Below are 50642 nucleotides of genomic sequence, written 5' to 3'. Positions count from 1 at the left end.
CCACACCCTGATGCGCCCGCAGCGTGAAGCTCGAAGGCACCGGGCGGTTTGCCGCATCCACCAGATGAGAGGGAACCGTCACGGTCACATCCTTCGAGCCGGTGTTCAGAGCAGCCCAACCACGAGTAAAGGCACGAGTCTGAGCGGTCTTCTGAGCGATAATACCGCCGACCGGATCCCCCAGATCATAGGAGAGCTCCGGGGCGTGCGGGATCTCGTCGTAGGCGTCGTGGTGGGTTGCACTGATGCCGGTGAAGGCACCTCCACCGAACACCCAGAAGCCCGCCAAACCGTAGAGGAAATTCTCATCCGTGCCGGTAATCGGAGCCTTACGGTCGCTGAGCGGGGTGCGCAGAATCGTCACCTTCTTCTGCGAGGCGGCGCTACGGCCACCCAAACCCGCAAAAGTAGCACCCAGGTTCACGTCGCCCGCCGAGCCGTTCGCAATCTCACGACCCTGCATCACGGCATACGGCGAAGACAGGTAGTCGTTCGGACCCCAGCCGAGCCACACCTCCTCAAAGCCGCCACCGTAGGCGCTGTGACGCTCCCACTTGCCGTAACGCAGACGAGACTCAGCAATATTGGGCACCAGAATCTTGCCAATCTTATTCAGCTCAATACCGGCGTACGCAACCAGAAAATCCAGGTGCTCACGGATCTTCGTCATGGACTCCACGCCCTGGATGGGCAGGTCCAGACCGTAGTAATCGTTCTCCACATCGTTATCAGCCATGACCCCGTCAAAGGGTGAGTCGCGCATTTCGCGCACCACAGCGTCCACCCAGTGCCAACGATAGTCGGCGTTCCACACCTGCATCTGGAAGTGCTTGGGGTAGCCCTTCCACTCGATACGGTCACCGTTGAGGCGGTGGGCGAAGAAATCCTTACCGGAGTTCGCCATCGACTGCGCCAGCGGGTAAGACACACCCGAAGAATAGATCGGGCCGGGCTCATAAGAGCGGGTGGAAGACAGGCACTTGTACGCCAGCACCACCATTTGAGGTGCACGCTTCTTCAGGTAGCGTGCCGCGTCCAGTTCCCAGGGCTGCAGGATTGCGACAGAGTAGTTCTTGACCGCAAAATCGAGCTGCTGCTGGGTAATGGGCTTACCGCCGTAGCGGACCCAGGCACCAAATTTGCCGGGTCCGCCCAAACGGGTGAGGTTATTCGCCATCGTACTCCGGGTTGAATTCGGGGGCGCGAGGAGGCAGCTTGCCCAGCTCGCGGTAAATCGTGTTGTAGCGGTCCATGACCAGTCGCAGCTGGAAGAAGCTGACGATACGGTCGTAGGCGTTCACACAGTAGCGTTCGTAGATGCTGGGCTCCTCCATGAGGGTGCGCAGCGCCGCCGCGAAGCCGTGAATATCGCCGGGGATGGTCAAGATACCGCAGTTACCGATTTCGTGGCCGTCGGGGGCGACCAGCACATCATCGATGAGCTGGGACATACCGCCCACGTCGGTGCTGACCAGCGGGATGGACGCGGCCATCGCCTCGAGCGCCACAATCGGCTGACCCTCATTGTAGCTGGGCATGAGCAGCAGGTCGAAGCGGTCGAGCATCGCACGCACGTTCACGGTGCCGTGGAAGGTGATGTACTCGCCCATGTTGAGCTCTTCGATGGTGCGCAGGCACAGCTCGTAGTACTCGGGCAGGTGGTCCTTGGGGCCGAGCACGTCCAGGTGGAAGTTCACCAGACCCTGATCGCGCAGCACCGCGAGGGAGCGATCAGGTCGGTCAGGCCCTTAATGGGCACCACGCGGGCAATGAACACGAAGCGCCACACGTGGCCCCGACCCTCAGCGAGGATGCGGGCACGCGCCGCCTGGCGGGCGTAGTAGGCTTCCGCCACGGACTCGATGAGCATACCGTTAGGCAAAATGATTGCGCGGTCCTTCTCGCCCTCGTTCATCTGGTCGATGGGCGCGCCAATACCGCGTGCCTCTTCCAGAGCCTTGGGGTACAGGTAGGTTGCCATGTCAGCGCTGGGGTAGCAGAAGCGGCCCATTTCGACGAACCAGACGGACCAGGCACGCTCGTCGAGAGTGACCGGGCCCAGGCCGGGGTGCTCACGCTCTTCGTTGAGGAAGGCGTAGTCGGTGGTGACGGGCTTCGCCATGTTGCGTTCGAGCTTGGTGTTCACGGTATCGCGAATGTAGAGGTTGTGCTCGGTCAGCAGGAAGCTGGTGCCGTGGTCACGTGCGGCGGCGGCGGCGATGAGTGCCGCGTAGCCGGTGGTGTGGGCGTGGTAGACGCGGGCGTGCGGCATCCGCTCGTGCAGGATCGCAAAGAGGATGGAGACGAAGTCGCGCACCTTCCAGAAGAGCTCACCGAAGGGCACCTCGGAGAAGAAGCCCAGACCCGCAATCGCCTGCATGAACTCGCGGGTTCCGAAGAGGCCGAAGAGGTTGTAGCTGCGGGTTGCGGGGTTGATGCCCTCGTCGTAGAGCTTCCAGAGGGGGTTCACGTCGCCGGCGATGAGGGCGCTGAAGCCGTCCATGAGGCGCTGAGTGAGTGCCTGACGCTCCGCAAAGTTCATGCGCAGTGCGGAGGGGTCACAGGCTTCCGCGAAGGCCTCGCGGTTGACTTCCAGGCTCAGGTACAGCACCTTGACCCACTTGACGTTCTCGGGCATGCCGTAGAGGTCTTCGTGGGGGGAGTTCTTATCCCAGGCGATGTGAATAATGCCGTAGGTCAGATCCGGGTTTTCGCAGACGATATCGTGCACCACCGCGGACACACCACCCTTGAGGTAGGGGTAGGTGGATTCCATGATGATGGCGACGTCAACGTCCGGGTATTCGGGGTCGCTGTAGTGGGGGCCGGGAGCCGGAAGCTGCAGCGGCGCGTAGTGGTTTCGGTACATCTGTTCAGTCATTGTCGTATGTGTCTTTCGCGGACCGTGCGGTTCTTACCAGGCGAGGGCTCGACGCCAGAAGAGGGAGTACTCGGGTGCAGCCCACGCCTGACGGTAGACGCGGTAGCATGCGAAGGCGAGCACTGTCTCGCCCACGATGATGGGCAGGTAGCCGGTCTCGTTGGGCAGGATCATGAAGGAGATGAAGAGCAGCACCAGGTGCGCTGCGGAGAGCAGCTGCACAGTGACGTACATGGTCATGTACTCAATCTGGTAGATCAGCAGTGCCACTGCAACGAAGAGGAACGCCACGACCAGGCCGGAGAGCGCCAGCGGGTAGGACTGCGGCAGGAAGATGAACATCAGGATGCCGGTAACGATAGCGCTGGCGATGTAAATCAGCAGGGAGTTGCGGATAGCGTGGTTGGAGGTGCGCAGAGCCTTCGAAGACTCCGCCTGAACGCCCTTGTAGGGCAGGCGGTCGAAGATGGTCCACAAGTGCTGGATGCTTGCGTTGACGCGGTCTGCTTCCACCACGAAGAAGTAGTTGTAGGCAATAACGCAGGGGATCAGGCTCAGGTAGATTGCCACGACGTTGATTTCACCGCCGGTGACCAGGAAGAGCATGTACTTATCGGCCCAGATGATGGAGCCGGTGAAGAAGCCGCGCAGGGCGTCGAGCGCAATGTCCTTGAGCGGGATGCGCGCGAAGTGCAGCAGGTGCACCAGGTCCTTACCGAGGCTCACCAGCAGGATGAGCGAACCAACCAGCGGCGGCAGGAACCAGATGACGGGGTAGCAGTACAAGGCAAGAGTGTAGCCAAGCCACGCGATGAACCAGATGATGCGGTTCTTCGCGAGGTTCGGGATGACCAGCAGCTGCGCGAACGCAATGTTGAGAACGCCCAGGACGAAGAACGCACCGAATGCAGTCGGGCTCCAGTGAAGAACGAGGGCGACCGGAATTGCGAAGAGCAGCACCAGCGGCATGGTCATGAAGAAGAGATAGAGCCAGTTGCGGGTGAACGCGGTCAGGTCGGTAATGTCCTGGAACTGCGGCTCGGACATGCGTGCGCGTACGGCTCGTGCTTCGGCACGCTTGAGCTGGTGCTCAAGGGTTTCAGCGTGAATACGCAGGCCTTCGCGGGCGTCCGCAATCTTCTTGTGCTCCATCTGGATAGCACGGTAAAGGGGCAGGCAGGCTGCCTGGCTGAGCCAAGGAACGGTAATGGACGCCGCCAGAATCACCTGGATCAGGGGTACACCATCAAGGTTGTACCGGTTAATGGTCGGGGTGACCATGGGGAAGACGGTGGTCAGCAGCGCGACCGGGGAAACGTAAAGCAGAAAGTTAATGAGGAGGCGCCAGGCGGTGGTGGTTTTTTCCTCGGTACCGTGGTTGGTAGACAATCTTGCAGACTTTCAGTCGATAATCGTAAAGATTAGGGGCAGTGTGTTTGAACAGCACCGTGTGACGCGCCAGGGGGGAAGACTCGTCGTACCGAGAAGTGCCGGGTCCCCATGGTTTGCGCTGATGCCGCCGTGAATCAATATACGGCATATATCAACTAAAACCTTTGGTTTCCTTAACCCTCTACTTGATATTTGGAGGGATTTAGGACACACCCACATAATGCGCGTCACACAAGAATGCAAAACATCTAGTGAGAGCAATATTCTATGCAATATACGCGGGGTGCAACAACCTTGATTTGGGTGCTCCACGCTAGGTGCTGACGCGCTGGCACACCGGCACAAGGTTCACCCAACCAAGGATCCCCCGCACTACCTGTGCACACACCATGTGTCCCTGCGCAAAAGCATCCCGGCCCCTCCCACCGGGAGGGAACCGGGATGCTCTAAGCGACCCTAACAGGCCTTAGCTATTTAGGATGCACTCGAGAGAGTACGCAGTGCCACGGACACTACAGCCAAGCGCGGGTGACCGGATGCGTCGAGAGCGGCCTCGCCAATCTCCTTCAGGATGCGGTCGATGTTGCCGACGCGGGTCGGGTGCTCCTCAATCCAGGTTGCCAGTGCCTGCTGTGCACCATCCACGGTGGAGAAGTCGCCCTTCGCGCCCTCAGCCACGGACAGTGCGAGGCTTGCAGCAGTCTCGTAGAGGCTGCCGCGCATTGCCTGGCGTGCCAGGATCTCCCAGCGGTCGCTGCGGGGCAGCTCGGTGATGAGGCCGAGCAGTTCGTCCACCTTGAAGCGGTCGTAGGTTGCGAAGTAGACCGGTGCCAGCGAGGTTGCCTCGAAGTCGTGGTCGCGTGCCGCACGGATAACGTCCAGCAGGGCGTAGCCCTCGAAACCGCGGATCCAGATGACGATGAGTTCCTCGGGCAGGCCCCATGCCTCGCCTGCGTCGCGCTTTGCACGAACACGCTCGCGGGAGGTGCCGGAGAGGTACTCGGGCAGGTTGTGGCGCATCTCGACGACGGAGCCGAAGATCTCCAGCAGCTCAGAGATGCTGGTGCCAGCAACCACGCCACGCTCGGTGATGAACCAGCGGACAGCACGATCCAGAACGCGCTGGTTGTCGCGCAGAACGGTGAACCATGCATCCAGCGGGGTCTTCGGGGGCAGTTCGCGGTGCAACTTAGCTGCGGTGCCCAGCTCGAAGAGCTCACGAGCGACGATGAAGGCGCGTGCGACGGAATCGATACCGACGTTGAACTCCTCCATCACGCGGTATGCGAAGGTGATACCGCCGATGTTGACCAGCTCGTTAGCGACGCGGGTGCAGATGATTTCCTTACGCAGCGGGTGCGAGTCCAGGTGCTGACCGAAACGCTCAACCAGTGCTGCCGGGAAGTAGCTGCGCAGAACGCCTTCCAGGTAGGGGTCGTCCGCGAAGTCGGTCTGCTCCAGTGCGTGGGTGAGGTAAATCTTCACGTACGCAGCCAGGACGGACAGCTCGGGGCGGGTCAGGCGGTCGCCGGTGGTCTCCAGACGCTCGTCCAGCTCCTCGTCGGTGGGCAGGAACTCGACGGCGCGGTTCAGGCCGGCGTGCTCTTCCAGGTCGTGCATGAGGCGCTTGTACAGGTTGGTGCCCAGGAAGGAGCCGTGGAACTCACCCTGCAGCAGAACGTTCTGCTCAACGTTGGTCTCGAGGACCTTGCCGCCGACCTCGTCCTGCAGGGACTCGATGAAGGAAGCACGCTCTTCGCTGGACAGCTCGCCGTGTGCCACGAGGCGGTCCACCAGAATCTTGATGTTGACCTCACGGTCACTGGTTTCCACACCTGCGGAGTTGTCGATTGCGTCGGTGTTGAGGATGACGCCGTTGAGCGCAGCCTCGATACGACCCAGCTGGGTGAAGCCGAGGTTACCACCCTCGCCAACAATCTTGGCGCGCAGATCCTTGCCGTTGACGCGCAGTGCGTCGTTAGCCTTGTCGCCCACCTGTGCGTTGGTCTCGGTGGAGGCCTTCACGTAGGTACCGATACCGCCGTTGTAGATCAGGTCGACCGGTGCCTTCAGGATTGCGGAAATCAGCTCGGTCGGTGCCAGCTCGGTGACGGACTCGTCCAGGCCCAGGACCTCGCGCACCTCGGGGGTGATCTCGATGGACTTCAGACCGCGAGAGTACACGCCACCACCGGCGGAAATCAGGTCGCGGTTGTAGTCCTGCCACGAGGAACGGGGCAGATCGTACAGGCGCTGACGCTCGTCGAAGGACACTGCCGCGTTCGGGTTCGGGTCCAGGAAGATGTCGCGGTGGTCGAATGCTGCGACCAGGCGGGTTGCCTTGGAGCGGAGCAGACCGTTACCGAACACGTCACCGGACATGTCGCCAATGCCGACTGCGGTGAACTCTTCGGTCTGAGCGTCGTGGCCGAGCTCAGCGAAGTGACGCTTGACGGACTCCCATGCACCACGTGCGGTGATGCCCATAGCCTTGTGGTCGTAACCGACGGAGCCGCCGGATGCGAAGGCGTCGCCCAGCCAGAAGCCGCGCTCCAGACTGATTGCGTTTGCGGTGTCGGAGAATGCTGCGGTGCCCTTATCCGCTGCAACCACCAGGTAGTAGTCGTCAGCGTCGCGTGCTACAACACCTTCGGGGCGGACAACGGTCTCGGAGCCGTCGGTGCCCACTGCGAGGTTGTCGGTGACATCCAGCAGGGAGCCGATGAAGACCTTGTAGGACTCGCGGCCCTCGGTGATCCATGCGTCACGATCCACTGCGGGGTCGGGCAGCTGCTTGGGGTAGAAGCCACCCTTCGCGCCGGTGGGGATAATGACGGCGTTCTTCACCATCTGGGCCTTGACCAGGCCGAGCACCTCGGTGCGGAAGTCGTCACGGCGATCCGACCAGCGCAGGCCACCACGTGCAACGCTACCGAAGCGCAGGTGAACACCCTCAACGCGCGGGGAGTAGACGAAAATCTCGAACTTGGGGCGGGGCAGGGGTGCGAAGTCAATCTCCTGCGGTGCCACCTTGAACGCGAGTGCGGGGCGGTCAGCAAGGTATGCGTTGGTGCGCAGGATAGCGCGGATGACCTTGCCGAGGGAACGCAGGTAGCGGTCAGCGTCCAGGGTGGGGATCTGGTTCAGTTCCTCAACCAGGGCTGCTTCGATTTCGTCACGGCGTGCGTTGCGCTGCTCATCGTTGAGACCGTTGTTCGGGTCGAAGCTGACCTCGAAGAACTCGACCAGGTGCTTGGTGATGGCCGGGTTTGCGAGCAGGGTGTTCGACATGAAGGACGGGGTGTAGCCCAGGCCCAGCTGAATCAGGTAGTGGTTCAGGGCACGGAACAGACGTACTTCCTGCCAGGTCAGGCCCTCAGCCAGGATCAGGCGGTCCAGGGTATCGGACTCGCGCTCACCGAGCAGGTAGGCGTTCAGGGCGTCCTCGTAAAGGGAAGCCACAGCGTTTGCATCCACGCCCTCGGGGAACTGAACCCCAAAGTCGTAGAGGTAGCCGTAGTCTTCGCCGTCCTCAGGCTTGAACTCGTAGGGCTTCTGATCAACAACGACCAGACCCATATTCTGCATAACCGGCAGAAGCTCGGTGAGGGTGTGAGGTGCGGACAGGTAGGTCTTCAGTCGGGTGGTGTTGGCTTCGCCGGCTTCAACCTTGATTGCGGCGGGCTTCTGGCCCGAGAGAGATTCAAGAATCACGATATCCTCGATTGCTTGTTCTACTGTGTAATCGGCTCGGTAGGCTGCACTAGTCGCATCTGCCCAGGCTGATGCGAGTCGGCGGCCTGCCGCTCCGGGTTTCCATGCCTCAATAGCAGCTGCGGTTGCTTCCACCCAGGAGCGGGCGGCTTCTTGCAGTCGCTTTTCGAGAGCTTGATGATCCGTCTTCGGCACATCATTGGGGTTGGTGAGCCGAATGCGGAAAAATAGACGCGCCAGCGATGAGGAGGACAGGTACACCTCATGGTCGATGGCACTAAAATCAAATTCTTGTTGGAACACCCGCTGAATACGGGAGCACACGTTCGTGTTGTAACGATCCCGAGGCAGGTACACCACGGCGGAAATAAACCGGTTGAACTGGTCGGCGCGCAGGAACAGGCGGGTCTTGCGGCGCTCCTCCAGGCCCATGATGCCGCCGAACGTATCGGTCAGGTCATTAGCGGAAGCGTGCAACAGCTCCAGGCGCGGGTAATCTTCCAAGGCACCCAGAAGCGCCTTGTCAGAGTAAGAACCGGGGTGGTAGCCGAGGCGGCGGCGCACCATCGCGATACGCTCACGCACCAGCGGAGTCTCAATAGCGGGCAGTGCGTACGACTGACGGGTGAACAGACCCAGAATGACGTACTCACCAATCACGCGGCCGTTCAGGTCGAAGCGGCGCACACCAATGTAGTCCAGGTAGTCGTTCCGTGCTACGGTGGAGCGGGAATTCGCCTTCGTGATGTACAGGGGGCGCGGGAACAGGGCACGCTCCAGGGTCTCGCCCGAAAGGGGGATGCGGCTCTTACCCTCCGTGGTGCGCAGAATACCGAGCGCCGAACCGGGGCGGTCCACCAGAGAAATAGCGCCGGAGGTGCCGTCCAGCACGCGCTCCTTAACGCCCATAAACACGAAGTTGCCGCGGGTCAGCCAGCGCAGGAAGTCCTGTGCCACCTCCACACGGGAGGCAGGCTCCACACCGCGCGGGTTGGCGGCGTAGGATTCCTCGCCGTGACCCAGGGTTGCGCCGCGCAGGTCGTACATGGACTGCGCCAGGTCGAAAACGCGGGTGACCATGGCATCCAGGTCGGTGTGGCAGGCGCGAACGTCAGCGAGGACGCGTTCAACTTCCTTCTCGCAGCGGCGCTGCTCTTCCTCAGTGAGGTAGCGGGTCAGGCGAACCGCAATCCAGGCTTCAATAGCGACAGTGGTACCCGCCGGGGCGTTCTCGCTGAGCTTGAGGGAGGGCACGCCAAGAGTGGCGGTATCGCCACTGGCGAGGTTGCCGCGCATGCCGGTGCCGCGCAGGCTCAGAAGGGTACCGTCCGGGCCGCGTTCAGCGAGGAAGGTGGGGTGAAGAATGGTGACGAAACCACCAAAGTGCGTGGCAAGGCATGCGGTCAGGGAGCTGACGATGTGCGGCATGTCGTCGGTCGCGACGTACAGGGTGGTGTTGTACTCGTCGTTGCGTGCGGCAACGACAGGGGTCTTGGGCAGGCGGATTTGAGCTAGCGCACGGTGGGTGCGAGCCAAATCCTCTAACTCTGCCGGGGTGAACTCTTCACGCTCATCTTCGGGGCTGTTCAGGAAATACTGCTCGACCCATGCATCGGCGCCAGCGAAGTGTGCCATAGCCTTGTCAGTCATTGACAATCTATCCTCCGAATATCGGTATCACTTCACTGTGACGGTGTCTGTGTGGTCTCATGTGCGCACCGTGGCGCGCGAGCACTTATACCAAGCTTATACCTTCGAGGTGTTTCTGTCAGACATATCGCTCTTGTGGGCGTAGAAATTATTTTTATCTTCTTCCCAAATCCAGCGCGCATTTGGTACGGGTTCAAGAAAGTAGGTGCATCTTGAGGGGTGGACACGTACAGTGAAACTATGAGTTTGCGTACTGAATCTTTCCTGGTGGGTCTCATTGGTGACGGCATCACCTCTTCCCTGACCCCTCCCATGCATGAGGCGGAGGCAGACGCGCACGGGGTGCGCTACCTGTACCGCCCCGTCGACCTGGACGCCCTGAACCTGGATGGCGCCTCTGCCCCGGCACTTCTGGATGCGGCGGCACTACTCGGCTTCAACGCTTTCAATATCACGCACCCGTGCAAGCAGTCGGTCATGGAACACCTGGACGAGCTTTCGGATGCGGCACGCGCCCTGGGCGCGGTCAATTGCGTGGTGATTGGCGAGGATGGCAGCTTCTACGGCGATAACACGGACTACTCCGGGTTCATTGCGGGTCTGAAGCGCGGTCTGCCGCAGGTGGCAGAGGATCCGGCGCGCCTGGAACACGTGGCGCAGTTGGGTGCTGGCGGTGCCGGTAGCGCCACGGCGTACGCCCTGTGCCGCCTGGGGGTGCGCCGCCTGAGTCTCTTTGAGCGTGACGCAGCGAAGGCGCAGGGGCTTGCGGAGCAGCTGGGTGGGCTCTTCCCGCAGACCCGAATCGAGGTGCTGAGCGACGACGAGCGCCTCATTGAAGCTCTACTGGAAGCTCAGGGTTTGGTGAATGCAACCCCGGTGGGTATGCACGTGCATCCGGGTATGCCGTTGAGCGAGTCGGCATTGAGCGCCGGGGTGCTGCGTGAAGGCCTGTGGGTTGCGGACGTCATCTACCTGCCGCAACAGACGCAGCTGGTGCGCGCGGCGCGTGCCGCCGGGTGCGAGGTGCTGACGGGCGGCTACATGGCGGTGGGTCAGGCGGTAGATGCGTTCCGTCTCTTCACCGGACTGGAACCGAACGCCGAGCGTATGGCGGCTCATTTTGAGGCGCTGATTGCGGCACAGCAGGGAGATTAGAAAGTTAAACACGCAGGTGGGGTTGGATAGCTAACTATCCAACCCCACCTGTATTTATTCTATATACGGAATATATTCTGTGGGCTATGCATCCAGCTCAGCCAGGGACTTCTTGTACCCCTCACGAGCCGTCAGCGCACCCAACGCCACGAGCACACACATGGCAACCGTGAACACGGCGGGCAGCACCGCATTATGCAGGTCGGCACCGGCGAGGCTCGTCGCCACGGCGGGCGCCACGCCTCCAGAAATTGCGAAGCCAATCTGGGTACCCAACGCCAGGCCGGTCACGCGCACGCGGGTCGGGAACATCTCCGCATAGAAGGCAGGCCACACGCCGTTCGCCATGGAGTACAGCGCACCGTGCATGAGCACGCCGTAGGCGAAGATACCCACCCAGTTACCCTCGGCAATCGCCCCGAGGTACGGGAACATCACCAGGGAAGAAGCCACCGCACCGGTAATGAACACGGGCTTACGACCGATCCGGTCGGCAAGCATAGCGGCGAGCGGAATCGCAATCAGACCGAGGGTGTTGGAGGCGACCGGCACCAGCAGCATGGTGCTGCGGTCAAGGCCGTAACCCTTGGTGGCGAAGGAAAGCGCGAAGGTCGTGAAGACCATGTTCACGGTGTTGACCATGGCGCACACGGCGATGGTGAGCACAGCGCGCTTGTGGTGCTTGAAGACCAGCATGAGCGGGGATTCGGTGAGCTTTTCGCGCTGCAGGTAGGCGGGCGGCTCGGAGAGGGTGCGGCGAATCAGCCAGGCGGTCACCACCACGAAGGCGGAGAGCCAGAAGGGTACGCGCCAGCCCCAGGTGAGCAGGTGCTCGTCCGGCAGGGCAGCGAAGGGAATGAACACGGCGGTCGCCAGTAGCGAGCCGAACTGGGTGCCCTGCAGGGTCCAGCTGGTCGTGAAGGCGCGCTGGTGTTCGTGGGCGTGCTCCAGGGAGATGGAGATGGAGCTTGCCTGCTCACCGGCGGCGGAGAGGCCCTGAAGCATACGGCAGGCGACCAGCAGAATCGGCGCGATAATACCCGCCTCGCTATAGGTCGGCAGGCAACCGATTGCGAAGGTTGCAAAGCCCATCAGGAAGAGGGTGAGCATCAGGACGAATCGGCGGCCGTAACGGTCACCGAGGGGCCCAACAATCATGGCGCCAAAGGGTCGCACAACGTAGGCGACGCCCACAACCACCATGGACTTGAGGATGCCGATGGCGGCGGTGTCTTCGGGGAAGAAGATGCGGTTGAGTACGATTGCCGCGGCGGTGCCGTAGACGGCGAAGTCGTAGTATTCGAGGGCGGAGCCTATCCAGCTGGCGAGGGCGGCTCGTCGTGGTGATCGGGCGGGCGCGTCGGTGCGTCGGCTCATGGGTGGCTCCTTCGGTGGTGTACCCGTTGGGAGGGGCGGGGCCGCGGTGTGGGCGGCCCGCGCGGTCTGTCAATGTGCCCTTCCAGTGTAGGGAGCACCCCACCCATTTTCCATAGGGTTACCTAAGTTCCCAAGGTTTGAAGTAGGAATAGCAGGCTGATACCCCCAGCCCCCGTATGATGTATCTGTATGTAGTTCCGTCACCGATGTTCTCCGTCGCCAATGTTCTCTAAGGGGTACCATGTCTTCACCGCGCACCAGCATTATCATGCCGGTCTACAACACGGCTGACACTGTCGTCGCCGCGATGGAGTCCGTTCTGGCACAGACCGACCCCGACTTTGAGCTGCTGGTAGTGGTTGACGGTTCCCCTGACCATTCCTCGAAGGTCATTCGCGAGTTCCTGCAGAACACCCCCGACCCCCGCATCCGCCTGTTCGACAATGAGCAGAACGCTGGCGTGTCTGCGGCACGTAATCAGGGTCTGGATGAGGCGCGCGGCGAGTGGATTACGTTCATTGATTCTGATGACACGTACCGCCCCGAATTCCTGGAGCGCCTACACGCCGCGGCGGCACGTAACGGCGCGGATGTGGCAACCTGCGGTCACACCATTGCCCGCGCCGACGGCTCCACGATGGACCGCCCGCAGGATGCGCCCGGTACGTACACGGGTCGCGATATTGCCATCAACTATCTGCTGAACCGTTTTACGGGGTTTGTGCACGATAAAATTTTCCGCGCTTCGCTCTTCTCTTCGGTACGTTTCGCGACCGATATTCACCGCGCCGAGGATGCCCTCGCGGTCTTTGAGTGTCTCATGCAGGCGCAGAAGCTTGAGGTTATCCCGGATTGCCTGTACCTGTACCACATGGGCTCTGAGGGCCTGACCTGGGGCCGCGTGACCCCGGTGGAGGAAAGCATCCGCCACACCCGCTACATGCGTGAAGCGGGTGCGCCGCTACTCTCCTCGAAGGAGGGTCAGCAGGCGATGGCGATTTCTTCTGCGCTGACCTACCTGAATAATGCGCAGCAGGCGCTCATGAGCAATAGCGCCGACTCGGACGAGGTAATCCGCGAGTGCCGCCGCCAGATCGAGTGGGGTTGGGTTGTACCGGCGCTGCGTTCTAGCCCGGTGGTGGGTGCGGCGAGCCTGCTGTTGAAGCTCTCCCCCGCCCTGTACCGCACCCTGTACGGCGCGTACGTTCGCCGCGCCTACAGCATGTAAACTTCAACGTTCTTATCAGCCCCGTTCTCAAAGGTTCCCACCCCATGTCTGCCATCCCTCGCACGAGCATCATTATGCCGGTCTACAACACCGCCTCCACTGTCATTACGGCGATTAAGTCGGTGCTGGCGCAGACCGACCCCAATTTTGAGCTTCTGGTCATGATTGACGGCTCCCCGGATGATTCGGCGCAGCTGATTACCGAGTACCTGCAGCAGAACCCGGATGAGCGTGTGCGCGTGTTCAATAACCCTGAGAACCAGGGTCCTTCCGCGGTGCGTAATCAGGGCCTGGATGAGGCGCGCGGCGCGTGGGTGGCGTTCCTCGATTCCGACGACATTCTCTACCCGACCTTCCTGGAACGCCTGCACTACCACGCGGAGCGTACCGGCGCGCAGGTGGTCAATTGCGCCCACAATATGGTGGCGGCCGACGGTTCGATTACGCAGCGTCTGAAGGGCACCCCCGGCATACTGACCGGTCAGGAGGCGGCGTTCGCCCTGCTCAAGGATGAGCTGTCCCCCTACCCTTGGGATAAACTCATTGACCGTTCCCTGCTGGAGGGCATCTACTTCCCGGCAGATATTCGCCGCGCCGAGGATGAGTGCGTCATCCTGGACTGCTACCTGCGAGCGCAGAGCGTGACCGTCATTGATGAGCCGCTGTACGCCTACGCGGTGAGCGCGGCAAGCCTGACGTGGAGCCGTATCACTCCCCTGGATGAGACGCGCCGCCTGCTGGAATATTTTGAGAAGTCTCTGCAGCGTACGAGCACGTATCATCTGCCTGCCGGTCAGGAGGCGCTGACGATTGCTCGTGTTCTTGCGTACCTGAATAATGCGCAGCAGGCGCTGATTGTGGGCGGCGAGAGCGCATCGGCGGTGTTGGCGGGTTGCCGTGCCGGTTTTACGGTGCGCGATGCGCTGCTTGCGTTGCGCATCCGCCCGGTGTTTGGTGCCGCCGGCCTGCTGTTGAAGACCAGCACGGCGCTGTACCGTCTGCTGTACGGTGCGTACGTTAAGCGGGTCTATAACCTTTAGATTTCGGGTGCGTGCACCCATGTTTCGTCACACTCACACACATTGATTGGAGTGGATTTTCATGTCCTCCAAACCTGCATCGGCGCGGGTGGCGTCCCCTGTGGAGGCTAAGCCTGAGTCCCCGGCCGAATCCCGAGCTGAGTCTCAGGCGGCTTCCGCACCTGCCGCGAGCCGCCCTAGACCTGCGCGAAAGGTGTACCTGGATCTTATTAATGTTCTCGCCATTATCTTCGTGGTGGCGCTGCACGTGCGGTTCAACTACCGGGTGGATTATGATTCGCCCGGTTGGGTTCTCGAGAACATTCTTTCGGGTACCGCGGTTGCCGCGGTGCCGCTTTTCTTCATGGCCTCGGGTATTACCCTGCTGAATTTCACGAACCGTGAGAGTGTCGGCACGTTCTATAAGAAGCGTTTCACGAAGATTCTGATTCCGCTGCTGGTGTGGGGTCAGGTGTATCTCTTTGCACGCAGCTGGTTTATGCACACTCCCCTGCCTACGGGTGAGGAGATTCTGGCGGTACTGCTGGCACCGAACAAGGTGGGTGTGACCCTCTGGTATTTGGAGGCACTCATCGGTGTGTACCTGGTGTTGCCGATCTTCTCGTACGCCCTGCGCGGTGCCGGTGAGAAGAAGGTGCAGCTGGCGTGGCTGATGGCTGCTCTGGGTCTGCTGATGCCCATTGCAACTGCTTCTCTGCAGAAGATTAATCCGCAGTTTATGCCGGAGTTCTCTGCACCCATTGTGGGGTATGTGGGCTTCTGCTTCTTAGGTTATGCGCTGGCGAATACGGAGTTCAGCCTGCCGTGGCGTCTGGTCATCTATGTGCTGGGTATTGCCGGTTCCCTGACGCATATTCTGGTGGGCCCGTACCTGGTGCTGAACCACCCGGGTCTGGGCGGTTTGGCGACCGAGTACCTGTCTGTTCCGACGATTTTCTGGGCTTCGGCGGTTTTTGTATTCTTCAAGTCTCTGCCGCTGAATCGTCTGCCGGAGGCGGTTCAGACGGGTCTGCGTAAGCTGTCAGCTCTGACTTTTGGTGTGTACCTGATTCACCTGCTGATTATTCAGGGCCTCGCCGCCTACGGTTGGCCGCTGGTGGATTATCGTCTGGAGGCACCCTACGCGCTGCTGGTGTGGGCTTCTTCGCTGATTTTGGTGTGGCTGCTGCGCTGGATTCCGCCGGTTCGTAAGTGGCTGATTCCCTAGCGGTGAGCCGCCTACCGGGTAAACCTATGGGAGGGGCGCGTACGTGATGTACGTGCCCCTCCCATAGGTTTTTAAGCAGAGGTTTTTAAGCTACTCGGCGTGAGCTTCTTCCGCGCGGGATGCCAAAGCCACGCCCACCATGTGCACCACGAAGCCGCAGACCGGGCCGACCGCCAACGCCACGATAGCGCGCGGCACCAGCGGCGCGGGGATCAGGAACGCCAAGCTCAAGGTCACCGCCGCGGCAACCACCCAGCCGGCGAGGTAGATGCGGTGCTGGTTCACCGCGAGCGCCATATTGCCCGAGAGGGTCATGAGCGCCAGCAGTGCCGAGGCGAAGACCAGCGCACCCAGGGTGATGCCGGAGGCTGCCGCCTCGTACGCGGACTCTGCACCTGCGGCGGGCGGGTAAATCAGGCGGAACAGCAGCGGACCCACCAGGTACGCCGCCAACGCGCCCGCAGCGCCCACAGCCACCACTGCGGCGGCAGGCTTAATGAACGCCGCTACGGGGCGGTGGCGCTGCTTCAAGAAAGCAGAAACCGCCACACCCTGGAACGCCTGCAGGGGAATCATAATCGGCGAACGGGTAATGGAAATCGCCAGGATCAGGGTGCCCAGCACGACTGGCTCGCTCTCCGCGGCACCGCTCGCCTTCAGCACATTCGGGAAACCCATCATCAGCACCGCCGCGGCGGCAGAGGACAGGAACGACCAGAGGATATTGGTCGTCAGGCGACCCGCAGGCACATCGGCGCGGGCAACCCACAGGCGGCGACCCGAGACAGTCACGAACGCCAGGATAAGCCACAGACCCATCGGCACGACGGTTGCCACCTCAAGACCGGCAAGGGAAGGAATCATGAGCGCAGCCGCAAACATGAGGATGAGGCGCCCGGCAGATTCCAGACCGCCCACCGCCGCAAAAAGATACCAGCGGTCCTCACCGGCGGTCACACCGCTGATGGTCGCCTGTAGGGCGTAGAGGAACACGCCCACCGCCATGACGGCCACGCCCACTGCCGCCGAGTGCGGAATCTGCTGAGCCGCCCACAGCGGGGAGCTCACCAGCACCAACGCACCGGCGATAGCACCCAGAGCCGCGGTCACCGTAACCACGCGAGCGCCCTGCGGCGCGGAACCCTCAGCAGATGTAGCCCCGCCGGATGCAGCCCCGCCGGATGCAGCCCTGTCAGCTACAGCACGGGTGCGTGCCGTACCCACCGCGCGCGTAATCTCCGGCTGAATGCCCGTAATAATGCCGGTCACCGTGAAAAGCGCCGCCCAAAACAGCAGGAACTCCGTCAGCTCCGAACCATTCAGGGCACGCTGAGCAATCATCGTCACCACCAGCGTGGAGACCGCCGCCAACAGGGACGAACCCAAAAGCGCCAGGGACTGGTAGCGGGTGACCGTGCCCGAAGGCTGAGCCTCAACGGCGTCCTGGGCTCCTACAGTATCTTGGGCTTCCACGGTGTCCTCCTCGTTCCTAGCCGCCAACACTAGCCGCTAACACAGACCATCATTACATACGCAGATGCGCCGCACATCCACCGCAGGATGTACGACGCACCGCACACAAATATAGGTTTACTTCACCACATGCTCGGCAAGGTTCTTAACACCCTGCCACTTCTTCGCCAGGGCTGCCTTCGGCAGCAGAGTCAGCGCGTGAGCACGCGAAGAGAAGCGAATACGAGCCACGCGAGCAGCCTTCGTCCAACCCAGGGCAGCCATCTCATCAGCAATAGTGTTCATGTAGCGGCGCTCCTCATCAAAGCGGGTGCCCTCCAGAGCACGCCAAGACGAGTCAGAACCACCGTGACGACGGTACATGAACGCAACCTGCGGATCATAGTACAGGGAGCCGCCGCGCATCGTAATGTCCAGAATCAGCGCCATATCCTGCACAACATTCAGGCCCTCACGGAAGCCAGTGCCCACAATAGCGTCCTTACGCCAGCCCAAGGACGGGAAGTAGAACCACGCGCCGCGCAGCAGGGAGGTAGCCAGCTCCTCACCCTGCAGAACAGCCTCACCCTTGGGGCGGTAGAACGCCTTAGTCTGCTCCACCAGGGTGTTCGACAGGCCGTTGTTCTCATCAATCACAACCACGCCAGGCTGGAAAATGGATGCCTCGGGGTGCTTCGCCGCCGAATCCACCAGCCACTGCACATAGTTGGGGAGCATGACATCATCAGCACCCATGACGGTGACCAGGTCATTCTCTACAAAAGTCAAGCACTTGCGGTAATTACCGTTCGCGCCCAAGTTCTTCTCATTACGCATGTAGGTGATGCGCTCATCCTTCAGCGACTCGAACCATCCGGGAATCGAGTCGTCCGGGTAGCCGTCATCGACAACAATCAGGCGCCAGTCCGGGTTGGTCTGACCGACCACGGACAGCACAGCCTGCTTCATCATGGCAACGTCGCCGTAGTAGGGGAACAGAATATCAACGGTCATGAGGTATTACTCCAAGCTCAAACGTGTAGAAACGTATAAAAATCAGGGGCTTTAGGGCTTCTTCTGCTCTCGCTCCGTAGCGCGGGAAGCGCCCTGCGGCTGACGCTGAAGAGCCTTCATAATCGCAACTTCTTCAGCGAGGGTACGCATATCATCCGTAATCTTCGAGATAGCCAGGGTCAAGTGCAAGCTAATACCCATCAGCATAATAATCGCCAGTAGGAACAGCAGGTTGACCGGGGTCTCAATACCCACCAGACGCGAGAGGGAATCCAAAAGCTTCGGGAAAAGCGCCAACACAATCATGATGACGCCAACAATAAGCCACAGTGCGGCGTACTTTTCCTTCATCTTCTGGTTGCGTACCTGCGCCAGAACGAGAACCTCCATCACCACCACGATGAGAAGGAAGAAAATATTTGCACTCATTTACTTAGACCCCACATTCGTTTTCTGGCGAGTCATCGACATGCCAAACGAGAAGAAAGAACGAACCAGGTACACCGCAGACTTCCACGGGCTTGAAGAAGGAGTACCGCCCTGACGCTCACGCATCTCAACCGGCACCTGTTTTACAGTCAAGCCAGAACGAATCGCCATCACGCAGGCGTCGATACAGTCACCCAGATACTCAGCAGGTAGATGCTCGCAATACTGCTCAATCGCCTTGCGGTCTGCCGCACGGAAGCCGGAGGTGGCGTCGGTGAACTTCTCGCCTGAAATCATCGTAAACATACGGGCCAGAACCACCATCGCCCACTTACGCGGACCAGACACCTTATAGTTCGTCGCCTCAGCAAAGCGGGAACCAATCGAAATGTTGACGTCCTCCAGGCCAGCAAGCACAGTGCGGATACCCTTCGGGTCATGCTGGCCATCAGCATCAACCTGAATCGCGCAATCATATCCAGCTTGGCGAGCATACTTGTAACCGGTGCGCAAAGCGCCACCGATACCCATGTTGTAGGGAAGATCAATCACGAAAGCGCCGGTAGCGCGCGCAATCTCAGAGGTGCGGTCGGTGGATCCATCATTGACGACCACCAGATCGACCTCAGGCATCATGCGGAAAAGTTCTTCAATTGTGCCCCCAATAACTTCCTCTTCATTCCACGCGGGCATAATGATGAGGGGTCGAGGGGTCTGCTTAAAAGTCTCTGATTCCATGCGGTGCTATCTCTTGTGTATATGGCATACGGAAGCTAGTATGCACACAAAGGCATACCGGTTTTACATCTTATCAGCACTCTCTTAACGACGCTCGAAGTAGCACCGCGGGGGTGGTCTAGTCTCCACGCCACCCCCGCAATACTTCAGGCAGCCCAAAAGTGCCAGATACTAGTTATTATCGCAAGCGCTAATGCGATACAGAGTCATCGGACCCGAGGAGTACACCGGGGTCAGAACGTCCGTATCAATAGCAGCCACGAGGCCGTCGTAGTTTTTCTTTGCGTCTGGGCCGAAGTTCAACTGGTTCTCCAGGTGAACGTACCAGTGGGCCTTGTACTTGTTCACCTCGCGGCATACCTCCGGATTTGTACGAGCGTCCTTGAGGTTGTGCATAATTGCCGAGTACTTGGGTGAGGTCTCAAACTCGAAGTGGTATCCCGTCAGGTGACGATCTGCCAGCGCGTAAATATAGGCGCTACCGTCCCAGGGGTTGTTCACGATCACATCGCCCTTCGGCACGATCTTCGGGATCTCGTTAATGACGTTCATCTCGTCCTGATTCAGCACCACAGAGGTCGGGGTCACTCGGTATTCCTGCGATACCGCCAGAGTTGTCTCCTGCACCGAGGGTACACGCGAAGAAAGACCAGCAACTACCAGTACCAGAACCATCGCAACGCCCATGCCGACGGTCGCAACCTTCAATCGTGCCGGGCGCGGCGCGCGGCGCGCAACCCAGGTAAGCAGACCTTCCACGAAGCCGCCCAAGCCGATACCAGCCAGAATCACCGAGGGGAATACCACCAGAGCCGCCAGACGGAAGTGATCTGTGTACCAGGGGCCCACCATCAGCAGACGGAACTCGCCGCGCGGCACCGAGGCGGATACAATCCATAGGTAACCAATCAGCACCCAGCTGGCAATCAGCCACAGGTTACGGCGCTTGTACAGTAGGTACCCCGCGCCCCACAGAGCCAGGAAACCGGCCAGATACGAGGGGTTGAATGTATCTCTCAACTGATTGGCGTTCTCCAAGCCCAGGAAGAGGAACTGGTAGAGCGCCTCACCCTCGGTGAGCATAGGCTCCCACGTGTTGCTGGCAGATGCGCCGGGACGCAGGAACCACCAGGCACCCACACACCCAAGAATTACCAGCCCGAGTAGAGCGGATCCCACCCACTTCTGGCGAGAGGTCAGCTCGCGTGAGCGCACTACCCACGCCACCCCGGCCAGCACCAGCGGCAGAGCAAAGACCACAGCAGACACCACCGCGTTCGGATGCACAAGCGCTAGACCCGCGACACCCACCAGGGCGGCAAGACACAGGGAAAGCAGAGCTGCGTACTCGCCGCGCACCATCACCTGCACCAGGCATACCATGAGTGCCACAAATGATGGCACCAGAGCGTAACCCAGCAGATTCGGGAAGAGCACACCCCAGCGCAACAACAGACCGGGGAAGGCGGCAAAACCACAGGTCAGCGCAGGGATTGCCAACGCCTGCAGGCGACGCAGCTTCGGGATGCTCAGGCTTAGCGCCACCAGCGAGCAGGGCCACAAAATGCTGGCAGCCAGTAACACGGTCACGATGGTGGCAGTCGCAATGCTCGTACCCGTAGTGCTATAAATCAGGGACACAAAATCATGCCAACCCGCCGGGTAAAATGCCGGTTGCTGGTCTGCCGCAGATACCGCGCCCAGGGTCAGGCTCGACGCGTCACCGTGCTCCTGAATCCAACGGATTGCATTCATATGGAATGAGTTATCCAGGCTCTGCGAGAACGCCTCAGGTCCGTAGACCATGTCCTCGGTCATGTGCAGCACCAGGAATCCGCCTAAAACAGCACCCACCACCGGCCACGCCACAGGAACATCGTTACCCGGCCACTCTGCGGAGGTCAGAGCGGGCCAGCGGCGACCCACTAGCCACATCAGGCCCGCTGCCGTAGCCACCAACACGACCGCGACCACTACGAAGGAAATCAGGTTCCACGCAATCCCGATCTTACCCAGCACAATTGCCGAGACGGCAATCAGGGCAAAGGACAGGAGCGGAGAGAGGAAGACGCGCAGACGTGCGGGAACACGCAGCGCCCAGCCCATTGCATAGCCGGGGCCAAAAGCCAACACGACCGCAAAAAGTAGCAGCGGAATAGTTGCCAACCAGCTCATTAACCCTCTTCTCCCCACAGTTCACGCACCCGAAAACCCCTCAAATACGGGGAGCGGTGCGCTTTCGCGTACCAAGCAAGGATACCCTAGAGCCCTCATCACCCCCGCGAAACCCCGCGGAATAGAGAGGGACAGCACCCAAAACCGACCGTTCGGAGCCTTTCACGGGGCACCCCGCGGAACATCCCGCAGAACACCTCCGGCAAGCCCCCGAACGGCGAAGAATATGACGTAATATTTCGCGCCCTATGTCATGAAAGGTGCACCTAAGAAACATAGGGCAATAAATAAGGTGTTCAGCACCCATTAGCTTTACTCTGAAACATATCTCCCCTTATACAAAGGGTCGTCCAACGCATACACATCAGGACGAACCCTCAAACGCAGCCGCAGAAGAAAGGGTCGATCATGACCGAAACCATTGCAGCACCGGCACCCCTCGCCGACACCACCGAGCAGTTCAAGCTCGCCTTCGGCCACCAGCCCGCCGGCGTCGCCATCATCACCGCCACCGACGAAAACGGCGACCCCGCAGGCTTCACCGCCTCCTCGCTGACCTCCGTCGCCGCAGAACCGCCCATCATCGCCTTCTCCCTCAAGGCAAACAGCGGCTCCGCAGCAAAGATCGCGGCTGCTTCCTCCTTCCTCGTGCACATGCTCGACGCTGAGAATGTCACCCTCGCGAAGAACTTCGCAACCCACGACTACCCCCGCTTCGACGACCCCAGCACCTGGGAATTCGTCCACACCGGCGAGCCCCTCGTCCACGGCGTACGCCGTGTACTGCGCGCAACCCCGCTCAGCCGCGTTGAGGCAGGCCCCGCACTCGTCTTCACCGCGCAGGTTGAAGAGTTCATCCGCAACGACTGCGAAGGCACCCCGCTGGTCTACCACTCGCGTAACTTCCACGCGCTGGGCGACCACTCGAACGTGAACAACTACAGCATCTAACCCCGCGCAGGGGTCACGGGGCGGTATTCGACGACCATGAGGCGACGAATACCGCCCCGCGGCGTACCCTGAACATAAAAGCGCACAGCATTACATTGCAGAAGGAATAGTTATGACGGCTCAGACCACCCAGCCCGCATCCCTCCCCTGGCTCGAAAAGCTCATCGCGATCCCCACCGTCTCCGGAACCTCCAACCTGGAACTTATTGAGCTCATCGAAGCCGAATTTGCCCGCTACGGCTACAGCGGCGTGCGCACCTACAACGAGGACCGCACCCGCGCCAACCTGCTGGTCACCATCCCCGCCGCTGACGGCACCACCCGAGGCGGCGTTATCCTCTCCGGCCACACGGACGTCGTACCCGTCGCCGGTCAGGCGTGGGACGCCGACCCGTTCACCCTGCGCGTGGAGGGTACCCGCGCCTACGGCCGCGGTGTCTGCGATATGAAGGGCTTCCTCGCCGTCGCGCTCTGGCTGCTGCCGCGCGTTGCCGAGGCGAAGCTGCGCACTCCCCTGCACTTCGCGTTCTCCTACGATGAAGAGATCGGTTGCGTCGGTGCACCCTCCCTCATTGAGGAGTTCGTGGCGCGCGACCTCGCCCCCGACTATGCGATTGTTGGTGAGCCCTCCAGCATGCGCATTATCTCGGCGCACAAGGGTGCGCACCGCGGTCGCATCACCTTCACCGGCGTGCCCAAGCACGGCTCCCTCGCCACCCATGGCGTGAACGCGGTTGCCGCAGCAGGCGAGTTCATCACCTTCTTCACCGACATGGCGGACCAGTGGGAAGATGAAGGCCCCTTCGACGAGTCGTTCATCATTCCCCACTCCACCGGCAGCGTGAACCTGGCAACCGGCGGCCTGCAGTACAACATCGTCGCTGAGCAGGCGGTCGTAGAGTACGATGTGCGTACCCTACCGCAGGTGACCACCGAATCCTTCGTGGAGCGCATTGACCGCGAGCTTTCCGAGGTCATCCTGCCCGACCTGCAGGCGCGCGCCGCACGTGCCGAAAAGCTGACCGGCGCGGAGCCCGGTAGCCTCACCTCCCGCGTGGGTGTGAAGCACGAACTGCTCGCAGCCGTGCCGGGCCTGGGTACCGAGGACGACGCACCCATCGTGCACCTCGCCCACGAGTGGCTGGGCACCAATGACGCACCGCAGAAGGTCACTTACGGCACCGAAGCGGGCCAGTTCCAGCGCGCCGGCGTGCAGAGCATCATTTGCGGCCCCGGCGATATTGCCCAGGCGCACTCCCCGAACGAGTGGATTGAGCTGGAGCAGCTGAGCGAATGCGAGCGCTTCTTCGAGGCGATTCTCGACTGGGCGAGCGCCAAGTAGTAGCCGTGTAGCGGCGTAACAGCCAGTCCACCGCGGTTCGCAAGAGCCGCAGTTAGAGCCGCATAAAAAATTACAGAAACTGCCCGGGTACCCCGTGAGGTGCCCGGGCATTCTATGCTGATGGCAAGTGGTGTGGGCGGGTGCTGATGGCGGGGGTGAGTGTTGGTTTGATCGCGGGTTTATTCGTGAGTTTCTCCATGGGTTCAACCGCGAGTTTATGGAATGAGTCCAAGGTGTGGACTATGACCGATTTTCCCCTCATTCGCCACATTTATTTTTAAACGAAAAACCCGAAAAACCGCTTATGTCTAAGGGTGAAATAACACAAAAGTATTGCCCTTCTAGGGTATTCAGGGTTCCATAGATGCCAAAGGTTAAACACGCCACTCGGGCGGCATAACCCACACAAAACCACACCTCCCTCACGCTCGGCACTGCGCACCCGACCGAATCCCGGTTTACCACCCGCAGTTCACTACCTGAAGGACACCCCGTGTACACCATCAGCCCCTACCTCGCCGAATTCCTCGGCACGCTCATCATGTGCACCATCGGCTGCGGCGTCATCGCCAACGTCGAACTTCGCCGATCCAAAGGCCACGGCGACAACTTCTTCACCATCGCCTTCGGCTGGGGTTTCGCCGTCACCTTCGGCGTCTACGCCTCCCACGCCTACTCCGGCGGCCACCTCAACCCCGCCGTGTCTATCGGCCTGGCAGCGTTCGGCGAGTTCTCCTGGGAGAAGGTCCCCGGCTACATCATCGCCCAGGTACTCGGCGCAATGGTCGGCGCCGGACTGGTCTACCTCAACTACCTGCCGCATTGGAAAGCAACCGCCGACAAGAAGATTAAGCTCGGCGTTTTCGGCACCGTCCCCGCTATTCACAACTACTTCACCAACGCCCTCTCCGAAATGATCGGCACGTTCATGCTGGTCTTCTCGGCACTGTACACCGGCGTGAACTTCAAGCCGTCCATCAGCGGCGGTGTGGAACTCTCTCTCAACCTCAACGACGTGCTCAAGCCCCTCGCCTTCGGCTTCATGGTCACCGTACTCGTCATCGGCCTGGGCGGTCAGACCGGCTACGCCCTGAACCCCGCCCGTGACTTCGGTCCGCGCCTCATGCACGCCCTGCTGCCCATCCACGATAAGGGCTCCTCGCGCTGGTTCTACGCGTGGGTTCCGATCTGCGGCCCGATTGCCGGCGGTTTCATGGGTGGCGCATTCTTCAAGCTCTACTACGAGGGTCAGGTCAGCCCGTGGCTGTTCGTTTCCAGTGCTCTGGCACTTGTGGTTCTGCTCTTCGCGTGGTGGGCTAATAGCCACCTGTACCGCGCACCCAGCTCCGAGGTCATCCCCGAGTTTGAGGACACCCACGCTACCGCGGCGGCACGCGCGGCAACCTACACGCCGACCGGTTCCATGCCGATTCTGCTGCCCGAAGAGGTGAAGGGCAACCGTAGCACCCGCGTCGTCAACCAGGTGATTGAGGACGACTAGTCTTCCCGCCCGAGAACTTCCCTGTCTAGGGTTTCATCTAAAAACGGCGAACCCCTCATTTTCATAACCTGCACAATATCGGTCAGGTTATGAAAATGAGGGGTTCGTTGCGTCTACCTCACGGAAAAGCTTCGGAGGTGATGATGAGAAGTGCACCTTAAAAAGGTCCCAGCTTAGGCTTCAGCGTGGACATCGTTTACCTCCAGCTGCCCAAAGAGAACCTCCATAGGACGCGACCGCACAGTCTGCACGAAGCCATCCTGCGAATTCCAAGCCTCAGGAGATAGCCGCTTCACGTTTACCTCATAGCCAAGCTTCTGCTCAGCATCATCGATAGCCTCATACAGCTTCTGCCGTGAAGGGGAGCCCACAACCAGCACATCAATATCATTCGGCACGTGCCCCGCCACCCCAGAACGACGGCTAGCCCACGAACCATAAATAGCAGCACCCTCAATATTGGAAACGCCCTGCAATGTATCCCGGAGCACCGGAACGGGGCCATACGTTACCAGAATCAACTGACGCATCGCCTGACCCACCGGATTATCAACCTTGGCTTGCACCATACGGGTCCTACCAACATTCTGGACAGTCACCAGACCAGATTGATTTAGACGATTCACCTCTCGGGAAACAGTCGGCAACGATGCACGTGTCGCATCAGCAATCTGTGACACCGTGTATTGCTGCTCAGGGTGAGAGAACAGCAATGCCATCACTTCACCCTGCAGGTCGCTACGCAAGATGGGAAGGAGGCTAGGAGCAGACGTTTTCATAACATGAATTATATCAATCATGTTATGAAAACGTCTGCTAATTTGGAGGGGTACTAGGCCGCGGCGGTAGCCATTGCCAGCGCCCGGTCATGCTTAGCCGCGCGACGCTTCTGAATCGCGCGCACCACCCAGATGCAGACCGCACCGAGAACCGCGCCAGCAGTGTTATTCACAATGTCATCCACATCGAAAGTGCGGTAGGTGAAGCCCGCCAGGCCCCAGTTACCGGTCAACTGGCTCAACTCAATGAAGCTCGACAGCGCGAAGCCACTCAGCGCCGTGGCGCGCAGACCCCAGCGCAGGCAGCCCGCAGTAAAGAAGCCCAAGGGGATAAACATGGCGATATTGAAGAAGAGCTGCGCATACACGGTCGTTGCGAAGCGGCGCAGACCCATGCCGGCAGTCAGATCCCACGCCTGCTGCCAGCTCCAGCCCACATAGAAGCGCGGGTAGTACAGTTCGGGGTTCGTGACGCTATTCGCGCTACCAATCGGAGTCAGCGTCAGCGAAAGAATCGAGGCAAGGAACAACGCGAAAGATGCAGTCAGCAGGTATTGGCGGGTGCTGTGCGCTCGACCGGTCCTCTTGGCACGCAGGCGCATACCAATGAACCCGATGATAGAGAGTGCGACAGTAAGCGCCGCAATCTCGATGGCGAAGGTGCCAATCATGTGTTTACTGAGCAGTTCCTGCATGCCGTGTGTTCCTTAGGTCGTGAGAGTGAGTAATATGCTTTCCACCTGCATATATGCCTGTTCTAACATATATTTCCGATGGTATATAGCGGGTTACCGTTCATGCCCGCCGCATATCGTTCACCACCAGTGTAAAAGACCGCTCTATGGCTCACCCTAGGCGAAACTGTGAAAAAGCTGTACACGCACCCAAACATGCCATGAGAACCACCACAGCCGGTGCCGTCAGTACAAAACATCCGGCGGGAACACCGGCGCAATATACCGACCAAATAGCAACACAAACAGCAACGCACCCGCCAGAGCTGCCACCATCGCACCCACAACCTGCACCAGCCACAGCATCAGAAACTTCACCATCTTACCCTCAGAACGGGCGGTCAGCGCCTCCACCATGGCGGTCGAAAATGTCGTAAACCCACCCAGCAGACCGGTCGTAATCACCGTGCACCAGAACGCCACCTGATCCGTGGCGTTATAGTGCACCCCCAGCGCGCGAGGATTAGACACCGGCATAATCAGCAGGCCGTACAGGAACGAGCCCACCAGGTTAATCACGAACACCGGGCTAATAATCGACGACTCCGTACGCAGGCGAGGCGACATCGCCTTATCCAGGAAGAAGCGGGTCATCGCACCCAAACCGCCGCACAGGAAAACCATCAAAGCGAAAAACATTAGCGGCCCTCCTCAACATCACGGGCGGGCACCAAGCGGGACGCCACAAAACGACCCGTCAGCATGCCGGAGGCCGCGGCCACCAGGCCACCCACCAGCAGCACCAGAATCGCCAGCACCATGTACCCGCCGTGCACCGTGTACGGCAGAAAAATCGTCTGCGCCATGACCGCGGCAATAGACGAATAGGTCGTGTAGCCACCCATCATTCCGGCACCAAAGAGCAGGCGGAATGAGTGAATTCGATCCTCACCATCGCGCGCCGCGTACGCGTTCCATAGAACCGTCAGCAAACCCATGGTGAACGAGCCCAGAAGATTCGCCACCAGTACGCCACCTGGGGTGTGCACGCGGCACAGCGCACCCAAGCCGCCGCCCAAAAAGACAAGAAAAGGGGCAGGTACACGGTTTAGAACGGCCCCTATCCTCTGCCGGATACTCACGCGGTTCCTCATCACCGTGTACCTGCCCTTTCGAGTCGTATTAGTCTTCAGTGTGCGCCGTAGCGCACAAACGCACACTAATACTTTACTCTGACCCGAGCTTGCTACCCGAGTCGGCAGCAGCAGACTCACGCTCGTGCTGAATATTCTCGCTCATCTTCTCACTCAGCGCGGCGCCCTCAACATCCATATTCGGAGTGAGGCGATCCAGCCACTTAGGCATCCACCACGCCTTATCGCCCAGCAGAGCCATAATCGCCGGGGTCAGCGTCATGCGCACAATAAACGCATCCACAAGCACACCGAACGCCAGACCGAAGCCCATCGGGCGGATCATCGTCGAATCAGCGAAAATGAAGCCACCAAACACCGAAATCATGATAATCGCGGCAGCCACCACCACACGCACCGCATGGTTGTAACCGCTCACAATGGCGGTCGCCGCATCCTTGCCGTGCACGTACGCTTCACGCATGCCGGTCACCAAGAACATCTGGTAATCCATCGCAAGACCAAAAAGAATACCGATGAGCAGGGTCGGCAAGAAGGACAGCACCGGACCCGGGTGGTCCACGCCGAAGAGGGAGCTCATGAAGCCCAACTGGTAAATCGACACCACGGCACCGAAGCTCGCCAGCACCGAGAAGAGGAAGCCCACCGAGGCAACCAGCGGAACCATAATCGAACGGAACACCAGGATCAGCACCAGGAAGGACAGGCCCATCACCACACCCAGGTACAGGGGCAGCTTCTGCGCGAGCACCTCGGAGACGTCAATATTGCCGCTGGTCTGACCCGCAATGCCGAGAGACACCTCAGAGCCCTGAACCGGAACGGTCACGGCGCGCAGCTCGTGGACAAGCTCTTCAGTCTCCACGGAGCTTGCACTGTGGGCAGGAATCACCTGGAAAATCATGAGGGTACGGTCATCGGTCATGCCGCCGGGAACCACAGCCTGCACGTTCGCGCCGCCGCGTTCCTTGACCGCAGAGGCGATATCAATCTGTGCCTGCTGAGCCTGCTCCTCACTCATGTTCGAGGGCGTGTGCGCGACCGCAACCAGCGGGGCACTCATACCCTCACCGAACTTGTCCTTGACCAACGCATACGATTTGTACGCGGCGCTATCGGAGGGGTAGTTCGAAGCGTCCGGCAGGCCCAGGCGCATCTGAGACATGGGGGCGGCAACCGCCAGCAGCGCCAGCGTACCGGCCACCAGGGTCAGTAGCGGACGCGCCAGCACGAGGCGCAACCAGCCGTTCGGCTTCTCGGTGCGTTCGGCATCCTGCGCGCGGCGTTCCGCAATCTTCTGCGGGGTATCGATGGAAGCCCACAGCTTTTTCGACATGATCTTGGTACCCGCCAGGGACAGCACCGCCGGGGTGAGAGTCACCGCAATCAGGGCGGCAACAACCACGCAGAACGCGGCGGCATTACCCATCACGCCCAGGAAGGGAATACCGGTCACGTTCAGCGCCACAAGCGCAATAATCACGGTGCTCGCCGCAAAAATCACGGCGTTACCGCTCGTGCCGTTCGCCAGAGCAATCGCCTGGACCTTCGGCATGCCGTCCAGCAGGTTCGTTCGGTAGCGGTTCAGAATGAACAGCGAATAGTCGATACCGACTGCCAGGCCGAGCATCAGGCCCAGGGTGTAGGCGGTGGAGCTCATCTCCACGACGGAGGACAGGGAGAGCGTACCGAGCACACCCACCACCACGCCCACCAGAGACATCAGAATCGGCAGGCCGGCAGCCACGAGGGTGCCGAGCATGACCATGAGCACGATGAAGGCGATGACCATACCCGCAACCTCACCGGTGTGCGAGCCACCACCAATCGCGGATTCACTCAGGTTCGCGTCGAACTGTACGGTCGCCCCGTGCAAGTTCGCCGACTCAATGTCGGACATGACCTTCTGCAATTCGGCGGACGGCACCTCGTAAATCTTCTTCTTAAACGAGACAGTCGCAATCGCCGTGGACTGATCCTCAGAGACCATACGGTAGCCGGAGGTGAAGTCGTAGAGCTTCTGCTGACGCTCCAGCTGCTCACGCTGTGCCGGCAGGTCGTTTTCGGTCTTCTGCAGCTGGTTGCGCTGCTCGTCCAGCTTCTTCTTGCCCTCAGCCAGCTCGTCCTTCTTGGAGGCGATTTCTGCGCGACCCGCGTCAACCTGCTTCTGACTCTCGGCGAGAGTGTCGCGCTGCTGATTGAGCGCGTTCTGCTGCTCGGTCAGCTGCGCCTGCTGGGTGTTGAGCTGCTCCATCATGGCGGCGGGTGAGCCTGCCGCCTCCGCCTGGGCGTAGCCGTCCTTCAGCTGTGCCTGCGCATCGTCCAACTGCTTCTGCGCGTCGTCCAGCTGCTTTCGACCTGCGGTAATCTGCTCCTGCGAGTCGTCGAGCTTCTTCTCGTTGTCGGCAATCTGCTTCATGCCGCCCTCAAGCTGCGAGGTGGCGGCATTCAGCTGCTTTTTGCCGTCCTCGATCTGGGAGGGGGCGGCGTCAATCTTGGCGTGCGCCTCGTCGAGCTGGGTTTTCGCTTCTGCAAGCTTGGAGGTGGTGGTGAACGGGTCGGTGACCGCATCCACGGAGGGCACCTCGCTGGGCAGTGCGCTCAGTGCGGCGGAGAATGCCTGCTTCTGCTCTTCGGTGAGGGCGGTGCCGTCACCGGTCGTGAGAATAATCTGGCCGGAGCCGCGGTTGGCACTGGGGAAGCGTTGGGCGAGCTCGTCGGAGAGCTGCTGGGTCTGCGTTCCGGGCATGGTGAAGGTGTTGCTGAGCTTGCCGTGGAACGCGGTGTAGGCACCCGCTACACCGGCGACGATGAGTACCCAGGTGAGGATGACAGCCCATGCGCGGCGGGCGGCAGCTTCACCGATGCGGTAGAGCCATGTAGCCATGATTCAGTCCTTTGAAGTTAAGTGAGTGAAGAGTTTGGGTGTTGGGTGCGTGTGAATACGGCGTGTGGTTTGCCCTATACGGCGAACGCTGTGTCCTGTTTTTAGACAAAAAACACCCCGCCCCGGGCACCTGCAGATGAGGTGCCCGAAGCGAGAGTGTTTGAGCGTTGACGCTATGGGGCTTAGCTTGCGAATTCGCCCTGGACCAGACGACCCAGGTAGTCGAGTGCTTCGAGGACACACTGGCGCATTGCTTCAATGGCGAGTGCTTCGGGGTGGGTGCCCTCGGGGGCTTCTGCTGCAACCTTGACCGTCATTTCTTCGGCGCGGGTGAGGTAGTAGTAGACGCCTTCACCGATGGTTTCGGCGAGGTTGGAGGCGAAGACTGCCACGCGCAGGTAGGGCAGGTCGGGATATGCCGCGAGGTACCGCTCGAGGAAGATGTCGTAGGTGCGCTCGAGGATGACGTGCGAGTATTCTTCGAACTTCGCGGGGCTGTCCATTTCGAGGGCGTAGAGCAGGTGTGCGAAGGGTGCGATGTACTCTTCGAGGGTGTTGCTCATGAAGACCTTGCGAGCGATGGAGAGCATTTCGGCTTCCATGCTTGCGTTTTCGCCGGAGATGGTGAAGTCGCATTCTTCGAAGATGCGGTTGAAGTACTGGTTCATGCGGGTGATCAGTACGTCGTCTACGGAGGCGAAGTGGTTGAAGATGGTGCGGCGGGAGACGCCTGCGCGTTCTGCGAGCGCTTCTGCGTTGAGGGCGCCGTAGCCGCCCTCGAGGATGAGGGATTCTGCTGCCTCAACGATTGCGATGCGGTTCTCTGCCTTGCGGGCGGAACGCTTGTCCGTGATGTTTGCGGGGGATTCAACAAGATTAGCCATGCTTTTTACAATACGCGCAATGTTTCACCGGGAGTAACTATTTGGGGGTTAGATTCACCACATATTTGCACTCAGGGTAATAAACTTGAAGTGCAGATTTAATGTTTACTCAACAAGCAATTTAGCGTTTTAGCACGTCAGGGCGCTATAACACCCCCAAAACGCACACCAAAGGGACGGGGAGTGCACAACACACCCCACTCCCTCGAGCACTCACCCGACTACCCGCTCAGCGAGCCGCTCAGCAAGCCACCGAGCAGGCGCATTAGGCGCGCGCCGCCTCCAAAGGCAGACGCACCGTAAAGACCGTATGCCCCGGCTGGCTCTGCACCTGAATCGAACCTCCGTGCGCCTGCACAATCGCCTGCACAATCGCCAGACCCAGACCAGTGGTTCCATCCGAACCGGAACGTGCCTTATCGGCACGGGTGAAGCGGTCAAAAATCTTCGGCAAGAAGTCCGGGGCAATACCCGGACCATTATCGGCCACGGTCACTACAGCCTCGCGGCGCGCAGTATCCACGGCCAGGCCCGCAGTCACGCGCGTACCCTCATCGGTGTGCTTGCGAGCATTCGAGAGCAGGTTCAAGATCACGCGCTGAATCTGGGAGCGATCGGCAACAACCTCAACCGGCTCGTCGGGCAGGTTCAGGTGCCATTCGTGGGTGCGCGCTGCCGCCTGCATGTCGGAGGTGCATTCAAGCACCAGCTCGGTCAGGTCAACCTGCTCCAGCTTGGGTTCGCGACCCTCGTCCAGGCGAGCAAGGGTCAGCAGGTCCTCGACGAGGCGTGACATACGCTCGGTCTGCGAATCGATGCGCGCCAGGGAGGACTGGCCGGATTCGCTGAGCGGCTCGGTCCAGCGGAGCATGTCGGAGTACCCCTTAATGGCGGCGAGGGGCGTGCGCAGCTCGTGGGAGGCGTCCGCGATAAAGGCGCGAATCTGGTGTTCGGTGCGTTCGCGCACCTCCAGAGCAGAGTTCACGTTATCGAGCAGCTGATTGAGGGCGTAGCCTACGGCACCGACTTCGGTGCGCGGGTCGGAATCTCGCGGATCCACTCGCACCGCCGAGGAGATGGTGTGTTCTTCCAGGTCCAGGTGCGCCACATCGGTTGCCACCGCGGAGACTCGTTCCAGGGGTTTCATGGTGCCGCGAATAATGTAGGAGCCCGCCACGCCGGCACCAACCATGACGGCAATGGAGCCGAGGGACACCACGATCACGAAGATGGTGAGGGTCTGCTGTACGTTGGCAAGCGGAATACCAACCACCTGGGCGTCGGCGCTGCTATTAGCCTTCGGGGTGATTTTGATGAGGTACAGGCCGGATTCCAGCTTGACCTCTTGGACTTCTTCCCTAGTGGCATTCAGTGCCATGGTTCCGAGGGTTACCTGGTCGTTGGCGGAAAGGGTTTGTACGGTGCCCTCCTTGGTGAGCTTGCTGGCGATTTCTACGGCACCTTCGGATTCCACGCAGGTGATGATAGTTCCGGACGCCTGACCGGGCGCAAAGAGGGAGCTGCTCTTCTGCAGGTCGCTGCAGTCCACTTCTTCTCGCTTGCCGTCTCGGGAGGTCGGCTGCACTACGCGGTGGCTGGTTTCTTTGAGGTCGCTTTGTGCCTGCTGGTAGAGGGAGTTCTGCAGGGTCACGTAGGTGGACAGGCCAATGATGAGGCATGCAATGCCGAGGGCTGTCACGAGGATGGCGATAAGGCGCGAACGCAGATGGGGCACGTAGCCCAGTTCTTCGGGGGATGCTTCGGGATTCCTCATGCTCTTCCAGGCGGCGCGTAGGCGCACGAAGAAGTTCCCGCGGGAGGGTGTAGCACCATCCTGCGCGGGGGAACCCGCACGTAGGGGGCGGGTTGCTTCGTTATCCGGGGAGGCGGTTTCACCGGGTGAGTAGGAGCCCACGAACATCCTTTCTTTCTATATTCGAAATACAGAATATAACTGATATGGCGCGGTATAACCGGGTGTTATACCGCGCCATATGAAGAGCAGAGAATAAACTTAGACGGCGGGACGCAGCACGTAACCGGCACCGCGCACGGTGTGAATCATCGGTTCGCGACCCACATCAATCTTCTTACGCAGGTACGAGATGTACAGCTCCACAATATTTGCCTGACCACCAAAATCGTAGTTCCAGACGTTATCAAGAATCTGGCTCTTGGAGACCACGCGCTTCGCGTTCTCCATGAGGTAGCGCAACAGGTCGAACTGGGTTGCAGTGAGGTTAATCTGCTCGCCACCGCGGGTCACCTCGCGGGTGTCCTGGTTCAGCACCAGATCGCCGACGACCAGCTCAGCATCATCAATGGAGGCAACACCGGAGCGCTGCACCAGGCGGTGCAAACGGATCATGACCTCTTCCATGGAGAAGGGCTTAGTCACGTAGTCGTCCGCACCGGCGGCAAGGCCTTCAATACGGTTATCAACCGAATCCTTAGCGGTCAGAAAGAGGCAGGGAACCTCGGGGTAGAACTTGCGGATACGGGAGAGCAACTCCAGGCCGTCGAAGCCGGGCATCATAATATCCAGCACAAGCACGTCGGGGCGCCAATCGCGCGCAATCGCGAGCGCGGAGGGGCCGTCGCCTGCGGACTGCACCTCCCAGCCGATCATTTTCAGACCCATGCTGACGAGTTCTTTGAGCATCTCCTCATCATCAACAACGAGGGCGCGGATGGGGCTACCGTCCGGATGCTCTAGTGTGGGAAGGTTCTTTGCGATTTCGGTTGCTTTGCTGCTCATGTGATTAAGGGTATCGCGATTTAGGGTTCGCGGTGAGGCGGGAGCCGGTTTTCAGCCGCAAACTTATGGAATGCTTGCCCGCGTCACAGCTGGGGCACAGTTTCGCGCCGCCCATTATCCCAACCACGCGCGTTACCCCTTCTATACGGGTTCAATCTTTCGGTAAAATTTGTAGTAGCTTAGGTGATGCTCAATCGCCTTTTATCGTTTCAGTGTGCCACCCCGACACAGGCGCCCCGACACCCGCAGAGGAGGACACATGCGCATTAGCCGTATTTATAACAATAATGTTGTCCTCACGGTGGATCATTACGGCAAGGAGTCCGTGATGATTGGTCGCGGCATTGCTTTTGGTAAGCGTAAGGGTCAGCTGATTGACCCGTCTGCGGTGGAGCAGACGTTTGTGCCGGAGCAGGGCATGTCGGGTGAGCGCTTGAGCATGACTCTGTCTGAGATTCCGGCGGAGATTCTGTCGATTGCCACACTTTTGGAGTCGAAGGTGCGCGCCGAGGGTGCATTGGAGCTGTCGAACTCGTTTATTCTTCCGCTGGCTGATCACCTGCACTATGCGGTGGTTCGTGCGCGTGACGGGGTGCGGGTGCAGTATCCGCTCGCCCCGGAGGTGACCGTTCTCTACCCGCGCGAGGTGGAGTACGGCCGCACGGTTTTGGAAATGGTTCGCGAGCGCCTGCAGGTTGAACTGGACCCGAACGAGGCTATCCCCCTGGCGTTGCACCTGGTCAACGCGCAATTTGCGACGGCGGATATGTCTCAGGCATTCCGCATGACCGAGGTTTTCGCGCAGGTTTTTGAAATTATTGAGGCAAGCTACGAGCGGAAGATCGACCCGGATTCGATGAGTGCGGCACGTTTTGTGACGCACCTGCGGTACCTGTTTGTGCGGGCGAGCCGCGCCTCCGCGAATCGCGCGGAGGATGCAGATGAGGTGTCGCAGCCGAGTTTGTTGGCGGCTCTTCGTGAGGATGCACCGCGTGCCTACGCGTGTGCGCAGAAGGTTTTGTTGGTACTGCAGATGCAGCTGAAGCAGAGCCTGACTCGTGATGAGTTGACGTATTTGACGATTCATATTGCGCGTCTGGCGCGGGATATGTGGGGCATTAACGCGTAGCGCATGTTCGATAGAAAGCGACCGGGAGGGTTCCCGGTCGCTTTTTCTATGCCCCCGGATTTTCTATGCCCTGAAATATATACCCCGGAATCTATGCCCTGGAACCTATATCTCGAATTCTATACTTCGGAATCCCGGCGAGGGGTTCGGGTGGGGAATCTGGGACTGAGGGTTTTAGAGAGGTGCTACCGGGCGGAACGTGACGCTTAAAGGTGAGCTGCTATTTATATATACAACCTGTCACTAAAATGCTGTTTGCCGGGTTTTCTTTCGCGCGTTAGCGCGTCGATTTATTTTTTAAATGACGATTCATGGCGGCACATTCCAGAAATACCATTCCGTGGACGAACTGCAGGAAAATGTGGGTTTTTTATAAATCCCACATCTTTTGGTCCGTGTACCTATTTTTTATTCGGTATTTTCTTTGTAAATCTTTTTCTCGCACCCTCGCGGTCCAAATATTGTGCGTCAAGCGCCTCGTCAGCCCGCTTGCGAGATGCCAAGACTCCCGATTTTTCACGAAAATAACACTCTGCTTCTCTCGCCGGCAACCTTTTTTCGGTGTTCTGTTTAAATTTTTTACACCCTGGCAATAAATACGTGTTTTGACATCAAAAACCCATATTCCAACACCGATAAAAATGTCACAAGAACCTAAAGTGTGCATGCTCAGAAAAAACCCACAAAACACAAAAACAACGTGTTACTATCTGAGAATTATGAGGCCCTTCACGGGACCTATACACACCATGTCACGAAAACGAGAGGACCACTATGGTCACTATCATTGTGGCGGCACACGGCGAGTCGGCTCCGGCTCTGCTGAAGACCGCCGGCATGATCCTCGGTAACTTCGAAAACGTCCACCCGGTCACGTTCCTGCCGGGTCAGGGCCCCGAAGATCTCGTCGAAGAGTACACCCGCATCGTTGAGGCGTCTGAAGCAGAAGAAACCCTGCTGCTGGTCGACCTCTTCGGCGGTAGCCCCTACAACGCCGGTGCGCAGTTCGCAGCCACCCGCGAGGGCGTCGACGTCGTCTCCGGTGTTAACGTACCGATGCTTATTGAGGTCATCTCCGGCGCAGGCCGTAAGAACGCAACCCTCAAGTCCCTGGTCGCTAAGGCGCACAAGGCTGGCACTAAGGGTATTCGCTCCTTCCAGGAGGCGAACCAGCCCGCAGCCGCCAAGCCCGCCGAGGCGAAGCCCGCAGAGACCAAGGCGGTCGAGGTTCCGGCTGCTCAGCAGGTTCCCGGCGGCACCATGGACGCTATCTTCACCCGCATCGACTCCCGCCTGATTCACGGTCAGGTGGCAGGAACCTGGGTTCCGCATATCGCACCGCAGACCTTCATCGCGGCATCCGATAATGCGGCACACGATCAGCTGCGCAAGTCCCTGCTGCTGCAGGTCGCACCGACCAGTGTGAAGACCAACGTCCTGGACATCGCTAAGGCTGGCCGCGTGTACAACAACCCCAAGTACACCGGCATGAAGACCATGTTCGTCGTGGAATCCCCCGTTGACGTGGTGCGACTGCTCGACGAAGGCGTCAAGATCAACGAAGTGAACGTTGGTGGCGTCACCTTCAAGACCGGCATGGTTCAGCTTTCGGACGCAGTGTACGCCTCCGAGGAACACCTGGAAGCCTACCGCGAACTCATTAAGCGCGGTGTGAAGCTGACGGTGCAGCAGCTGCCCAACCACTCCCCGGTTGATTTGGAAAAGATCCTCAAGCAGAAAGGCCTGGACGCATGAGCGCCCTGACGTTTATTCTCGTTGTTCTCGTGGCGTTCATTGCGGGCGTCGCATCCGTGGTGGACGAGCGTCAGTTCCACCGCCCCCTGGTCGCTTGCACCCTGATGGGTTTTGCGCTGGGTGACCCGACTACCGGCATTATGCTCGGTGGCGCACTGGAGCTCATCGCCCTGGGCTGGATGAACGTCGGTGCGGCGATGGCTCCCGACTCAGCTCTGGCGTCCACCATCTCCGCTGTTGTTGTGATTCAGGGTCACCAGGACATCACCACCGGTATTGCTATTGCTGTGCCGCTGGCGGCAGCAGGTCAGGTTCTGACCATTTTCGTTCGTACCATTACGGTGTTCTTCCAGCATCAGGCGGATAATTTCGCAAAGACGGCTAACTTCCGCGGTATTGAGTTGATGCACATTAGCGGTATGGCTCTGCAGGGTCTGCGCGTGGCTATCCCGACCGCTATTGTGGCGCTGATTAGCTCCGACGAGCTGACCCGCCTGCTGGGCATGATTCCGGAACAGGTGACCATCGGTCTGCGTATTGCCGGTGGCATGATTACCGTGGTCGGTTTCGCAATGGTCATCAACATGATGCGTTCGAAGGCCCTCATGCCCTTCTTCTTCCTCGGCTTCATCGCCGCCGCCGCTATCCCGGCAACCCAGTCGATTGTGCCGCTACCCGGCGGAAGCTCAAAGGACGTCCTCGTGGCACTGTCCACCCCGGCACAGTTCAACCTGGTTGCTATCGGCCTGGTCGGCGCCTGCCTGGGCCTGCTGTACACGCAGCTGAACCCGCTCTTCCATAAGAGTGAGGCCCCCGCCGTAGCACCGGCCGCCGCCAATGACCTCGACAACGAGCTCGAATAAGGAGCATCACCATGACTGAAAACAAGAACGTCGAGCTCGTTGAAGTTCCCGAGCTCACCCAGCGCGATAAGGTCGACACCTACATCCGCTCCACCTTCCTGCTCGGTTCGTTCAACTTCGAACGCATGCAGTCCATCGGTTTCGCGGTTTCCATGATTCCGGCCATTAAGCGCTTCTACACCAAGAAAGAAGACCAGGCGGAGGCGCTGACCCGCCACCTGGAGTTCTTCAACACCCAGCCGTGGGTTGCATCCTCGATTATGGGCGTGACCGCTGCGATGGAGCGTGAGAAGGCAGCCGGTAAGGACATTGACGAAGCCGCCATCACCAACGTTAAGGTGGGCCTGATGGGCCCACTGGCCGGCGTGGGCGACCCGATTTTCTGGGGTACCGCACGTATCGTGCTGGCGGCTCTGGGCGCATCCCTGGCGGTGACCGGCAATATTCTGGGCCCGCTGCTGTTCTTCTTCGGCATGACCGCAATTCGTTGGGCAACCCGCTGGTACGGCTTCAAGTACGGCTACGAGAAGGGCACCCAGATTGTGACCGAGGCGGGCGGCAACACCCTGCAGAAGATTACTCAGGGCGCCTCCGTGATGGGCCTGTTCGTGATGGGTGCTCTGGTGTACCGCTGGACGAGCGTGAACATTCCGTTGCCACTGACTAGCTACACAAACCAGGCGGGCGAGACGGTAAATGTGACCGTCCAGTCCGTGCTGAACGATCTGCTGCCGGGCCTGGCCTCGCTGGGTCTGTGCTTCCTGTGCATGTGGCTTCTGAAGAAGAAGATTAACGCCATCTGGTTGATTTTCGCCCTCTTTGGCGTGGGCATCCTCGGTTCCTACCTGGGATTCCTGGCTCTCTAAAAATATGAGGAATGAGCCCTTTCACCCTTCAGTGAAGGCGTGAGATTCAGGGGCTATATCTCAAGTGGTGGGGGTGCGGTCGGTACACTTAAAAGTACCGGCGGCACCCCCGTTTTTTATGGGTTGCGGCGCACAATTCGCGGCAATGCAGCCCTCCCGCGAAGGAGTTTCTATGACCAAGTTGATGGCTTTCGACCTGGACGGCACGATCCTGTTTAACCGTGCCGTGGAGCCTGCCACTGAGCAGGCGATTGCCCGCTGGCAGGCGGAGGGTAACCTGGCGGTCTCGTGCACGGGCAAGAGCATTTTTGCCACGCAACTGGCGTTGAACCCGACCGCCATCCGTTTTGATTACCACGTGCTGTACACGGGTGCGGTGATTACTGACCGGCAGTACCGGGTGATTTACCATCAGCCTCTTCCGGTGAGTGTTGTGCAAGCGTGCTACGAGCATTTCAGCACCGTGGACGGCGTGGCTCTGTTCGCGACGACTCTGGATAACGATTACAGCCTCTGCGACCGGGTGGGCTCCTCGACGAATATCCTGCCGGAGTTCACTCCCCTGCCGGCTGACGACCTGCAGAACCACGAGTACGTGGGTGTGCCCCTGTGGATTCCGGATGCTCAGGTTCGCGAGGCGGCGTACACCTGGATTCTTGAGCGTTTTGGCAACTCGGTGGACTGCCACAAGAACCAGGATTTCCTGGATATTGTGCCGCCCGCCTGCACAAAGGGCACCGGTCTGCAGCATCTGGTGGAGTACCTGCAGTCGGAGCATCCGGGCACCTCCTATGAGGTGCACACGATTGGCGACTCGTGGAACGATATCGACATGCACCGCTACGCCGACCGTTCGGCGTCTTTCAGCTACTCCCCCGATGAGGTCAAGGCCGTCACCACCGATTGTGTGGATAAGGCGTACGAGTTTATTGAGGCTTCCCTGTAGAAGCTGCCGAGGTGGCGTTTAGGTGCGGCGAGCGCCCGTCTGCCAGCCGCTTCCGCGTACTCGCCGCCTACTCCCCCGTTTCACGTGAAACGTCCGCTTTCCCGTTACTCCCCATTACCCCCGTAAGGTTTCTATGTGTCCTTCCGCTTCTCGACCCCGTAAAAACCAGTCCCAGAAGAGCCCGCAGGCCGATTCTGCCCAGTCCTACGACCCGTCCAGCTTCTCTGACACCTTCCGCGCTATGGCGCGTGAATCGCTCGTGAAGAACCAGAAGAACCGTCCCGAGTCCCCCATCGTCTCCATTTCCCCGGTGCTGATTGTTTTGGGCGCCATTGCGGCGGCGCTGTACGGGCTGTGGCAGAGCTGGGCGTGTCTCATCCCGCTGGTGCTGATTCTGGTGCTCATGTGGGTTCGCTACACGATGCAGCGTCAGGCGCTCAACGATTTTGCGGAGCTGGAGGCGGCACGCACCGCATGGAAAAAGACCCGCAACCGCCAGTACCTGGAGCTGATGGCGGCGCAGTCGACGCGCATCCTGGATGAGAATAAGGCGCTGACCAAGCAGGCTCGCGCGCACGTGCAAGAGTACGCGGATTTCGCGGCACAGAAGCTGGGCACTCAGCGCTAAAGACCCCGCTGCGCTCGCTCGCCCCTCCCAAAAAGTATTCGACGAGCGTTGATTGAGCTGAATGTTTAGGCGCACTACAACCTTTAGGCACAGTACAAAAGACCGTAACCACTCCCCCATGCGGGGGCGGTTACGGTCTTTACGTCTTAGGGGGTTACACCCTAGTTGGTCTTCTGCGCGGGTGCTTCAGCGGGCTCTTCTGCGGATTCCTCGACAGACTCCGCAGGTTCTTCGACTGCTTCGTCAGTGACCGGGGCGTCGTCAGTGACCGGGGCGTCGTCCAATCGCTGCACTACAGCGGGGCGGTCATCAAAGCCGCGGCGGGTGCCTCGGGCAGCCTTCGCGTCAAGGCTGTACAGCTGCTCGCGGTTCGTCAGCACCACCAGGGTCATGGCATTCAGGCAGACACCCACAATGCACAGAATCCAGCCGATCAGCATGAACCGACCACCGGAAAGCACCGCACCGGAAAGCATCAGGGCGATAGAGGCGAGGTACGCCGGGGAGAGCAAAAACTTCGTATTCACTACCGACCTACCTAGCGCGCATTGGAGCGGGGCTTGGTGGCGCGACCCGAACGGGGGCGCGAGGGCAGAACGCTCATGCGGCCGGATGCACGCTCAACAATCGGCTGGGATTCGGTGGGCTCTTCCTCACGAACCTCGGTAGCCTCTGCAGTTTCAGCGTGCTCGGTCGCCTCAACAGCCTCAGCGGCTTCAACGGGAGCCACTTCATGCTCAGCCTCTGCGGTTGCTTCCGCTGACTGCTCAGCAGCTTCGTGCTCAGCAGCTTCACGCTCTTCACGGCGGTGCTCTGCGCGCTCGCGGATACGGTTCTCCACGGAGGATTCGAAACCGTCCAGGTTGGTCACCAGTGCGGGGGTCGGGTCACCCTTCGCCTTACCCACGGACAGCACAAAGGCGAGGACATTCAGACCCAGCGCGAGGATGAGAAGGATCCAGCCCAGCCAGATGAGCCAGGGACTAGAGGATCCGACCATGAGCGCGCCGCAAAAAATTACGCCGAGGGAGGTCAGGTACGCAGGCGAGAGAGTCTTGAAATCCATGTCTACTTTCAATGTGTTCGTGAGTTTGAGAGAGCTAACGTACGTTCACTACGTTTCCTGTCTCATTTTAGGTGATACTTGAGGCTTAATCTGCTTCTGCCCCTGTCTATCGCCTGTGAGCTAAAGACCAGATGGCTTATCTCGGTGGCGTAGGCAGGGGCAGAAACGTCACGTTCATGCGCGCAGTGCAGGTACCGGCTAGGACGTGGGGGTTACCTCGTTGGTGACCAGGGGCGAGGCGGGCGCGTTTTCCACCACGGGGATTGCGCGGGTGCTCAGGGTGCCCTGGTGCTTCTTCCAGAGGTTGTAGCGTTCCATGGCGACCGCGCCGGCGGTCATGGCAGGAAGAATGAACATGCCGGAGGAGCGGATGCTTTCTGCCTGCGCCAGGATGTCCAGCTTACGCACCACGCGGGTCACGTCGTGGGAGTCGTAGCGGTCCTGAGCAGAAATAACCTCGTTCTGCGCGGCGACGAGGGCGGCATCGCGCAGGCGCACGAAGTCGTTCCTCTTGTCCTTAAGCTTCTCCATGTGCTGCTTGTATTCTTCGGGCAGTGCCTCGCTGATTTCGTCTCGGCGGGTAATGGCGGAGCACATTTCCTTCACGCGAGCGTAGGTTTCCGGGTCGGTGGTTGCCTTCGCTTCAGCCTGCAGCGCCTCGAGGGCTGCGACCTGCGCAATCTTGAGCAGCTCGGGTACGGCGGTTTCTTCTTCATGGTTAGCCTGCACGCCAAGGACCTTCACGAGCAGGGGCAGGGTCAGGCCGGGCAGCACGAGGGTGAAGAAGAGTACGGAGAGCATCATGACGATGGCGTCCTGGCGTACCTGTTCGGTGCCGTTGACCACGGGGATGGACAGGGCAAGAATCAGGGTCACGAGGCCTCGCATGCCGGACCAGGTCATAACGATAACTTCAGCAAAGCTTTCGGGTGCACCCTCGTGGATGGGGTTCTTGCGTCCTGCCAGCCAGACGATGGTGAACCAGATGAGGCGCACCAGGATGGCGACCAGTGCGACCAGGGCACCGTCAGCGAAGAGGCTTGCGATACGGGAGGGGTCGGCGGTGGCGATGATACTACTTGCCTGCAGGCCGATGAGGCCGAAAGCGACACCGGTCATGAGCAGCTCAATAATCTGCCAGAAGGAGGTGGAGGAGAGGCGTTCTTCCGCTTCGAGTGCCGCCATGTATTTGGTGCTGGTGAACTGGATAGCGCCGATGACCACGGCAATAACGCCGGAGGCGTGCACGCTTTCAGCAGCGAGGTAGGCGCCGAAGGGGATCATGAGGGTCACGGCGTTGCTGGTGACCACGTCGTGGGCACGCTGGCGAACGTAGCCGCCAAGCCAGCCGAAGATATAACCAATAATGACCGCGAGGATCGAGCCGAGCACGAAGTCCTTGGCGACCGAGAGCGGCTCGATGTGGTGGCCGCTGGTCATGGAGTGGATTGCGGCGTGGAAGAGAACGATTGCGATAGCGTCGTTGAAGCTACCTTCGGTCTGCAGAGTACCGATGAGGCGGCGGGGGATGCCGACGGGCTCAGCGACTGCTTCCACGGCGACGGGGTCGGGCGGGGAGACGGCGGCACCGACGGCAAGGGCGACGGCGATGGTCATACCGGGGACCCACCACATGGCTGCGCCGGCAATTGCCAGGGCGGAGACGGTGGTGAGAAGGACCGAGTAGAGCAGTACGGATCTCCAGCGGCGGCGCAGGGTGCCCCAGGAGAATTTAATGCCGATGGCCCACAGTAGCGGCGGAAGGAAGATCGGCAGGATGATGTCGCTGTCGATAGTAAGATCCGGTCGGTTGGGGATGAAGAGCGCGGCGGTGCCGAGCAGGGTCATCATGACCGGCCAGGGGAGGTTGAGTCGATCACCGACGCTGACCATAAACACGGTCGCAATCAGGATGATGACAATAACGGAGAGGTAAAGCATTGGTCCGGTGTTGTTCCTTTCGCGCGGCTAGGGTTAGTCGGCTACGTCTTTCTACTCTACCGGAGGGGCTCATTCCGCTTTTCGGATATGGGGGTTCTGCAGCGTTTATTGTGGTGTTGTTTACCTCTAAGCCTAATGCTCTTTACGGAATATAGAGTTTTCCCCTGAATATCTCTGCTTTTCAGCAGGTTATTCAGGGGAAAATTCTATATTTGGAATATATCGATTGGGGTAGCTACCTCTAGCAGATTACTTAGAGCCGCATCCACCAGCACCGCAGCCGCAACCGCCAGCGGGAGCTTCCTCCACAACCGGTTCGGGCTCGTCGTGGCCACCACAGCAGCCACCCTTTTCTTCCTTCGGCTCATCGTGGCCGCCGCAGCAACCGCCACCACCGTGGGAGTGGCCGTGAGCCTCAGCCGGAGCTTCAGCGGAGGAACCGCATCCGCCCGAACCGCAACCGCAACCACCCGCGGAAGGTGCCGGCTCCTCGTGGCTACCGCAGCCACCCGAACCGCAGCCGCAGCCGCCACCGTCAACCGAGCCACAGGCAGAGCCGCGTGCGTCGCGGTGACCCATGAGGTCTACGCCGAGGTCGGAGAGGTAGCGCAGGTAACCTGCGAGGGCGTCGCGTCCACCGGTGCCGGAGATAACGATGCCGCCGTGGCGCAGTGCCTTGAGCACCTCGTTGACCATGGGCCACTGCTCAATGTCGTCGGTAATCGTGATAGCGCTGACCACGTGCATTGCGAGGGAGGTCAGCGAGCGCAGGGACTGTTCGTAGCCTTCGGACAGGTGAATGACCTTGGCAGGTGCTGCCAGGCGCAGGATGGACAGTACGCGCATGAGCATCATGGGCACTGCATTTTCGGGTAGCAGTACGGTCACGCCGATTGCGGAGGACTCTGCAATACGTTCGATGGTTGCCGCGAGTTCTTCGGAGTCAATATCGCGGGAGATATCCAGTACTTCGTAGGAGTCCACGGCGATGGAGCGGGTGCCCAGGGCGTCGGCGAGTGCTTCATCTTCGGTGTGGATCGCAATCATGTTGCGGAATTCGTTGCGGCGCACGACGGAGGCTGCCTCGATGAGGGCGAAGTCCTGGCCTTCACCATCCACGAGGAGGGTGTGGATTTCTTCGCGGTTGAGGCCTTCACCTGCGGTGGCGCGCTCGATTAGTTCAGAAAATGCGTTGCTCATACCGAATATTAAACACCCCCTTTTACCCTGTGCGCCCGCGAGGTTTGCCTGCCTTGGCGGTTTTGGGCGGTTTAAGACGTGTTTTTATGCCAAGAGCGTGGGAGTGGCTGTTTTTCTCTGCTTCTTAGGGTGCGCTCTGATGTAAAACTACCCATGAAACGCGAAACGTTCGCTCTGAGTGAGTGAGAATCGACATTCATTTTTGAGGTTGTGCCGCGTATTTGCGCGATTTTTGTTTGCGGTGGGGTGCACCTTGCTCAATATGTAGAGTTGAACACCCTAAAATGAAAGGGTGGTACTTTCCCGTGAAAAGATTCTAGATACCGCCTACGAGGTCTTGGCGACCTACGGTTTGGCGGACCTTTCCATGCGCCGACTCGCTCAGGAGCTTCACGTGGCTCCCGGCGCCCTGTACTACCACGTGAAGAATAAGCAGCAGCTTCTCATTCTGTTGGCGGATTACATTCTGGCTCGTGCCCCGAAGTCGATGTCTGAGGAGGCTGAGCCGAATCCGGAGGCTATTCGTGCTTCGATGATTCGCCGCGGTGATCTTCTGTTCTCTCTGCTGTACCCGATTCGTGAGTGCCCTGAGGTGGTGCGTTTAAGCTTGGCTCTGCATCCTCGTGAGTTGAAGCCTGTGGTGGCTATGGCTCATGAGTTCCAGGCTCTTGGTTTGGGTCATGCGGAGGCGCTGCGTCGTGCTCGTTTGTTGACCCATATTGCGTTGAGCCTGGTGGAGGAGTATCAGACTCTGCCGCTGATTTCTCCGCAGGAGGCTGTGGCGAGTGGCGATGTTCCTCTGATTGAGAATGCGTTTAACCGTTACCGCCAGGATTTGCTTTCTGCCATTGACACGATGATGGTGGTGCAGGAGCCCTATACGCAGGATGCGTAATCGCTTAGCCCTTCTTTTGGTTTATTAGTTGTGTATGGTGCCCCGTGCCCCCTTGTGGGGGTGCGGGGCTTATGCGTGCGTTGGCTTTTGGCTGCCCTGCCGCACGCTGATACCGGCGCGGTTTGGCGACTGAGTCGATGTTCGCTGGTTTTCTGCTTTAGTCTAGAGGTGACACGTGCTTGCGCTGATGCCCGTTGGGTGTCGGGTGCAGGTGGGGTGTCGTTTACGTCCTAGCGCCCCTTTCGGGGCTTGATCAGAGGTGTTCCATGTCGATGACCGCTACCGCCCAGTGGGCGGCTCTTCCGGACCATAGCGCGGAGATTGCGCGTGTGCGTGAGGAGTTTATTACTGCGTATGGTTATGAACCGGATGGTGTGTGGTCTGCGCCTGGGCGTCTGAATCTTTTGGGCGAGTACATTGATTTTTTGGGTGGCTCGTGCCTGCCGATGCCGCTGCCGTACCGCACCTATGTGGCGGGTGCGTTGCGTCGTGATGGTGTGTTGCGCGCGTCTTCTTTGCAGATGCCCGGTGATGAGCGCACGGTTGTGATTCGCGATATTCAGCCGGGTCATTTGAAGGGCTGGTTCACCTATGTGGCGGGTGTTGCGTGGGCGATGAATCAGGAGGGTGGCAGGGATATTATGCTGCCCGATGAGTTTGGTGCTGATCTGCTGATTAATTCTCGTGTTCCGGTGGGTGGCGGTTTGTCGTCTTCGGCGGCTTTGGAGTGTTCTACGGTGTTGGCGTTGTTGGAGCTTTCGTGTCCGGCGCGGAAGGATTGCCCGGAGGCGGATGCCACCCCGGCTGATAATGATGCGTTGCGTGCGCGTCTGGCTCAGGTGTGCATTACGGCTGAGAATAAGGTGGCTGGCGCGCATACGGGTGGCCTGGATCAGACGGCGTCGTTGCGTTCGTATCCGGAGCAGGCTCTGGTGATTGATTTCCGTGATTTTTCGATTGAGCCAGTTGCGGTGGATATTGCCCAGCATGGTCTGAGTTTTTTGGTGATTGATACGAACACTCCGCATGAGCTGACGGATGGCGGCTTTGCGGCTCGTCGTGCGGCGTCTGAGGCGTGCGCCGACGCTTTGGGTCTGCGTTTTTTGCGTGATGCCCTACCGGAGGATTTGTCCTGCGCGGGTATGGATGCGCGTGCGGCGAAGGCGTGGCGTGCTGATTTGGTGGATTCTTCGGTGAATCGTGCCCTGGATGCTCTGGAGGACGCGGGTCGTCCGTGTTCGTTCCCGCGTGGTTGGGTGCGTCATGCGTTCCACGATATGACTCTGGTGGGTCGTGCGAGCTACCTGTTGCAGCATGCTGATGAGTTGGGTTTCGCAGCGTTTGAGGAGGCGGGCCGTATTTTCACGGAGTCGTTTGTGTCGATGCGTGATGAGTTACGTGTTTCTCGCCCGGAGATTGATGATGCGGTGCAGGTGTGCCTGGATCAGGGTGCGCTGGGTGCTCGTATTGTGGGTGGCGGTTTTGGTGGCGCGGTGATGGCGCTGATTCCCACTTCTCAGCTTGAGGCTGCTGCGGATGCGGTGGCAACCACCTATGCGGTGCGCGGTTATGCGGCACCTCGTTTTTTGCCGATGGTTGCTGGTTTTGCGGCGTCTCATGATTGGGCTGCGGGCGCTGCTCCTACGGATATTCCGGTGTTGTAGGGTTGGGCGCTGAGGTCTGTCATAAATCGGCGGGGTGTCATAGGGGTGTTTTTTCAGGGGTTTGAACAATATTCTTAGCTGGAAGTTTCCTGCGAGTTTCTGCAATTTCCCTCCGGTTATCCCCCGTAATAACGCGCTGACAAGCCATAATTTTTTGGTCATTGGTCAAAAGTTGCGCCACGTTTTCTGAGGGTGGTTTTTCTTGCCTTCGCGGGTATGTACACTTATCGACGGACGCAATCCGTGAGCTGTAAAGTTTCGATGCGCATAGTCCGGCATATGGATAGCATCTACACTGGGTTCGACCGTCACATACAAGCCCAGCTTGCAGGTTTCGTCCACCAAAGCATCACACTCCAGTTTTCTGCCCGCCCCGGGCAGGTACCTCACCAAGAGTGAGGCTTTAGAGCGCGAAAGCGCAGAAAGGAGGCCCCCGTGGGCTTCGATATCAAGGGTACCGTTGAGCAGGGCCTCGACAAGGCTCAGGAAGTCATCAACGAAAAGGCTGGCAAGGAGGTCGTCACCGACGAGCACGTTGCCAAGGTTGAAGAGGTCGTGACCGACAACGTCTCCAAGCTGACCGAGAAGTTCGGCAAGTAAGGCGACAGCCTCCTTTGGATCGGCGCCCTACCTCGCCTCCTCGTGGGGTAGGGCGCCTTTCCCTGGGTCTGCATTACAGGCTTTCACTCAACGGCTTTCACTCAACATCTCTCTCGAATAATGGGGCACGCTGCCCCGCCTGGGTTCTTTCATTCACCGACTCACTCGGCATATTGCTCAGCTTCGGTTACCGCCTGGTAGCCTGTTTTCACTCTTCTTTTACTCTTACTCAGCACAAGTGCTCGCGCTTTCTCGCGAACTGTATACGCCCCGCATCATTGGTCCGGCAACCTTGGTGTGGGGCGTATGCCGTTAATGCGCGGGGGAAGGCTTCTGGGGCGCAGGGTGAAGGCTTCTGCGGGAGTGCTGCACGGGCTGCCGGGGTGCGGCGCGGGCGTTCGCCCTATGAGGACCTCTCCCCTGCCCCTGTAACCTCAGGCTATGCTTGATATGTCAACTTATTGAGCTGCGCCCTCAGGTAGGTTTCAGTGCCTCCTGAAGACCGCGGAGCACCCCGTCTATGGAGGAACTATGTTTGAACGTCAGCAGTCCGATCAGCAGAAGGCACGCGAGGTCATGAAGGATGGCGGCGTCGTCATTTATTGGCGCCCCGGCTGCCCCTACTGCGAGGCTCTGGATTCTAAGCTGGGCGAGCTGGGCGACCACGCTACCTGGGTGAACATTTGGGAGGATCCGCAGGCTGAGGCGCACGTGAAGTCCCTCAACGACGGCAACGCGACCGTCCCCACCGTGGATACCGGCGACACCCACTTTGTGGTCGCTGACCTGGTGAGCCGCAACAAGGTGAAGAAGCTGATTGAGAACACCCTCAACTCTGGCGGCGAGGCTTAAGATGGCTCGCCCGGCGCTGAATCGCGATACGACGGTCTGCATTTCCTTGTCTGGTCGCCCGTCGAATCACGGTATTAAGTTCCACAATTACCTGTACGAGAAGCACGGTCTGGATTACCTGTACAAGGCGATGACCACCACCGATATTGAGGGTGCTATCGCCGGCGTGCGTGCTCTAGGTATTCGTGGCTGCTCGGTGTCTATGCCGTTTAAGCAGGCTGTTATCCCGCTGATGGACGATATGGACCACTCGGCTGCGGTTATTGGTGCGGTGAACACGATTGTGAACACTGACGGCTTCTTGAAGGCGTACAACACGGATGTGATTGCGGTGGCTTCCCTGCTGCGTTCGCATAATGTGGATCCGTCTCTGCCGTTCCTGCTGCGCGGTTCGGGCGGTATGGCTGCGGCTGTGGCTGGCGCGTTCTTTGATGCGGGCTTCTCGCAGGGCATGATTATTGCCCGTAACGAGGAGACCGGTCGCGCGCTGGCTGAGCGTTACGAGTACGCCTGGGCGCCGGAGGTGGGCAACCTGCGAGCGCCGATTCTGGTGAACGTGACCCCGATTGGCATGGCTGGCGGTGAGGAGAGCGAGGAGCTGTCCTACCCGCAGGAGGCTATTGCTGAGGCGCAGGTGGTCTTTGACGTGGTGGCGATGCCCGTTGAGACTCCGCTGGTTCGTGCGGCTCGTGCGGCGGGTAAGGAAGTTATTCACGGTGGCGAGGTGATTGCTCTGCAGGCTGCTGAGCAGTTCCGCCTGTACACCGGTGTGGAGCTTACTCCCGAGGAGGTTGAGGAGGCGGAGGCTCAGGCGAACTAGGTTCGCGCCCGCTGCTTCTTCGCCCCGTGAGGGGCTCGATACGCAAAAGTGCCCGGAAGGTTTATCCTTCCGGGCACTTTTTGTTCTATCCGGCGCTTCGCGCCGAAATTTTTTTTTAATTACACACATCCTGGTACTTAAGGTTTTCCACATCTGTGGAGAAATCTGGGGAAAACTCTTACACCCGTGTAATTCATACCGTGTGATTCGGCCGTTTTAGCCTGTATCCACAGGTTTTTAACATGTACTCACACTCGTGGAATTACACGAATGTAGTTATGCACAGTGTGGAAAACTTCTGTGGACAACTCCTCTCTACAGCGGATTTCCGCGGGTTTCAGGCTCAATAGCGGCCCTTGAACCACCGCTGCAGGCCCTGTTGCGGCGGCTCCGAAGACTCAGATGACTCGGGCTTCTTCACAAACGGGAGAATCAGGAAGGTCGCGAGCGCGCCGCCGACAAAGCCGCCGAAGTGTCCCGCGTGGGAAATATGCGGGTTGAAGAGACTCTGCACCACACCAATGCCGATGAGCAGAATAAAGAGGCGTGCAGTGTCCTTCTGCCTTCTGAGGAGCAGGATCACGAAGAACGCGCCGTAGAGACCGTACACGCCGCCTGAGGCGCCCACGGCGCCACGGTAGTAGTCGAAGATGTACACGCTGCAGCCGGCACTCACGGTAGCCGCCATATATACGAAGAGGAACTTCCACCGCCCCATCATTCGCTCGAGAGAGACACCGAAGATGAAGAGGTAAACCATGTTCCACAGCAGGTGCGTCGGGTCATTCTGCGAGTGTACGAACCCGTGCGTGATCAGGCGGTAATACTCGCCGTGGTGAACACGGGGACCCGACATCATGCCGAGGTTATACACCCAACGGAATGGAATAATCTGTTGCAGACCGTACACCACGACGTTAATCAGAATGAGCGTGTACGTAATATGCCAGTGACGGGCGATGAAGGAACGCTTCGGGCTCGAGGCGCCTCCATTGAGGTCACGGTAGCAGTCGGGGCAGACCATGCCCACATCCA

At 59.5% G+C, this 50642-nt stretch carries 42 protein-coding genes; 18 read left to right on the top strand and 24 right to left on the bottom strand.

Annotated elements, in window-relative coordinates:
* From HMPREF2879_RS01935 to HMPREF2879_RS01920, 5 genes are all read right to left on the bottom strand, one after another.
* Positions 1 to 1177, bottom strand: a 1177-nt coding sequence (locus HMPREF2879_RS01935; RefSeq protein ID WP_070634702.1) for a putative glycoside hydrolase family 15 protein, incomplete at its 3' end; no start/stop codon positions are given.
* A complete protein-coding gene (locus HMPREF2879_RS09500; RefSeq protein WP_246822888.1) occupies positions 1167 to 1697 on the bottom strand; it encodes a glycosyltransferase in 531 nt (176 codons plus the stop codon). The genes HMPREF2879_RS01935 and HMPREF2879_RS09500, both read right to left, overlap by 11 nt.
* A complete protein-coding gene (gene pelF, locus HMPREF2879_RS01930) occupies positions 1694 to 2881 on the bottom strand; it encodes a GT4 family glycosyltransferase PelF (protein WP_246822887.1) in 1188 nt (395 codons plus the stop codon). Before pelF ends, HMPREF2879_RS09500 begins: the two co-directional genes overlap by 4 nt.
* A gap of 33 nt (positions 2882 to 2914) precedes the next feature.
* Positions 2915 to 4270, bottom strand: coding sequence for a hypothetical protein (locus tag HMPREF2879_RS01925; RefSeq protein ID WP_070634701.1), 1356 nt, complete (start codon positions 4268 to 4270; stop codon positions 2915 to 2917).
* 477 nt (positions 4271 to 4747) lie between these two features.
* Positions 4748 to 9637 carry an NAD-glutamate dehydrogenase gene (locus tag HMPREF2879_RS01920; RefSeq protein WP_070634700.1) on the bottom strand — a complete coding sequence of 1630 codons (4890 nt, stop codon included), beginning with the start codon at positions 9635 to 9637 and terminating at the stop codon, positions 4748 to 4750.
* Positions 9638 to 9877: 240 nt separating this feature from the next.
* On the opposite strand from HMPREF2879_RS01920, the gene HMPREF2879_RS01915 reads away from it, so the two are divergent.
* Positions 9878 to 10792: a shikimate dehydrogenase gene (locus HMPREF2879_RS01915; RefSeq protein WP_070634703.1), complete on the top strand. Its 915-nt coding sequence runs from the start codon at positions 9878 to 9880 to the stop codon at positions 10790 to 10792.
* A gap of 84 nt (positions 10793 to 10876) precedes the next feature.
* On the opposite strand, the gene HMPREF2879_RS01910 is transcribed toward HMPREF2879_RS01915, so the two are convergent.
* Complete coding sequence (locus HMPREF2879_RS01910; protein ID WP_070634699.1) at positions 10877 to 12169, bottom strand: MFS transporter; 1293 nt, start codon at positions 12167 to 12169, stop codon at positions 10877 to 10879.
* Positions 12170 to 12410: 241 nt separating this feature from the next.
* Here HMPREF2879_RS01910 and HMPREF2879_RS01905 point away from each other — a divergent pair, with 241 nt between their 5' ends.
* From HMPREF2879_RS01905 to HMPREF2879_RS01895, 3 genes are all read left to right on the top strand, one after another.
* Positions 12411 to 13397 (top strand): glycosyltransferase family 2 protein, encoded by a 987-nt coding sequence (locus tag HMPREF2879_RS01905; protein ID WP_070634698.1) that lies wholly within the window; start codon positions 12411 to 12413, stop codon positions 13395 to 13397.
* A gap of 44 nt (positions 13398 to 13441) precedes the next feature.
* Positions 13442 to 14437 carry a glycosyltransferase family 2 protein gene (locus tag HMPREF2879_RS01900; protein WP_070634697.1) on the top strand — a complete coding sequence of 332 codons (996 nt, stop codon included), beginning with the start codon at positions 13442 to 13444 and terminating at the stop codon, positions 14435 to 14437.
* Positions 14438 to 14498: 61 nt separating this feature from the next.
* The gene (locus HMPREF2879_RS01895) at positions 14499 to 15644 is read left to right on the top strand and encodes an acyltransferase (protein WP_070634696.1); all 1146 of its coding nucleotides are present in this window, start codon (positions 14499 to 14501) and stop codon (positions 15642 to 15644) included.
* A gap of 90 nt (positions 15645 to 15734) precedes the next feature.
* Here HMPREF2879_RS01895 and HMPREF2879_RS01890 read toward each other — a convergent pair whose 3' ends face one another.
* The 5 genes from HMPREF2879_RS01890 to HMPREF2879_RS01870 form a co-directional block, all read right to left on the bottom strand.
* Positions 15735 to 17117 carry a hypothetical protein gene (locus tag HMPREF2879_RS01890; protein ID WP_070634695.1) on the bottom strand — a complete coding sequence of 461 codons (1383 nt, stop codon included), beginning with the start codon at positions 17115 to 17117 and terminating at the stop codon, positions 15735 to 15737.
* A 117-nt stretch (positions 17118 to 17234) separates the two neighbouring features.
* Positions 17235 to 18110, bottom strand: coding sequence for a glycosyltransferase family 2 protein (locus HMPREF2879_RS01885; protein ID WP_070634694.1), 876 nt, complete (start codon positions 18108 to 18110; stop codon positions 17235 to 17237).
* Positions 18111 to 18161: 51 nt separating this feature from the next.
* Positions 18162 to 18539, bottom strand: a complete 378-nt coding sequence (locus tag HMPREF2879_RS01880; RefSeq protein ID WP_049350241.1) for a DUF2304 domain-containing protein — start codon at positions 18537 to 18539, stop codon at positions 18162 to 18164.
* On the bottom strand, positions 18540 to 19277 hold the full coding sequence (locus HMPREF2879_RS01875; protein WP_012902671.1) for a glycosyltransferase family 2 protein: 738 nt from the start codon (positions 19275 to 19277) through the stop codon (positions 18540 to 18542).
* Positions 19278 to 19448: 171 nt separating this feature from the next.
* Positions 19449 to 21452, bottom strand: a complete 2004-nt coding sequence (locus tag HMPREF2879_RS01870) for a DUF6541 family protein (RefSeq protein ID WP_070634693.1) — start codon at positions 21450 to 21452, stop codon at positions 19449 to 19451.
* A gap of 408 nt (positions 21453 to 21860) precedes the next feature.
* On the opposite strand from HMPREF2879_RS01870, the gene HMPREF2879_RS01865 reads away from it, so the two are divergent.
* From HMPREF2879_RS01865 to HMPREF2879_RS01855, 3 genes are all read left to right on the top strand, one after another.
* Complete coding sequence (locus tag HMPREF2879_RS01865; RefSeq protein ID WP_049354111.1) at positions 21861 to 22403, top strand: flavin reductase family protein; 543 nt, start codon at positions 21861 to 21863, stop codon at positions 22401 to 22403.
* A 112-nt stretch (positions 22404 to 22515) separates the two neighbouring features.
* Complete coding sequence (gene argE / locus HMPREF2879_RS01860) at positions 22516 to 23745, top strand: acetylornithine deacetylase (protein WP_070605250.1); 1230 nt, start codon at positions 22516 to 22518, stop codon at positions 23743 to 23745.
* Positions 23746 to 24238: 493 nt separating this feature from the next.
* Positions 24239 to 25246 (top strand): MIP/aquaporin family protein, encoded by a 1008-nt coding sequence (locus HMPREF2879_RS01855; RefSeq protein WP_070599537.1) that lies wholly within the window; start codon positions 24239 to 24241, stop codon positions 25244 to 25246.
* Between the two features lie 173 nt (positions 25247 to 25419).
* Here HMPREF2879_RS01855 and HMPREF2879_RS09290 read toward each other — a convergent pair whose 3' ends face one another.
* The 8 genes from HMPREF2879_RS09290 to HMPREF2879_RS01815 form a co-directional block, all read right to left on the bottom strand.
* Positions 25420 to 25965, bottom strand: coding sequence for an ArsR family transcriptional regulator (locus tag HMPREF2879_RS09290; protein WP_168160857.1), 546 nt, complete (start codon positions 25963 to 25965; stop codon positions 25420 to 25422).
* A gap of 113 nt (positions 25966 to 26078) precedes the next feature.
* Entirely contained in the window at positions 26079 to 26720 is a 642-nt protein-coding gene (locus HMPREF2879_RS01845; protein WP_070634692.1) for a VanZ family protein, read from the bottom strand.
* 225 nt (positions 26721 to 26945) lie between these two features.
* Positions 26946 to 27398 carry a fluoride efflux transporter FluC gene (locus HMPREF2879_RS01840; protein WP_005504159.1) on the bottom strand — a complete coding sequence of 151 codons (453 nt, stop codon included), beginning with the start codon at positions 27396 to 27398 and terminating at the stop codon, positions 26946 to 26948.
* Entirely contained in the window at positions 27398 to 27853 is a 456-nt protein-coding gene (locus tag HMPREF2879_RS01835) for a fluoride efflux transporter FluC (RefSeq protein WP_070634691.1), read from the bottom strand. Before HMPREF2879_RS01835 ends, HMPREF2879_RS01840 begins: the two co-directional genes overlap by 1 nt.
* 73 nt (positions 27854 to 27926) lie before the next feature.
* Positions 27927 to 30740: an MMPL family transporter gene (locus tag HMPREF2879_RS01830; protein WP_070634690.1), complete on the bottom strand. Its 2814-nt coding sequence runs from the start codon at positions 30738 to 30740 to the stop codon at positions 27927 to 27929.
* A gap of 182 nt (positions 30741 to 30922) precedes the next feature.
* The gene (locus HMPREF2879_RS01825) at positions 30923 to 31624 is read right to left on the bottom strand and encodes a TetR/AcrR family transcriptional regulator (protein WP_070634689.1); all 702 of its coding nucleotides are present in this window, start codon (positions 31622 to 31624) and stop codon (positions 30923 to 30925) included.
* A gap of 265 nt (positions 31625 to 31889) precedes the next feature.
* Entirely contained in the window at positions 31890 to 33545 is a 1656-nt protein-coding gene (locus tag HMPREF2879_RS01820) for a sensor histidine kinase (protein ID WP_070634688.1), read from the bottom strand.
* A 93-nt stretch (positions 33546 to 33638) separates the two neighbouring features.
* Positions 33639 to 34382, bottom strand: coding sequence for a response regulator transcription factor (locus tag HMPREF2879_RS01815; RefSeq protein ID WP_012902660.1), 744 nt, complete (start codon positions 34380 to 34382; stop codon positions 33639 to 33641).
* Between the two features lie 259 nt (positions 34383 to 34641).
* Here HMPREF2879_RS01815 and HMPREF2879_RS01810 point away from each other — a divergent pair, with 259 nt between their 5' ends.
* From HMPREF2879_RS01810 to HMPREF2879_RS01785, 6 genes are all read left to right on the top strand, one after another.
* The gene (locus HMPREF2879_RS01810) at positions 34642 to 35511 is read left to right on the top strand and encodes a PRD domain-containing protein (protein ID WP_049345980.1); all 870 of its coding nucleotides are present in this window, start codon (positions 34642 to 34644) and stop codon (positions 35509 to 35511) included.
* Positions 35512 to 36285: 774 nt separating this feature from the next.
* Positions 36286 to 37266 (top strand): mannose/fructose/sorbose PTS transporter subunit IIA, encoded by a 981-nt coding sequence (locus HMPREF2879_RS01805; RefSeq protein WP_049326832.1) that lies wholly within the window; start codon positions 36286 to 36288, stop codon positions 37264 to 37266.
* On the top strand, positions 37263 to 38129 hold the full coding sequence (locus HMPREF2879_RS01800; RefSeq protein ID WP_012902657.1) for a PTS mannose/fructose/sorbose transporter subunit IIC: 867 nt from the start codon (positions 37263 to 37265) through the stop codon (positions 38127 to 38129). The genes HMPREF2879_RS01805 and HMPREF2879_RS01800 overlap by 4 nt, the downstream gene beginning before the upstream one ends.
* A gap of 11 nt (positions 38130 to 38140) precedes the next feature.
* On the top strand, positions 38141 to 38995 hold the full coding sequence (locus tag HMPREF2879_RS01795; protein ID WP_012902656.1) for a PTS system mannose/fructose/sorbose family transporter subunit IID: 855 nt from the start codon (positions 38141 to 38143) through the stop codon (positions 38993 to 38995).
* A gap of 172 nt (positions 38996 to 39167) precedes the next feature.
* Positions 39168 to 39941: an HAD-IIB family hydrolase gene (locus HMPREF2879_RS01790; protein ID WP_070634687.1), complete on the top strand. Its 774-nt coding sequence runs from the start codon at positions 39168 to 39170 to the stop codon at positions 39939 to 39941.
* Positions 39942 to 40074: 133 nt separating this feature from the next.
* Positions 40075 to 40569 (top strand): hypothetical protein, encoded by a 495-nt coding sequence (locus HMPREF2879_RS01785; RefSeq protein ID WP_070605280.1) that lies wholly within the window; start codon positions 40075 to 40077, stop codon positions 40567 to 40569.
* Positions 40570 to 40730: 161 nt separating this feature from the next.
* On the opposite strand, the gene HMPREF2879_RS01780 is transcribed toward HMPREF2879_RS01785, so the two are convergent.
* The 4 genes from HMPREF2879_RS01780 to HMPREF2879_RS01765 all read right to left on the bottom strand — a co-directional run bounded on the left by HMPREF2879_RS01780 (position 40731) and on the right by HMPREF2879_RS01765 (position 44776).
* The gene (locus HMPREF2879_RS01780; RefSeq protein WP_012902653.1) at positions 40731 to 41096 is read right to left on the bottom strand and encodes a hypothetical protein; all 366 of its coding nucleotides are present in this window, start codon (positions 41094 to 41096) and stop codon (positions 40731 to 40733) included.
* Positions 41097 to 41107: 11 nt separating this feature from the next.
* Complete coding sequence (locus HMPREF2879_RS01775; protein ID WP_044149980.1) at positions 41108 to 41635, bottom strand: hypothetical protein; 528 nt, start codon at positions 41633 to 41635, stop codon at positions 41108 to 41110.
* A 198-nt stretch (positions 41636 to 41833) separates the two neighbouring features.
* Positions 41834 to 43576, bottom strand: coding sequence for a cation:proton antiporter (locus HMPREF2879_RS01770; RefSeq protein WP_070634686.1), 1743 nt, complete (start codon positions 43574 to 43576; stop codon positions 41834 to 41836).
* A 249-nt stretch (positions 43577 to 43825) separates the two neighbouring features.
* Complete coding sequence (locus tag HMPREF2879_RS01765; protein WP_070634685.1) at positions 43826 to 44776, bottom strand: biotin synthase; 951 nt, start codon at positions 44774 to 44776, stop codon at positions 43826 to 43828.
* Positions 44777 to 45068: 292 nt separating this feature from the next.
* Here HMPREF2879_RS01765 and HMPREF2879_RS01760 point away from each other — a divergent pair, with 292 nt between their 5' ends.
* The 5 genes from HMPREF2879_RS01760 (at position 45069) to HMPREF2879_RS01740 (ending at position 49607) form a co-directional block, all read left to right on the top strand.
* Entirely contained in the window at positions 45069 to 45671 is a 603-nt protein-coding gene (locus tag HMPREF2879_RS01760; RefSeq protein ID WP_049338650.1) for a TetR/AcrR family transcriptional regulator, read from the top strand.
* Between the two features lie 266 nt (positions 45672 to 45937).
* Positions 45938 to 47335, top strand: coding sequence for a galactokinase (locus tag HMPREF2879_RS01755; protein WP_070634684.1), 1398 nt, complete (start codon positions 45938 to 45940; stop codon positions 47333 to 47335).
* A 435-nt stretch (positions 47336 to 47770) separates the two neighbouring features.
* Positions 47771 to 47935, top strand: a complete 165-nt coding sequence (locus tag HMPREF2879_RS01750) for a ribosome recycling factor (protein WP_070634683.1) — start codon at positions 47771 to 47773, stop codon at positions 47933 to 47935.
* A 531-nt stretch (positions 47936 to 48466) separates the two neighbouring features.
* Positions 48467 to 48787, top strand: coding sequence for a glutaredoxin domain-containing protein (locus HMPREF2879_RS01745; protein WP_049326839.1), 321 nt, complete (start codon positions 48467 to 48469; stop codon positions 48785 to 48787).
* A 1-nt stretch (position 48788) separates the two neighbouring features.
* Complete coding sequence (locus tag HMPREF2879_RS01740; RefSeq protein ID WP_005504124.1) at positions 48789 to 49607, top strand: shikimate 5-dehydrogenase; 819 nt, start codon at positions 48789 to 48791, stop codon at positions 49605 to 49607.
* Between the two features lie 343 nt (positions 49608 to 49950).
* On the opposite strand, the gene HMPREF2879_RS01735 is transcribed toward HMPREF2879_RS01740, so the two are convergent.
* On the bottom strand, positions 49951 to 50642 hold a 692-nt coding region (locus HMPREF2879_RS01735; RefSeq protein ID WP_070634682.1), incomplete at its 5' end, for a rhomboid family intramembrane serine protease.

The sequence above is a fragment of the Rothia sp. HMSC069C04 genome (assembly GCF_001812895.1).
Taxonomy (GTDB): Bacteria; Actinomycetota; Actinomycetes; order Actinomycetales; family Micrococcaceae; genus Rothia.
This window is presented reverse-complemented; position numbering and strand designations above follow the sequence as displayed.

Bases quoted from the DNA above. Each gene is read 5' to 3' on its own strand.
- HMPREF2879_RS01905 (WP_070634698.1), top strand. From the start codon at position 12,411: ATGTCTTCACCGCGCACCAGCATTATCATGCCGGTCTACAACACGGCT.
- HMPREF2879_RS01865 (WP_049354111.1), top strand. From the start codon at position 21,861: ATGACCGAAACCATTGCAGCACCGGCACCCCTCGCCGACACCACCGAG.
- HMPREF2879_RS01880 (WP_049350241.1), bottom strand. From the start codon at position 18,539: ATGAGTGCAAATATTTTCTTCCTTCTCATCGTGGTGGTGATGGAGGTT.
- HMPREF2879_RS01875 (WP_012902671.1), bottom strand. From the start codon at position 19,277: ATGGAATCAGAGACTTTTAAGCAGACCCCTCGACCCCTCATCATTATG.
- HMPREF2879_RS01870 (WP_070634693.1), bottom strand. From the start codon at position 21,452: ATGAGCTGGTTGGCAACTATTCCGCTGCTACTTTTTGCGGTCGTGTTG.
- HMPREF2879_RS01810 (WP_049345980.1), top strand. From the start codon at position 34,642: ATGCGCATTAGCCGTATTTATAACAATAATGTTGTCCTCACGGTGGAT.
- HMPREF2879_RS01805 (WP_049326832.1), top strand. From the start codon at position 36,286: ATGGTCACTATCATTGTGGCGGCACACGGCGAGTCGGCTCCGGCTCTG.
- HMPREF2879_RS01915 (WP_070634703.1), top strand. From the start codon at position 9,878: ATGAGTTTGCGTACTGAATCTTTCCTGGTGGGTCTCATTGGTGACGGC.
- HMPREF2879_RS01835 (WP_070634691.1), bottom strand. From the start codon at position 27,853: ATGAGGAACCGCGTGAGTATCCGGCAGAGGATAGGGGCCGTTCTAAAC.
- HMPREF2879_RS01800 (WP_012902657.1), top strand. From the start codon at position 37,263: ATGAGCGCCCTGACGTTTATTCTCGTTGTTCTCGTGGCGTTCATTGCG.
- HMPREF2879_RS01900 (WP_070634697.1), top strand. From the start codon at position 13,442: ATGTCTGCCATCCCTCGCACGAGCATCATTATGCCGGTCTACAACACC.
- HMPREF2879_RS01790 (WP_070634687.1), top strand. From the start codon at position 39,168: ATGACCAAGTTGATGGCTTTCGACCTGGACGGCACGATCCTGTTTAAC.
- argE (WP_070605250.1), top strand. From the start codon at position 22,516: ATGACGGCTCAGACCACCCAGCCCGCATCCCTCCCCTGGCTCGAAAAG.
- HMPREF2879_RS01920 (WP_070634700.1), bottom strand. From the start codon at position 9,637: ATGACTGACAAGGCTATGGCACACTTCGCTGGCGCCGATGCATGGGTC.
- HMPREF2879_RS01775 (WP_044149980.1), bottom strand. From the start codon at position 41,635: ATGGATTTCAAGACTCTCTCGCCTGCGTACCTGACCTCCCTCGGCGTA.
- HMPREF2879_RS01740 (WP_005504124.1), top strand. From the start codon at position 48,789: ATGGCTCGCCCGGCGCTGAATCGCGATACGACGGTCTGCATTTCCTTG.
- HMPREF2879_RS01825 (WP_070634689.1), bottom strand. From the start codon at position 31,624: ATGGCTAATCTTGTTGAATCCCCCGCAAACATCACGGACAAGCGTTCC.
- HMPREF2879_RS01795 (WP_012902656.1), top strand. From the start codon at position 38,141: ATGACTGAAAACAAGAACGTCGAGCTCGTTGAAGTTCCCGAGCTCACC.
- HMPREF2879_RS01755 (WP_070634684.1), top strand. From the start codon at position 45,938: ATGTCGATGACCGCTACCGCCCAGTGGGCGGCTCTTCCGGACCATAGC.
- HMPREF2879_RS01830 (WP_070634690.1), bottom strand. From the start codon at position 30,740: ATGGCTACATGGCTCTACCGCATCGGTGAAGCTGCCGCCCGCCGCGCA.
- HMPREF2879_RS01770 (WP_070634686.1), bottom strand. From the start codon at position 43,576: ATGCTTTACCTCTCCGTTATTGTCATCATCCTGATTGCGACCGTGTTT.
- HMPREF2879_RS01820 (WP_070634688.1), bottom strand. From the start codon at position 33,545: ATGTTCGTGGGCTCCTACTCACCCGGTGAAACCGCCTCCCCGGATAAC.
- HMPREF2879_RS01765 (WP_070634685.1), bottom strand. From the start codon at position 44,776: ATGAGCAACGCATTTTCTGAACTAATCGAGCGCGCCACCGCAGGTGAA.
- HMPREF2879_RS01895 (WP_070634696.1), top strand. From the start codon at position 14,499: ATGTCCTCCAAACCTGCATCGGCGCGGGTGGCGTCCCCTGTGGAGGCT.
- HMPREF2879_RS01845 (WP_070634692.1), bottom strand. From the start codon at position 26,720: ATGCAGGAACTGCTCAGTAAACACATGATTGGCACCTTCGCCATCGAG.
- HMPREF2879_RS01745 (WP_049326839.1), top strand. From the start codon at position 48,467: ATGTTTGAACGTCAGCAGTCCGATCAGCAGAAGGCACGCGAGGTCATG.
- pelF (WP_246822887.1), bottom strand. From the start codon at position 2,881: ATGACTGAACAGATGTACCGAAACCACTACGCGCCGCTGCAGCTTCCG.
- HMPREF2879_RS01885 (WP_070634694.1), bottom strand. From the start codon at position 18,110: ATGACCGTTGATATTCTGTTCCCCTACTACGGCGACGTTGCCATGATG.
- HMPREF2879_RS01815 (WP_012902660.1), bottom strand. From the start codon at position 34,382: ATGAGCAGCAAAGCAACCGAAATCGCAAAGAACCTTCCCACACTAGAG.
- HMPREF2879_RS09290 (WP_168160857.1), bottom strand. From the start codon at position 25,965: ATGGCATTGCTGTTCTCTCACCCTGAGCAGCAATACACGGTGTCACAG.
- HMPREF2879_RS01840 (WP_005504159.1), bottom strand. From the start codon at position 27,398: ATGTTTTTCGCTTTGATGGTTTTCCTGTGCGGCGGTTTGGGTGCGATG.
- HMPREF2879_RS01785 (WP_070605280.1), top strand. From the start codon at position 40,075: ATGTGTCCTTCCGCTTCTCGACCCCGTAAAAACCAGTCCCAGAAGAGC.
- HMPREF2879_RS01910 (WP_070634699.1), bottom strand. From the start codon at position 12,169: ATGAGCCGACGCACCGACGCGCCCGCCCGATCACCACGACGAGCCGCC.